General features: G+C 42.2%; 39 protein-coding genes, 1 tRNA gene and 1 pseudogene. 22 read left to right on the forward strand and 19 right to left on the reverse strand.

The window, feature by feature from the left end:
* The first annotated feature begins 72 nt into the window (after positions 1 to 72).
* Positions 73 to 339: a PqqD family protein gene (locus HMPREF2983_RS12455; RefSeq protein ID WP_070668914.1), complete on the forward strand. Its 267-nt coding sequence runs from the start codon at positions 73 to 75 to the stop codon at positions 337 to 339.
* 75 nt (positions 340 to 414) lie between these two features.
* Here the strand turns inward: HMPREF2983_RS12455 and glyA are convergent, their stop codons facing one another.
* The 3 genes from glyA to pyrB all read right to left on the reverse strand — a co-directional run bounded on the left by glyA (position 415) and on the right by pyrB (position 3199).
* Positions 415 to 1695 carry a serine hydroxymethyltransferase gene (glyA, locus tag HMPREF2983_RS12460; protein ID WP_070668921.1) on the reverse strand — a complete coding sequence of 427 codons (1281 nt, stop codon included), beginning with the start codon at positions 1693 to 1695 and terminating at the stop codon, positions 415 to 417.
* Between the two features lie 87 nt (positions 1696 to 1782).
* Positions 1783 to 2238 (reverse strand): aspartate carbamoyltransferase regulatory subunit, encoded by a 456-nt coding sequence (gene pyrI / locus HMPREF2983_RS12465; RefSeq protein WP_004376224.1) that lies wholly within the window; start codon positions 2236 to 2238, stop codon positions 1783 to 1785.
* 4 nt (positions 2239 to 2242) lie between these two features.
* Positions 2243 to 3199, reverse strand: a complete 957-nt coding sequence (pyrB, locus tag HMPREF2983_RS12470; protein ID WP_070668924.1) for an aspartate carbamoyltransferase — start codon at positions 3197 to 3199, stop codon at positions 2243 to 2245.
* 107 nt (positions 3200 to 3306) lie between these two features.
* Here pyrB and HMPREF2983_RS12475 point away from each other — a divergent pair, with 107 nt between their 5' ends.
* The 3 genes from HMPREF2983_RS12475 to HMPREF2983_RS12485 are packed head-to-tail and all read left to right on the forward strand — an operon-like array spanning position 3307 to position 7214.
* Positions 3307 to 5619 (forward strand): penicillin-binding protein 1A, encoded by a 2313-nt coding sequence (locus HMPREF2983_RS12475; protein ID WP_070668927.1) that lies wholly within the window; start codon positions 3307 to 3309, stop codon positions 5617 to 5619.
* Positions 5612 to 6292 carry a tetratricopeptide repeat protein gene (locus HMPREF2983_RS12480; protein ID WP_070669013.1) on the forward strand — a complete coding sequence of 227 codons (681 nt, stop codon included), beginning with the start codon at positions 5612 to 5614 and terminating at the stop codon, positions 6290 to 6292. Before HMPREF2983_RS12475 ends, HMPREF2983_RS12480 begins: the two co-directional genes overlap by 8 nt.
* A 37-nt stretch (positions 6293 to 6329) precedes the next feature.
* Entirely contained in the window at positions 6330 to 7214 is an 885-nt protein-coding gene (locus tag HMPREF2983_RS12485) for an FAD-dependent thymidylate synthase (protein ID WP_070668930.1), read from the forward strand.
* Between the two features lie 187 nt (positions 7215 to 7401).
* Here the strand turns inward: HMPREF2983_RS12485 and HMPREF2983_RS12490 are convergent, their stop codons facing one another.
* Positions 7402 to 7866, reverse strand: a complete 465-nt coding sequence (locus HMPREF2983_RS12490) for a MaoC family dehydratase (RefSeq protein WP_070668934.1) — start codon at positions 7864 to 7866, stop codon at positions 7402 to 7404.
* Between the two features lie 7 nt (positions 7867 to 7873).
* Positions 7874 to 9622 (reverse strand): phospho-sugar mutase, encoded by a 1749-nt coding sequence (locus tag HMPREF2983_RS12495; RefSeq protein ID WP_018920148.1) that lies wholly within the window; start codon positions 9620 to 9622, stop codon positions 7874 to 7876.
* Between the two features lie 122 nt (positions 9623 to 9744).
* Between HMPREF2983_RS12495 and HMPREF2983_RS12500 the strand changes: the two genes are divergently transcribed.
* Together HMPREF2983_RS12500 and rlmH are read left to right on the forward strand one after the other, a co-directional pair.
* A complete protein-coding gene (locus HMPREF2983_RS12500; protein WP_004375106.1) occupies positions 9745 to 10026 on the forward strand; it encodes a DUF4491 family protein in 282 nt (93 codons plus the stop codon).
* Positions 10027 to 10033: 7 nt separating this feature from the next.
* Positions 10034 to 10504: a 23S rRNA (pseudouridine(1915)-N(3))-methyltransferase RlmH gene (rlmH, locus tag HMPREF2983_RS12505; RefSeq protein WP_070668936.1), complete on the forward strand. Its 471-nt coding sequence runs from the start codon at positions 10034 to 10036 to the stop codon at positions 10502 to 10504.
* A gap of 12 nt (positions 10505 to 10516) precedes the next feature.
* Here rlmH and HMPREF2983_RS12510 read toward each other — a convergent pair whose 3' ends face one another.
* The 3 genes from HMPREF2983_RS12510 to HMPREF2983_RS12520 form a co-directional block, all read right to left on the reverse strand.
* Entirely contained in the window at positions 10517 to 11611 is a 1095-nt protein-coding gene (locus HMPREF2983_RS12510; protein ID WP_070668939.1) for a hypothetical protein, read from the reverse strand.
* 24 nt (positions 11612 to 11635) lie between these two features.
* The gene (locus tag HMPREF2983_RS12515) at positions 11636 to 12508 is read right to left on the reverse strand and encodes a tRNA threonylcarbamoyladenosine dehydratase (RefSeq protein ID WP_070668942.1); all 873 of its coding nucleotides are present in this window, start codon (positions 12506 to 12508) and stop codon (positions 11636 to 11638) included.
* A gap of 378 nt (positions 12509 to 12886) precedes the next feature.
* On the reverse strand, positions 12887 to 13603 hold the full coding sequence (locus HMPREF2983_RS12520) for a gliding motility protein GldB-related protein (protein WP_246829411.1): 717 nt from the start codon (positions 13601 to 13603) through the stop codon (positions 12887 to 12889).
* 243 nt (positions 13604 to 13846) lie between these two features.
* On the opposite strand from HMPREF2983_RS12520, the gene HMPREF2983_RS12530 reads away from it, so the two are divergent.
* Complete coding sequence (locus tag HMPREF2983_RS12530) at positions 13847 to 15094, forward strand: DUF4861 domain-containing protein (protein WP_070668951.1); 1248 nt, start codon at positions 13847 to 13849, stop codon at positions 15092 to 15094.
* Here the strand turns inward: HMPREF2983_RS12530 and HMPREF2983_RS12535 are convergent.
* The 3 genes from HMPREF2983_RS12535 to HMPREF2983_RS12545 are packed head-to-tail and all read right to left on the reverse strand — an operon-like array spanning position 15072 to position 18343.
* A complete protein-coding gene (locus tag HMPREF2983_RS12535; protein ID WP_210400389.1) occupies positions 15072 to 16100 on the reverse strand; it encodes a glycosyltransferase family 2 protein in 1029 nt (342 codons plus the stop codon). The two genes, HMPREF2983_RS12530 and HMPREF2983_RS12535, sit on opposite strands and share 23 nt — an antisense overlap.
* 11 nt (positions 16101 to 16111) lie before the next feature.
* A complete protein-coding gene (gene mtaB / locus HMPREF2983_RS12540; RefSeq protein ID WP_070668957.1) occupies positions 16112 to 17452 on the reverse strand; it encodes a tRNA (N(6)-L-threonylcarbamoyladenosine(37)-C(2))-methylthiotransferase MtaB in 1341 nt (446 codons plus the stop codon).
* Positions 17453 to 17476: 24 nt separating this feature from the next.
* Positions 17477 to 18343 carry a GYF domain-containing protein gene (locus HMPREF2983_RS12545; protein WP_070668961.1) on the reverse strand — a complete coding sequence of 289 codons (867 nt, stop codon included), beginning with the start codon at positions 18341 to 18343 and terminating at the stop codon, positions 17477 to 17479.
* 107 nt (positions 18344 to 18450) lie between these two features.
* Here HMPREF2983_RS12545 and HMPREF2983_RS12550 point away from each other — a divergent pair.
* Positions 18451 to 18528: transfer RNA gene (locus tag HMPREF2983_RS12550), tRNA-Arg, on the forward strand.
* 446 nt (positions 18529 to 18974) lie between these two features.
* Here the strand turns inward: HMPREF2983_RS12550 and uvrA are convergent.
* Positions 18975 to 21806: an excinuclease ABC subunit UvrA gene (uvrA, locus tag HMPREF2983_RS12555; RefSeq protein WP_070668963.1), complete on the reverse strand. Its 2832-nt coding sequence runs from the start codon at positions 21804 to 21806 to the stop codon at positions 18975 to 18977.
* A gap of 62 nt (positions 21807 to 21868) precedes the next feature.
* On the reverse strand, positions 21869 to 22555 hold the full coding sequence (locus HMPREF2983_RS12560) for a T9SS type B sorting domain-containing protein (protein ID WP_070668965.1): 687 nt from the start codon (positions 22553 to 22555) through the stop codon (positions 21869 to 21871).
* A gap of 107 nt (positions 22556 to 22662) precedes the next feature.
* Here HMPREF2983_RS12560 and HMPREF2983_RS12565 point away from each other — a divergent pair, with 107 nt between their 5' ends.
* From HMPREF2983_RS12565 to HMPREF2983_RS12610, 10 genes are all read left to right on the forward strand, one after another.
* Complete coding sequence (locus tag HMPREF2983_RS12565; protein WP_070668969.1) at positions 22663 to 23793, forward strand: ABC transporter substrate-binding protein; 1131 nt, start codon at positions 22663 to 22665, stop codon at positions 23791 to 23793.
* 27 nt (positions 23794 to 23820) lie between these two features.
* On the forward strand, positions 23821 to 24579 hold the full coding sequence (locus HMPREF2983_RS12570; RefSeq protein WP_070668972.1) for a porin family protein: 759 nt from the start codon (positions 23821 to 23823) through the stop codon (positions 24577 to 24579).
* A 20-nt stretch (positions 24580 to 24599) separates the two neighbouring features.
* Positions 24600 to 26150 (forward strand): peptide MFS transporter, encoded by a 1551-nt coding sequence (locus HMPREF2983_RS12575; protein WP_070668977.1) that lies wholly within the window; start codon positions 24600 to 24602, stop codon positions 26148 to 26150.
* Positions 26151 to 26455: 305 nt separating this feature from the next.
* Positions 26456 to 27163 carry a DUF6630 family protein gene (locus HMPREF2983_RS12580; protein ID WP_070668980.1) on the forward strand — a complete coding sequence of 236 codons (708 nt, stop codon included), beginning with the start codon at positions 26456 to 26458 and terminating at the stop codon, positions 27161 to 27163.
* Positions 27164 to 27275: 112 nt separating this feature from the next.
* Complete coding sequence (locus tag HMPREF2983_RS12585) at positions 27276 to 27698, forward strand: PaaI family thioesterase (RefSeq protein WP_070668983.1); 423 nt, start codon at positions 27276 to 27278, stop codon at positions 27696 to 27698.
* Complete coding sequence (locus tag HMPREF2983_RS12590; RefSeq protein ID WP_070668986.1) at positions 27695 to 28699, forward strand: chorismate-binding protein; 1005 nt, start codon at positions 27695 to 27697, stop codon at positions 28697 to 28699. Before HMPREF2983_RS12585 ends, HMPREF2983_RS12590 begins: the two co-directional genes overlap by 4 nt.
* A complete protein-coding gene (gene menD / locus HMPREF2983_RS12595) occupies positions 28686 to 30338 on the forward strand; it encodes a 2-succinyl-5-enolpyruvyl-6-hydroxy-3-cyclohexene-1-carboxylic-acid synthase (protein ID WP_070668989.1) in 1653 nt (550 codons plus the stop codon). The genes HMPREF2983_RS12590 and menD overlap by 14 nt, the downstream gene beginning before the upstream one ends.
* 2 nt (positions 30339 to 30340) lie before the next feature.
* Positions 30341 to 31168: a 1,4-dihydroxy-2-naphthoyl-CoA synthase gene (menB, locus tag HMPREF2983_RS12600; protein ID WP_004375136.1), complete on the forward strand. Its 828-nt coding sequence runs from the start codon at positions 30341 to 30343 to the stop codon at positions 31166 to 31168.
* Complete coding sequence (locus HMPREF2983_RS12605) at positions 31168 to 32199, forward strand: o-succinylbenzoate synthase (RefSeq protein WP_070668992.1); 1032 nt, start codon at positions 31168 to 31170, stop codon at positions 32197 to 32199. The genes menB and HMPREF2983_RS12605 overlap by 1 nt, the downstream gene beginning before the upstream one ends.
* Before the next feature lie 7 nt (positions 32200 to 32206).
* Positions 32207 to 33184: an AMP-binding protein gene (locus HMPREF2983_RS12610; protein WP_070668994.1), complete on the forward strand. Its 978-nt coding sequence runs from the start codon at positions 32207 to 32209 to the stop codon at positions 33182 to 33184.
* Here HMPREF2983_RS12610 and aroB read toward each other — a convergent pair.
* Positions 33161 to 34210 carry a 3-dehydroquinate synthase gene (gene aroB, locus HMPREF2983_RS12615; RefSeq protein WP_070668996.1) on the reverse strand — a complete coding sequence of 350 codons (1050 nt, stop codon included), beginning with the start codon at positions 34208 to 34210 and terminating at the stop codon, positions 33161 to 33163. The genes HMPREF2983_RS12610 and aroB overlap by 24 nt on opposite strands.
* Before the next feature lie 446 nt (positions 34211 to 34656).
* On the opposite strand from aroB, the gene HMPREF2983_RS12620 reads away from it, so the two are divergent.
* From HMPREF2983_RS12620 to HMPREF2983_RS12630, 3 genes and pseudogenes are all read left to right on the forward strand, one after another.
* A complete protein-coding gene (locus HMPREF2983_RS12620) occupies positions 34657 to 35886 on the forward strand; it encodes a site-specific integrase (RefSeq protein ID WP_008449768.1) in 1230 nt (409 codons plus the stop codon).
* Between the two features lie 63 nt (positions 35887 to 35949).
* The gene (locus HMPREF2983_RS12625; RefSeq protein WP_008449741.1) at positions 35950 to 37245 is read left to right on the forward strand and encodes a site-specific integrase; all 1296 of its coding nucleotides are present in this window, start codon (positions 35950 to 35952) and stop codon (positions 37243 to 37245) included.
* Positions 37242 to 37659 (forward strand): annotated as a pseudogene (locus HMPREF2983_RS12630) (hypothetical protein). The gene HMPREF2983_RS12625 and the pseudogene HMPREF2983_RS12630 overlap by 4 nt, the downstream one beginning before the upstream one ends.
* A gap of 174 nt (positions 37660 to 37833) precedes the next feature.
* On the opposite strand, the gene HMPREF2983_RS12635 reads toward HMPREF2983_RS12630, so the two are convergent.
* From HMPREF2983_RS12635 to HMPREF2983_RS12655, 5 genes are all read right to left on the reverse strand, one after another.
* Positions 37834 to 38313 carry a hypothetical protein gene (locus HMPREF2983_RS12635; protein ID WP_008449756.1) on the reverse strand — a complete coding sequence of 160 codons (480 nt, stop codon included), beginning with the start codon at positions 38311 to 38313 and terminating at the stop codon, positions 37834 to 37836.
* 17 nt (positions 38314 to 38330) lie between these two features.
* Entirely contained in the window at positions 38331 to 40520 is a 2190-nt protein-coding gene (locus HMPREF2983_RS12640) for a peptidase domain-containing ABC transporter (RefSeq protein WP_008449702.1), read from the reverse strand.
* Complete coding sequence (locus HMPREF2983_RS12645) at positions 40521 to 42794, reverse strand: TonB-dependent receptor (RefSeq protein ID WP_009012961.1); 2274 nt, start codon at positions 42792 to 42794, stop codon at positions 40521 to 40523. It abuts the gene before it with no gap.
* An 8-nt stretch (positions 42795 to 42802) separates the two neighbouring features.
* Positions 42803 to 44080 carry a radical SAM/SPASM domain-containing protein gene (locus HMPREF2983_RS12650; RefSeq protein WP_008449654.1) on the reverse strand — a complete coding sequence of 426 codons (1278 nt, stop codon included), beginning with the start codon at positions 44078 to 44080 and terminating at the stop codon, positions 42803 to 42805.
* Positions 44081 to 44232: 152 nt separating this feature from the next.
* Positions 44233 to 44412, reverse strand: coding sequence for a hypothetical protein (locus tag HMPREF2983_RS12655; protein WP_009012962.1), 180 nt, complete (start codon positions 44410 to 44412; stop codon positions 44233 to 44235).
* A 206-nt stretch (positions 44413 to 44618) separates the two neighbouring features.
* Between HMPREF2983_RS12655 and HMPREF2983_RS12660 the strand changes: the two genes are divergently transcribed.
* Positions 44619 to 45044, forward strand: a complete 426-nt coding sequence (locus HMPREF2983_RS12660) for a hypothetical protein (RefSeq protein ID WP_019036535.1) — start codon at positions 44619 to 44621, stop codon at positions 45042 to 45044.
* Positions 45045 to 45661 lie beyond the last annotated feature (617 nt).

A 45661-nucleotide genomic window follows, 5' to 3' on the forward strand; every position in this document is an offset into this window, starting at 1 on the left:
TTGGAAGCGGGAAGATAGACGCTTAAACAGAATTCACATATTAATCATACATGTAACTTAAACGAATGAAATATGAAAACAAAACAAGGATTTAATCTTCGGAACATATGCGGTGAATATATCATTGTTGCAGAAGGGGAATCAAATATTGATTTCAGCAATATCATCAGCATGAATGAAAGCTCTGCTTTCCTCTGGAAAAATATTCAAGGTAAAGAATTCACATGTGAAGACCTTGTGAAACTGTTAACAGACGAGTACGAGGTTGATGAAACGACAGCGTCTAAAGACGTGACTGCTCTTGTTGAAACATGGAAGGAAGCTGGTATTCTTGAATAGGAAGTTTCTAATAGAGATAACAATAAAGCCCAAAAGCGATTATGCTTTTGGGCTTTATTTTATGAATTTCTATTTTTAGTATGCAAAAAGAGGATAATCTTTCATCGTTGCATTGACCTTTTCGCGAACACGTTTAATGACTTGTTCGTTCTCAGGATTATTCAATACTTCCTCTATCAGTTCTGCAACAAGATGCATCATGTCTTCTTTTGCACCACGAGTTGTGATGGCAGCAGTGCCAAGTCGGATGCCGGAAGTCTGGAAAGCACTGCGAGTATCGAATGGCACCATGTTCTTATTGGCTGTAATATCGGCTGACACTAATGCATTTTCAGCAACTTTACCTGTCAAATCAGGATACTTTGTGCGTAAATCTACCAGCATAGAATGATTGTCTGTGCCGCCACTAACAATGCTGAAGCCGCGTTGTATCAAATCTTCTGCCAACACAGCTGCATTCTTCTTCACCTGCATGGCATATTCTTTCCATGAAGGTTGCAAGTTTTCTGCGAAACCAACTGCCTTAGCTGCAATGACATGTTCCAACGGCCCGCCCTGTGTGCCTGGGAAAACAGCAGAATTGAGCAGCATGCTCATCTTTTTCACCTCGCCTTTCTTTGTGGTCAAGCCCCACGGATTGTCGAAATCCTTTCCCATCAAAATGATGCCACCACGTGGTCCACGGAGTGTCTTATGTGTAGTGCTGGTTACAATATGAGCATATTTCAAAGGGTTATCGAGCAGTCCTGCTGCAATCAATCCTGCAGGGTGTGCCATGTCAATCATCAGCAAGGCACCTACTTCGTCTGCAATCTTGCGCATACGCGCATAATCCCATTCACGGCTATATGCAGAGCCTCCACCGATAATCAGTTTTGGTTTATGTTGAAGTGCCAACCGTTCCATCTCGTCATAGTCGACACGTCCCGTCTCTTTGTTGAGATTATATCCGATAGGATTGTACAGCAGTCCAGAAGTGTTGACATGACTACCATGTGAAAGATGCCCACCGTGATCAAGATTCAAGCCCATAAATGAATCTCCAGGTTTCAGTACAGCCAAAAGAACAGCAGCGTTAGCTTGCGCTCCAGAATGTGGTTGTACGTTAGCAAACTCTGCATTGAAGAGCTTCTTTACACGTTCACGAGCAAGGTCTTCAATCTGGTCAACAACCTGACAACCGCCATAGTAGCGCTTCCCGGGAAGTCCTTCAGCATATTTATTGGTAAGGTATGACCCCATGGCAGCCATAACCTCGTCACTCACAAAGTTTTCTGAAGCAATCAACTCCATACCTTTCAGCTGGCGCTGATGTTCTTTCTCAATAAGGTCAAAAATCTCTTGGTCTCTTTTCATTGTGGATATGAATTTATAATGAACTTTTTTAGTCTCTATATCTATAAAATCTTAAGCTTGCTGTCAGCACCAAATAGAATTGCCAAATCAGCAAAGCTTGATGCTGTTGAAATCCTGTTCTTTGTCACAATATCTACATTTCAGTATTCCATGCGCTTTGTCTACAACATTGAAAACGGTTTGCATGGGTTCGTTGTTGGTGATGCACTTAGGATTATTGCACTTTACAATCCCTCGCAGTTCGTCGGGAGTCTCAACCGTTTTCTTCTCAACGACTTCGTAGTCTTTAATGATGTTGAGTACAATTTTTGGGGCTACTACACTGAGTCGGCTAATTTCTTCATCAGAGAAAAAGCGATTTGTAATCTTGATAATACCTTTCTTTACAATCTTTTGTGAAGGAAGATTATATCCAATAGTCACAGGAGTTGTAGAATCTTTCAATCCTAATAAATCAACGACTTGATAGGTCTTTTCTGCAGGGATATGGTCGATAACCGTACCATTTTCGATAGCTGAAACAAGCATTTCTTTCTTTCCCATGACTTTAGAATTTAGAATTGATAATTGTTTTGTCGTTTTGAATATCTTCCAGCGTAATGCCCAAACAATGACAGAATATAGCTTCACGGGCATAAAGTCCATTGCGAGCCTGTTGGATATAGTAGGCGTGTGGGTTGTCATCTACATCGTAGGCTATTTCATTGACACGTGGGAGAGGGTGGAGTATTCTCATGTTTGGCTTGGCACATCGCAGCATTTCTGCTCTCAAAATATAAATGTTCTTAACGTGTTCGTATTCCATTAGATCAGAAAACCTTTCTTTCTGAACTCGTGTCATATACAGGATATCAGCATTGGCAATAACCTTATCTGTAAATTCAGTGTGCTCTTCAAACTTTATTCCGTTTTCCTTGCAATAAATTTTATACTCCTGTGGCATTGCAAGTTCTTTCGGCGCGATAAAATGAAAGGTAGGATTGAAATGGCGCATTGCCATGATAAGGGAATGGACTGTGCGACCATATTTGAGATCGCCAACAAGATAGATATTCAGATTTTCAAGTGTACCTTGTGTTTGATAAATGGTATAAAGATCAAGCAGACATTGTGAGGGGTGCATGTGGGCGCCGTCTCCTGCATTTATGATTGGAACAGGTGCAATTTCCGATGCATATTGAGCAGCGCCTTCTATGTAATGGCGCATAGCAATAATATCAGCGTAATTGCTTACCATGAGAATGGTGTCTTTCAATGTTTCTCCTTTCGAAACACTCGAAGCTTTCGCATCGCTGAAGCCAATAACTCGTGCGCCAAGCCTGTTGGCTGCAGTTTCGAAACTAAGTCTTGTGCGAGTCGACGGTTCATAAAAGAGTGTTGCTATAACTTTCCCCTTTAATAATTCCCTGTCAGGATGTTGCTCGAACTCATGTGCCATTTGAATAAGGTAAAGCAAATCTTCTTTACTCAAATCAGCAATCGTTACAAAGTTATGTTTTCCCATTTGTAATATGATTGATATTCCGAATTCGACTTCAAAGTTAAGCATTATTTCTGATTAATGTGTGTTATTTGACAGAAAAATTGTATTTTTGCTAAAAAATTATCGAGATGAGAAAGGCTTTTATTCACTTCCTATGGGGAGCATTGATATTATTTATATGTGGGACTGCTTTTGCATTCGTTGCCATCTGGGAAGGCTGGATAGGCTATATGCCTCCGGTAGAGGATTTGCAAAACCCTATCAGTCGTTATGCCACACAGGTGTATTTTGCGGACGGAAAGGTTATGGGTACCTACAATTTTAACAAGGAAAACAGAATTGTTATCCCTTACAGTAAAATCTCAAAGCATTTGGTCGAAGCATTGGTTGCTACGGAAGATGAACGTTTTTATGAACATAGCGGCATTGATTTCATTGCTTTGGGAAGAGCTGTCGTCAAACGGGGACTGTTTGGACAGGCCTCGGCGGGCGGAGGATCGACCATTACCCAGCAGCTTGCCAAGCAACTATATTCAGAGCAGGTGCATAACTCATTGGAGAGAATGCTCCAGAAACCGATAGAGTGGGTGATTGCAGTAAAATTGGAACGTAATTATACGAAGGAAGAGATTATCGCTTTATATTTGAACTATTTCGATTTCCTGCATAATGCCGTAGGCATAAAGACTGCAGCAAATACTTATTTCAATAAAGAAGCTAATGACTTGAACGTCGTGGAATCAGCAATGCTTATAGGACTCTGCAAAAATCCTTCATTGTTCAATCCTGTGAGATTTCCTGATCGTGCACGAAACAGGCGTAATGTGGTTTTGGACCAAATGCTGAAAGCCGGTTACTTATCCAAGGCGGAGTTTGAGGAGTATTGTGCCATGCCGATAGCTCTGAATTTCCACAGAACCGATCACAAGGATGGTAATGCCACTTATTTCAGAGAATTCCTTCGGCAGTATATGATGGCCGAAAAGCCGGACAGAGCCAACTATCCTTCATGGAACAGGGTGCAATATACATTAGATTCCATTGCATGGGAAAATAATCCACTATATGGTTGGTGCAATAAGAACTTTAAGAAAGATGGTAAGCCTTATAATATCTACACTGATGGACTGAAGATTTATACGACCATAGACAGTCGCATGCAGCAGTATGCAGAAGAGTCTGTTTATGGACATGTCGCCAAATTCTTACAGCCGGCTTTCAATAAGGCGAACCGAAATAAAAAGAATGCGCCTTTTTCTGGATCACTTACGCTTTCGCAGGTTCGTTCTATTCTGAACAGGAATATGTTTCAGAGTGAGCGCTATCGCAACATGAAGGCTGCAGGTGCAAGTGATGCTGAAATACGAGCAGCATTCAATCGTCCTGTTGACATGACAATATTTACTTATCATGGAGATATAGATACCGTCATGACTCCAATGGATTCTATTAAATATTACAAAGGCTTTCTGCGTGCAGGTTTTATGAGCATGGACCCAAAAACTGGTGCGGTAAAAGCCTATGTCGGCGGTTTGGATTATAATCATTTCATGTATGACATGGTCACAGGTGGACGCCGACAGGTTGGTTCAACCATCAAGCCATTCTTATATGCGCTTGCAATGGAAAATGGTTTCTCGCCCTGCGATTTGGTTCCTAATGTACAAAAAACATACATGGTTGCAGGCAGGGCGTGGACCCCACGTAATGCTTCGCATGCACGCTATGGCCAAATGGTCACTCTCAAGTGGGGACTTGCACAAAGTAACAACTGGATTTCGGCTTATCTGATGAGTAAACTCAATCCTCAACAGTTTGTTTCTACGCTTCATGAATTTGGTATTGACAATCCGGATATCCATCCCTCCATGTCATTATGTTTGGGGCCATGTGATGTAAGCGTGGCTGAGATGGTTAGTGCATATTCCACATTCGCAAACCATGGAATACGTACGGCCCCCATGTTTGTCAGCAGAATTGAAGACAATGAAGGCAACGTCATTGCAAGTTTCCAACCTCGCATGAACGAGGTAATCAGTGTAGAGAGTGCAAACAAAATGCTGGTGCTGTTGCAAGGAGTTGTTGATGGAGGAACAGCAAGCAGACTTCGTTATAAGTATCACATGGAAGGAGAAATTTGTGGTAAGACAGGTACCACGAACAAGAATAGCGATGCCTGGTTCATGGGCTTTACCCCACAGTTAGTAACGGGAATATGGGTTGGTGGAGAAGACCGTGACATCCATTTTGACAACATATCAATGGGCCAGGGTGCAACAATGGCCTTGCCTATTTGGGCGTACTTCATGAAGAAAATCTATAGAGATAAATCATTGAATTATAGCAGCAATGCTACTTTTGAACTTCCTGACGGTTTTGATCCCTGCTCCAAACAAGATGCTGATAATGATGAATTCCAAATTGATGAGGTATATGAATAGGATGTCTGTCTTTTTAGCAATCTGGATTGTTTCAGCAGGAGCCGGATTTGCTCAAAAGGTCAATCCGCTGAGAGATAGTCTGCGAGTTGCCGCAGACTCTTTGGCGTATCATCCAGACCGGATAGACCTTAGACTGAAAAAAGCATCATGGAATATTCAATTGCAGGAATGGGAATATGCAAAAGAGGAATACGACCGCGTGCTTTCCAAAGATGCAGATAATCCTACAGCGCTCTATTTTCGAGCCTATGTGAATGAAAAGCTTTCAAGATATAATTTTGCACGCCTTGATTATCAACACCTGCTATATATAGTGCCTGGTAACTTCGAGGCTCAATTGGGATTGGCGTTACTTAATGAAAAGGATAAACATTTCACGGAAGCCTTTGACGGTGTTAATCGCTTGATTGCTCAATATCCCGATAGTGCTGTGGCTTATGCAGCAAGGGCGAATATGGAACGTGAGCGTAAAATGTATGAACCGGCAGAGTATGATTATACAGAAGCGCTTAAGCGTGTTCCTGACAATCAGGATTATCGGCTCTCAAGGGCGTATGTCAGAATACAATTGAGAAAGAAAGAAGCTGCATTAAGCGACTTAGATTATCTTGTTGGCTTAGGTGTTTCTAAGGTTGCTTTGAAAGAATTCTATGATAAATTATTAAAGAAATAGATTTGAATAACAATAAATAATATTACACACTAAACTTATGAGAATACAGCAACCATCCTTTGAAATATGGCCACAAGAAGAGGGTATCAATGGGGTATACAAACAAATAGAGAGAGCTGGTCGCGTTTGTTATAAGAGCGAGAAAAACGCTTCGGAAGATTCTGCAAAGCCTTTCGTTGAGCGTATGATTGCTGCTGACCACACAGCCATGCTTGAACATGGAACAGTCTATTTGAAAGGAGCAGTTGAAAATCTTGTCAATCGCTATGCCAACAATCGTTTTTCGCGTATCCATGTGAAAGATGGTGTTGCCTATGTAACAACAAACCTTAGAGTTGTTGCAGAAAACAAATGGATGGAAGACTTAGAGTGTTTTTGCGAACCTACATCTCATCACGAACAACGCATCACCGTTCATTTTACCACACAGGTTGGAGTGACGCGCGAGTTTAACAGGCATCGTGCAAATTCCATGGCCGAACAGTCTACTCGGTATTGCAATTATAGCAAAGATAAGTTTGGGGGAGAAATAGCAATCAATCTTCCTGAATGGATAAAAAAGGAAGCAGACTGTCAAAAAATCTATCAAGAACTCAACCATAATCTGTTGAAACAGCTTTGCCAAGAACTCGTTATAGAAAAGGATCAACAGGCTTGGAGTGCTGTTGACAATTGGCTTTTTGCCAATCTTGCCTGTGAGTATGCATATTTGAATTTGATTTCTTTAGGACGAAAGCCACAGGAAGCTCGTGTTGTTTTGCCCTTAGATATAAATACAGAATTGGTACATACGGCCTTCGTCAGTGACTGGAAACATTTCTTCGACCTGCGTGCTCTTGGTACGACAGGTGCTCCACATCCAGATGCGAAAGCTATTGCGGCTCCGCTCTTTGAGGAATTCAAAAGACTGAAACTTTTATAATCTATCATCCTAAAATCGTAGAGAAATGGAATTCTTTAGTTCTATTTCAGTAATGAGTTATATCAATGATACACTCTATGATACGGACAAGATAATATTATACCCAGTGGTTTTGACAATGTAGCCCATGTTATAAGGGAAAATAAAAAAGGAGGAAGTTGTTGCTTCCTCCTTTTCTTTCTCAAGCTTATTTGAAATAATAGAGAAAAGTGGCCTCGCCTTCAAGCGCAGGTTTCTTTTCACCTTCGATCTCAATTTTGAAACCAATCTGCGCCTTACAGATGCCACGTAGGTTTTCGATGGCATCGAGTTTTGTAACCAAACGGACTTTACTTCCTGTGATAACCGGCTTTCCAAAGCGCATTTTGTCCATTCCGTAGTTGACCATCATTTTAAGATTGTTCACCTCAATAATCTGGTTCCACATATATGGAAGCAACGAGAGAGTCAGATAGCCGTGTGCAATCGTGCTTTTATAGGGACTTTCTTCCTTCGCACGTGCTTCGTCAACATGTATCCATTGATGGTCGAGTGTGGCATCGGCAAAGTTGTTGATGCGTTCCTGGTCCACCAAAAGCCACTCTGAAACGCCTAATTGTTCGCCTAAATATGATGCGAATTCCTCGTATGAATTTACTACTAACTTACTCATCTTGCTCTTAGTCTAATCCAAGTCCTTTTTTAATTGCATTCACTTTTTCCATACCTTTCGCTTCCAGTGCATCGTATTCGGATGCATTCTTCATGTCGCCTTTCACTTCAAGATAGAATTTTATCTTTGGCTCTGTGCCCGAGGGACGAACGCTTACTTTCGTTCCATCATTACAGAACCACTGCAACACGTTACTTGTAGCAGGCATGTCAAGCTTGGTCTTGCTGCCATCTTCGTGCAATGCTTCAAGTTTCAGGAAATCTTTCCACAATACAACTTTGCTGCCACCAAGTTCCTTGGGAGGATTGTTACGGAAGTTGGTCATCATCTGTTTGATTTCATCTGCGCCCGTCTTTCCCGGACGAACAACATTGACAGTGACCTCCTTAGAGAACCCATACTCTGTGTAAATATCCATCAGGACATCATAAAGGGTCTTGCCTTGATCCTTTGCCCATGCACAGATTTCGGCCAAAAGACTCATTGCGGACACGGCATCCTTGTCGCGAACAAAATCTTGTGCAAGGAAACCATAGCTTTCCTCGCCACCACCAATATACTTCTGCTTACCTTCAGAAATGCGAATTTCACGTGCAATCCACTTGAAACCAGTGTAGCAGTCACGCATTTCAATACCAGCCTTATCCGCAACTTTCTTGATAACCTCAGTCGTTACAATGGTCTTGACAATGAAATCTGTAGGTTTCAATAAGCCCTTAGCCTTGCGATTGGTGATGATATAATAGAGGAACAGCAGACAAGTTTGGTTACCATTAATCAGTACCCATTCGCCCTTGCTATTCTTGCAGGCCATGCCTACACGGTCGGCATCTGGGTCAGAAGCCATCACGATGTCAGCATCTATTGCCTTGGCATCACGGATAGCCAAAGACAAAGCCTCGCCATTTTCTGGGTTTGGACTGACAACCGTTGGGAAATCACCACTGCGCACCATTTGTTCCTTGACACAATGTACGTTGTCAAAGCCCCACAATTTCAAGCTCTGTGGAATAGACATCATACCTGTTCCATGGAGCGGAGTGTAGACAATCTTCAGATCATGCTGGCGCTTGATAACCTCCGGATCAATACTCAACGTGTGGATTTCTTTCAAATAAGGTTCGTCAATGTCCTTACCGATAATTTGAATCAGTGACGGATTGCCCTCAAACTTAACGTCATCAACTTTTACCTTGCCTACTTCTTCAATGATACCTACATCATGAGGAGTGAGCACCTGCGCACCATCTTCCCAGTAAGCCTTATATCCATTGTATTCCTTGGGGTTATGACTGGCTGTGATATTCACACCGGCCTGACATCCCAAATGACGAATTGCATAGGAACATTCGGGAGTAGGACGCATATCTTCAAAGAGATAAACCTTTATACCATTAGCCGAGAAGATGTTTGCAACAGTCTCTGCAAACTTACGGCTATTGTTACGGCAATCATGACATACGACAACGGCAATGTCTTTTTTGCCTTCAAAGTTCTTTTTCAGGTAATTGGCAAAGCCCTGTGTCGCCATTCCTACCGTGTAGATATTCATGCGGTTAGAACCTGCCCCCATGATTCCACGAAGACCGCCCGTACCAAATTCAAGGTCTTTATAGAAGCTTTCAATCAGATCGGTCTTGTCTTCTGCAGCTAATTTTGCTTCGACCTCTTTTCGTGTTTCCTCGTCAAAAGCCGGTGTCAACCATTGTTTGGCTTTCGCTTCACACTGTGAAATAAGTTCTGTGTTATTTGCCATAGTTTTAAAGTATATATTTAATTTTACAAATTGCTTACACGCAAAGATAAGCATTTTCATTGGAAAAACATCGGATTATATATATATTTTTTGTATCTTCGCAACCTAAAAGCTATAACATTATGTATTTCACAGGAATTATCATTGCACTTTCTACATTTCTGATTATCGGCATATTCCATCCGATAGTCGTCAAGACTGAATATTATTTCGGTACACGTTTCTGGTTTGTTTTCCTCATTTTGGGTATTATCTCCATTGTAGGCTCACTCTGCGTGGCCCACATTATCTGGTCATCCCTGCTTGGTGTGCTCGGTGCTTCACTGCTTTGGAGTATCGGTGAACTGTTCGAACAGAAGAAAAGGGTAGAGAAGGGGTGGTTTCCACGTAGAGAAAAGAAATAGATTATAAATGAAAACGCTTCTTGTTCTCGTTGGCAAAACGGCCAACAAACATTTCGTTGCGGGCATTAAAGACTATCATGAACGCATAGAACATTATATGCCTTTTGACATTACTGTTATCCCGGAATTGAAAAACACAAAGCATCTCAGTAATGAACAGCAGAAAGAGCGCGAAGGAGAACTTATCTTAGAGCAGATAAAGCCCATGGATACGGTTGTTCTTCTGGATGAACATGGAGCGGAATACCGTTCGATAGAGTTTGCAAACTGGCTACAGAAGAAGCGGCTTACAGCCCGCCGTCTCGTCTTTGTCATAGGTGGGCCTTATGGTTTTTCACCATCAGTATACAGTCGAGCCAATGAAAAGATATCACTCTCCCGCATGACTTTCAGCCACCAGATGGTGCGTCTCATCTTTACTGAACAACTCTATCGGGCATGCACTATCATCAAAGGTGAACCTTATCATCATGAATAAAGAAGTGAAAGCTTATTTGTCTGCATATGCAGGAGAGAGGGCATTGACGTGAATGGAATAGTGCCCTGCACGATAGTCCATTCTCATGACACGAGGAGTATTTACCTTTTCAGATAGCGACAGAGCCACATGGCCCATGGTCTGCCGTAGGTTTAATTCAACACATGGGTGAACCAATCCGCCGTTTACAATCATCATATCAATGCCGAAAGGCCCCGAATAGTTGCCTTTCAGCTGTTTTGACATAACACTCACCACGGTTTCGCGTATGCTATCCAGACATTCAAGGGATGTATAGCGTGACAACATCTCTTCTTTTTGCGCTTCGCCCATGAGTATGTTGCCCGCATAAGCACCGTTAACCGTATCGAAAACAGAAAGACCGAGATAGTCTATTGTCCTATTCCGATGTGCATAGAACTCCATACCGAAGTCAACCACCTTATTATAATAAGGCTCAACGGTAATATATCCTTGTTTGGAGATTACGTTTTTAATCCATCCTTGCAGATGAGTTGTTATGCCTTCATGGTTCATGTCGATAAATCTCAGCCCACGTCCGCTGCTACTCCATGGCATCTTCAGCACATACTGATAGGCTAGTCCGTTATCTGCAGGCTGCAAGTGTTGGCAGAGCGAAGCATAATCTCTGAAGACTTCAGCCTTGCCAACGGCCTTGTCGAAACATGTTGTCAAGCAAGGCAGGAGATGTTCTGCACACCAGCCTCTGCCACTCAGCATGCGTATATGGTCTAACTGCTGCACAGAAGGAAGAGCATCTGCAAGCTTTCCGTTTGACTGCTCTATAAGGCGATTGCATAATGCAAGGTTCCATCCCCAAGGAAATATCTCAATATTCGTCACATCAAGACTCTTCAAATCTTGATAGTCGATGAAACCTGCCTCTGCAGCATACTGTCTCAAATGCGCAGGTATGCTTATATGCTCCTTGTCTTCAACAAGAACAAGGTCACCTTTACTTGCCCAAAGCACGGGTAGAAAGGCAAGGTCAGCCTGCAACTGGCGGGCAGCATGGGGCAAAGTTACATATTTCTGATGTGCAGCCAAGGCGATGTCATGCCCTGGATTGAATAGATAGACTTTCATTTCCTATTAAAAACTTAAAATCATTCAGGGTGTTTTGATCACGATTTTGTCATCAATCCAAGTCCCATTTTCCTTTGCCTGAACTATGCTTTTGTACCGTTCTTCATGCCGTGCTGCCTTTTCAGCTGCAATTCCGGCATACGCATTGCCTTCTGACTCTTCGGGAAGGATACGCATAGTTTTTGCTTTCGCAATGAGATCCTTGATGACTTCGCCTCCGATGATCAAGCCTGCTGCAGCCGGAACCCACGCATTGCTGGCCGGTACATGGCTATGCTCAGCACATTCTATAGTAGGATAGGCAATCTGCCTGATAGGTTCTTCTTCACTATAAACCACCTTTAATCGAGGGATATTCAGCTTACGAAGTTTCTTTCTTATCACCTTTGCCAACGGATCCATATGCGTTTCGTTGATGTCTGCCACACGGAATGCCGTTGCATCAAGCTTGTTGGCCGCTCCCATGCTGGATATGATGGGAATGTTGAAACGATGACAACGCTTGATAAGTTCAAGTTTCGCACTCACCGTATCGACACAATCCACAACATAATCAAACAGCTTCAAATCAATTGCATCCGCGTTTTCGGGAAGATAGAACATCTGGTATTTGTGAACAATACAATGGCTGTTGATATCAAGAATACGTTCTTCTGCAACATCAACCTTGTTTTTCCCTATTGTTGAAAGCAGGGCATAGAGCTGTCGATTGATGTTCGTCGGACAGACACGGTCGTTATCAATGATATCCAATTCGCCTATGCCACTCCGTGCCAACACCTCTGTCACATAACTGCCAACACCACCTATGCCGAAAACGGCTATGCGTGAGCCGGCCAAAGTGTCAAGCGCCGGCTTGCCAATCAATAGCTCTGTACGTGAAAATTGATTTTGCATAAAAACTGATTACCTGATTTTTTCCACTGCAAAGGTAAGGAAAAAGAAAGAAAGCACAAAGATAAAATGAAATAAAGAAAAGTGCTTTCAGTGGCTTTAAATGGGAAACGAGAAACCAGAAAACAAGCATCAGCACTCTATCTTAAATCTCCCTGTTTTTCAACCTGTTGCATTAGGCTCTGCAATTTGACGCAGATTACATGGTGATTTGAGTCAAGTTACACGATGAAATGACGCAGATTACAAGGTAATTTGACGCAAATTGCAAGGCTATCTGCACGGGATTAGCTCTCGCTTTGAATTCTATGTTATAATGAATAGCGCACAACGCAGGCATACTCAATGCTGTCTGTTGCTTCATGTCAAAGGAACTCTTGCTTAGAATTTCAGCAAGTCAGCCAACTTTACGTCCTTATGTGTCTGCAGATAATCTTCTACCAAGCTGACATAATGAGTTGAGAAAACCTTTTGTCCCACAAGTTCATTGACCACATACATGACACGAGCCATGTGCATGTCTTTCTCCTGCTGACTCTTCTTGTCGAAGTTCTTCACGGGATATAGGCTCAACAGATAGAAATTCAGGCAGTCGGGAACAATATACTCCCGCTTCATGGTTGCACGTTGACTCTTTGAATAATACTTTGAATAGAGCGGATAGTCTTCTCCCAAATATTTATCAAGAGAAATACCAATCATATTTTCACCCACAATTATACTCTGGTCAAAGGCACCAATCTGTGTATATATCTTCGGAATAGTAAAGTCCGGCAGTTGTTTCTGGGCTTTATCAAAAACTCGTGTCAGTGACTTGTTGATGTCATCCATGTTGGCATATTGAGTTTCTACATCTGCTATAACAGTCTGTAAAACAGTGTCTTGATAGAAATTAAGAAAGCGACTGTTGATGTCCGGCTCATAGACGGCTCCCAATTTAAGCACATTTTCAACCAGCGTTCGAGTCTCTATGGCATACTCTGTGTTCATTTCCTGCAAAGCAGAAAAGTCACCTGTAGTCAGATAACGGCTTTGCAGACGATCATAACGCACGACTTCTATTTTGTCTTGCGCATCATCGTTGGATTTCAGCTTCATTTCACAAGCCACACAAAGCAACATTATTGCAAACAATATGTAATATATCTTTCTCAAACGTTTGGGTTATCTTAAATCTCAAGGCAAAAATACTAAAAATTATTTTCAATAGCAAATATTTTGCTAAAAAACTTAAAATAAAGGCCGTAAAAAGGTGTCTTAAAGCCAAAATTAATAAAAATAGGGGCGTTAAATCAAAAAAACATTTATTTTTGCAGCATGAAACTTTTATCGGTATTACTAATGAAAACAAGGCTTGTCCTATGCTCATTTTTATTTATCAGTTTGGCTTTACATGCTTCAAAAAAGCCTGATACAGAAACGTTTACCGTGAACATCAAATATTCGGGTAAGCTTTCATTGTCCAATTATCCTGTAGTTGTCTCCCTGAAGGGATATCCTTGGGTTTCCTGTTCTTCTGTTTATTTTAATGACAAGGAGCTTCCATCTCAACTTGATGATTTGGATGGTGACGGAATAAATGATGAAATGTGTTTCCTTGCCGACCTGAAAGGAGGGCAAACCTATAACTATAAAGTTGTGTTGAAGAAACAGGGTACGCAGAAAACGTACGCATTACGCACATACGCCGAACTTTTATTGAGAAATCCCAAGATAAAAGAAAAGAACAAACAGGATTTATATATACAGCAAATTGAAGTTGGGAAAGAGCTGAAAGACAGCTATCATTTATTGCATCACCATGGGGTGGCATTTGAAAATGAATTGATAGCATTGCGCATTTATTTTGATAAACGGCAGACACTCGACTTGTATGGGAAGAAGCGTTTAGGCTTGGAGTTACACGAGACGCAGTTTTATACGACCAAAGAGCAGTCGTTGCAAGGATTTGGAGACGATATTCTATGGACTGGAAACAGCATGGGCTTGGGTGCACTCCGTGGATGGGACGGTCGAAAAGAGCAGATGTTGGAAGATGTTGCATATCGAGGACAGCGCATAGTAGCTCAAGGTCCAGTGAGAACTATCATTGAACTGACCGATAGAGGTTGGCTTTGGACGAGGGGAGAACGAAGGATTTGTCTCACAGAGCGTTATACCTTATATGCCGGCCATAGGGATTTAAGCGTGGAAGCGTGGATAAATCCGGAAGAGAAAAGACTACGTTTTGCAACTGGTTTGATGCACATTTCGGGTGCAGAAAAACTTTCAGATCATAAAGGATTGCGGGGATTGTGGGGAAAGAATTGGCCTTCAAAAGATACGACTGCCTGTAAATTAGAGACTTTGGGAATGGGAATATATGTTCCAAAAGATTATTTACAGGAAGAACTTGCCTGCGACAGCATCAATGATGCCTATGTCTTGGCTCCTATAATGGGTCACTTGAAGTATTATCTCACTTATTCAAGTGGCAACGAAATGTATGGATTTCACCAAGCCAAAGATTGGTTTGCCTATTTGAAGAAATGGAAAGAGCAATTACTTTGCCTGCCCCAAGTCAGAATTATGGGCAGGCATCCAAGATAGCAGAGAATGTTTTTCGTCCATGTCTGTAGAACTGCCAGAGCAGAGAGAAGTCTTTTCGTTCATCAACTCTCGGATTAATCCGTTGTTGTTGTAGCCGTTTTCGATCTTCATCAAAGTCATGACGCCATGCTTTAAAGGCGTGACGTGCCTTATAGATAGCCTTGAAATCGGCTATGTTACGATTGAAAATAAGTGTTTGCCACGCTGCAAGATAATCGAGGAAGAAACGAAGTCGCATGATAGTTTTCAGTTCTTCATCCGGCAGGTTCTTATAGAGCATGGTCAGATTATTGCGGAAATTCAGGAACGTTTTCATCGGATTACCCTTCGGAAGCGTGCCGCCGCCGACATGATAGACCACGCTATTGGGAATACATACAATTCTTCTGCCCAGCAACCGAAGCCGCCAACAGAGATCAATTTCCTCGTTATGCGCAAAAAAACGACCATCAAGAGCACCTGCATTCCAGTAATCTTTCGAACGAATCAGCAGACATGCACCTGTAGCCCACATGATATCGGCAATCGAATCGTATTGACCATGGTCTTCTTCAACAATATCGAACACTCTTCCTCGACAGAAAGGGTAGCCCAAACGGTCGATGAAACCTCCTGCAGCACCGGCATATTCAAAGCATTTCGGATTGCTCACTGATAGCAGTTTGGGTTGACAGGCTGCCACATCTGAATGTTCATCCATATAGGTTAGTAGGGGAGTGAGCCAGTTTTCTGTGACTCTGACGTCAGAATTCAATAGCAGATAGTATTCTGCATCAACCATTTTGAGTGCTTGGTTATAGCCTTCTGCAAATCCATAATTCTTATTTAATGAAAGGATTTCGACCTCGGGGAAGTCTTCTTTCAACATGGTAACAGAACCATCTGTTGAAGCATTATCAGCCACAATAATCTTTGCTTGTGCTAGAGAATAACGCATGACAACAGGAAGGTATTGTTTGAGCATCTTCTTCCCATTCCAGTTCAAAATCACAATCGCAAGTTTCATGTGTTTTTTCATTAAATTAGTTCTGCTCTCAAGGCTGATTTATCGTAGTTGAATACACCTAATTTTACACGCATGAGTTCGTTGTCATATTCTGTACGCGCCTGTGAAGGAGGCAATTCTACGCGGATATAATTGTCCGTAAAGCCGTGCATAGCTTTCCCACGTGGTGCTTTTTCAAACAACACCTCGCGTTCTGTGCCAATAAACTGCTGATAGAAGTCTTGTGTCTTAGTATCGCTTAAGGCCAGCAGACGCTTGGAGCGCAACTTCTTATCCTTTTCTTCAACGACATACGGAATAGATAATGCACTCGTTCCCGGGCGTTCACTATAGGGAAAGACATGCAGTTGCGTAACGGGAAGATGGGCAAGAAACTGATAACAGTCTTCAAAATACTCGGGTTTCTCACCTCTACTGCCTACCATGACATCAACTCCAATGAAAGCATCTGGCATTAATTTCTTGATGAGTTCTATTTTATGTGCAAACAAAGCTGTGTCATATCGGCGATGCATCAGCTTAAGAACGGCATCGCTACCACTCTGCAATGGAATGTGGAAATGAGGCATGAAAGCCCGGCTCTCTGCACAGAAAGCTATCAATTCGTCATCTATTAAATCGGGTTCTAAACTGCTGATGCGAAAGCGTTTAATACCTTCTACTTTATCCAGAGCCTTGACAAGATCGATGAATTTCTCATGAGTAGTTTCACCAAAATGGCCGATGTTTACCCCAGTAAGCACTATTTCCTTACCACCTTCAGCTGCAGCCTCTTCTGCTTGTGCAACTAATGACGCTATTGAAGGATTGCGGGAAAAACCACGTGCATAGGGAATTGTACAGTAAGTACAGAAATAATTGCAACCATCTTGTACTTTCAGGAAGTATCGGGTACGGTTTCCTCTTGAACATGATGCCTGGAAAGTCTTGATATCTTTAGTTCTGACAGAGTAATACTTATGCTGTGCAGTGCCTGCTGTCCTATCAATAAAAGCATCATTTAGATATTGAATGAGATTTGCTTTCTCATTTGAACCAAGCACAAGATCTACTCCTGGTATCTTACTTACCCGCTCAGACTCGAGTTGGGCGTAACAACCTGTCACAATAATAAATGCTCCGGGGTTCTCACGTACCATTCTATGAATAGCCTGTCTGCACTTATGGTCGGCAACATCTGTAACACTACAGGTGTTGATGAGACAAATATCTGCCTCTTCCCCCTTTGCTGCGGTCACGACACCCATATCTGATAACATTTTACCAAACGTGGATGTCTCTGAAAAATTCAGTTTACATCCAAGTGTATAATATGTAGCTTTTTTCCCTTGAAAAGCAGAACTGTCTATCATTTTATTCTTGAAATAGAGAGAAAATTAAAGTCCTAATGCCTTTATAATTTTATCAATAACGTTTTCTGTACTGTCAGAAACTTCATCAAGTTTCTTATTCAGTTCTTCGTTTATCTTATCCTCGACTTTCTTACTGACTTTATCAACTAATTTATCAGCATCTTTACTGATGGTTTTGTCTATACTATTTTCAATATCTTCGCTGTCGTTTACCGACTTTTGGTCTGTATTGTCCACAGACGAATTCTTCTGACCATTCTGATTAACTGCCTCATAACTCCTCACCACATCATCGGCATTTAAAGTGAATACATGTCCAAGAATACCGTATGAGACTTTATGTTGTTCGCCATCAAAGGTAACATCTGTAGAAGAACAAATCAGATAGTTGTGGTAATTGAGAATTTGATCTAAGGTAGCATCAACCGTACTGCTGGCAAAGAGATTAGTCAACATCTTGAGTCCCATAGAAAAAATGTCGTTATCTTGATTGTTTCTGTCAGCCAATTTAGTAATTGCTGTTGTCACTTCTGTTTTGATAGCTTCCTTATGATCTTGCTTGTTAGGATTGCTTACCATGAGAACGAGTAGGCAAACAAGGACAATTGCCAAAATAGAGTACCAGAAGGTCTTGTGGCTCTTCTTAGGCATTTGCTCTTTATTCTGCGCAGAAGCAACCTGCATGGTTGGCGGAACGGGTGGAGGAGTCTGCTGAGAATTGGTACGAGTCTCCATTGCCAATCTGATTTCCTCTATCTGCCACGCTGGTGTCCAGTCTTTCAAACCATCTGTCCAAACTAAGGTTTCAGCAGTGATAAGCTTTGTATTAACAAGTTCTTCTGGTGTGAATGGACCTGCTTGGGCACCATTCTCAATAATGAAGTATTGCATTTTGTTATCTCCTTATTAAAATATGGCTGCAAAGTTAGAAAAACTTTTGAGAATATTTGCATATCTCATGGGAAAAGATTACTTTTGCATTCGTTTTTATACTATGGGGTTCCGTAGCTCAGTTGGATTAGAGCAACAGCCTTCTAAGCTGTGGGTCTTGGGTTCGAATCCCAACGGAATCACCAATAACAAGAAAGAGGAGTTTTATTTTCAAAACTCCTCTTTCACCTTTACATACAACTATTTATTAAATCAACTTGCAGATTCTATACTTCAGTTCGAGGTAAGATAAAAATAAGCTGTCATTACATAACGTTATAATTTGTATTGAATCACGCGCTAATTTGAGGCATTTCACACTGCAATTTGAGTCATTTCACAGCGTAACTTGAGTCAAAATGCAGTGTAATCTATGTCAAGTTGCCATGCAAACTGACATGAATTACATTCTCAGGAGATTAATCTTAGCTTGTAATAGTTTCAATTACTTATCCCGAACTTGGCATATTCATGAGCCAATCTCCCGAAGTATCTGTCATGAAAAAACATGTTTTTTAAGGTAAATGAAGTCTCCTGCAGTCTATATTAATTATCTCTGCAAGTTGAACTTTCCCTTATAAACCAATTTTCCTCATGCTTTTTTTAATGCAGAAGCTAAGAATTTCGGTGTATATCCCAACTTACTCTTGGCTATTTCTTCAGGTGTTCCTGTGGTAAGGATTGTTCCACCACCTCGTCCTCCCTCAGGACCAACATCAATGATATAGTCAGCTAACTTGATAACATCCAAGTTGTGTTCAATAATAATCACAGTGTTGCCACGGTCAGTGAGTTTTTGAAGCACATCCATCAGAATACGGATATCCTCAAAGTGAAGTCCTGTTGTCGGCTCATCAAGGATATAAAGCGTCTTGCCTGTATCACGCTTAGCCAGTTCTGTAGCTAACTTTACGCGCTGACTCTCACCACCTGAGAGTGTCGTTGAACTCTGTCCAAGCTTGATATAACCCAGACCTACATCCTGCAATGTCTTGATTTTCGGCAGAATACTTGGCACATTCTCAAAGAATTCCACGGCCTGATTAATCGTCATATCGAGCACATCAGCAATGGATTTACCCTTATATCTCACTTCAAGTGTTTCTCGATTGTAACGTTTGCCGTGGCAGACCTCACATGGTACCATTACATCGGGCAGGAAATTCATCTCAATTGTCTTGTAGCCATTACCGCTACAAGCCTCACAACGACCACCTTTCACGTTGAAGGAAAAGCGCCCTGGCTTATAACCTCGTATCTTTGCTTCAGGTAAGTTGACGAAAAGATTTCGAATATCACTGAATACCCCCGTGTAGGTTGCAGGGTTACTGCGTGGTGTTCTTCCAATAGGACTCTGGTCAACATTGACCACTTTATCCACATTGTCAATCCCCTCCACCTTGTCATATGGCATAGGCTTTTTCAACGAACGATAGAAATGGTGGGAGAGAATGGGCTGGAGTGTTTCATTGATAAGCGTAGATTTCCCAGAGCCTGATACTCCGGTGACAACAATCAACTTGCCTAATGGAAAATCAATATCCACATTTTTGAGATTATTTCCTTTTGCACCGAAAATCTTTATATGTTTCCCGTTACCCTTGCGACGTTCGGATGGTATTTCTATCTTACGTTCACCATTCAGATATTCAGCTGTGATGGTATGCTGTTTAAGCATTTCTTCAGGCGTCCCTTGAAATACAACTTCACCACCTTTTCGCCCTGCCTTTGGTCCAATGTCTATGATCCAGTCAGCGGCCCTCATCATATCTTCATCGTGTTCAACAACAATTACAGTGTTACCAAGGTCGCGCAGTTCCTTGAGTGAGCGGATGAGACGGTCATTGTCACGTTGATGCAGACCTATACTCGGTTCATCAAGGATATAAAGTACATTGACCAATTGACTTCCTATCTGTGTAGCTAAGCGAATACGTTGGCTTTCTCCGCCCGAAAGGGTAGCACTTTGCCGATTGAGTGAGAGATAGTCGAGCCCTACTTCCAACAGAAAGTTCACACGCGTTCGGATTTCTTTAAGTATCTCGGTAGCTATTTTTTTTTGCTGAACTTCCATGTGTTCTTCCACATGTTCAAGCCATTCCTTGAGGTCATTGATATCAAGACAGGCTACCTCTGTAATGTTCTTATCCCAAATGCGATAGGAGAGCGCCTCACGGTTAAGGCGTTGTCCCTTGCATTCTGGGCACTCTGTCGTAGCCATGAACTGATCGGCCCACTTCTTTCCTGCAGCCGATTCGTCGGTTTCCATAACGGTCTGCAGGTATTTAATAATACCATCAAAGGCCACAAAATAGTCTGAAGAAGTATGAACAAGCCCCTTGTCAATCTTCAAGTTCTCCAGACTGCCATATAAAATCTCATTAATAGCATCCTGTGGAATATCTACAAAAGGAGTCTTGAGATTGCAATCATACTTCTGAAGAATAGCATCTATCTGCCAGAATATCATCTGATTCTTATATTTCCCCAATGGGGCAATAGCCCCTTCGCGTATACTCATCTTGTCATTGGGGATTACTTTCTTAAGATCTATCTCGTTGACATAGCCTAATCCTTTGCAATGTGGACATGCCCCCTCTGGTGAATTAAACGAGAATATATTTGGTGCGGGGTCTTTATAGGAAATTCCAGAAGTCGGGCACATAAGGCGTTTAGAGAAGAACTTGGCTTCACCCCTATCTTTATCCAATACCATAATGAGGCCATCGCCCTGCTTCATGGCATTTTGTATACTTTTGGCAAGGCGCTCATGAGAAACATCTTCCACGAGCATCTTATCGACTACTACCTCTATATTATGGTTTTTGTAGCGGTCGGTCTTCATACCACGCGTGATTTCCTTTATCTCTCCGTCTACTCGGATATAGATATATCCCTTGCGCCTCATGCTTTCAAAGAGTTCACGATAATGCCCTTTGCGGTTTCTAATCAATGGAGCAAGGATGTAAATACGCTTATCTACATAATCATGAGTAATCATTTCAATGACTTTCTCCTCTGTATATTTTACCATTTTCTCGCCAGTAGCATAACTATATGCCGTTCCTGCACGTGCATAAAGCAAGCGTAGATAATCGTAAATCTCTGTAGTTGTACCAACAGTTGACCGAGGATTCTTGTTCGTTGTCTTTTGTTCAATGCTGATAACAGGGCTTAAACCTGTTATTTTGTCAACATCCGGTCGTTCCATGTTACCCAAGAAATTACGTGCATAAGCTGAAAACGTTTCTATATATCTACGTTGTCCTTCGGCAAAAATAGTGTCAAAAGCTAATGATGACTTGCCAGAACCCGACAAACCAGTGATGACTGTCAGTGAATTGCGAGGGATTTGCACATCGATATTCTTTAGATTATGCACACGTGCTCCCCAGACATTAATGTTTTTATCTTCTCTTTCCATAAGGAAATCATTCTATTTTGTGTTTCTTGAATACTTCTTCTTGATAGTTTTTTCAGCCCAGCTCATTGCCCTGTTGAGTCGATGTAACCCCTTAGAAGATTTACATCACGCTTGATAGAATAGCGTTTGCCATCGGCGCCACGTGCATTTACCACAACAAAATATACCCCTTGGCTGACATCTTTACCGTGAAACTTTCCATTCCAACCGCCGGTTATATCATTCCATTCATAGAGTTTCTGGCCCCAGCGATTGTAAATGATAGCATGAAACTCTATAATGCTCTGATAGGTTGACTTAGCTTGATAAATATCATTGATGCCGTCACCATTGGGAGAAAAGGCATTTGGCATTTCAAGTTTGCTCTCTGACAGAGTAATGCTTATCGGGTCGCACTCTTGTTCTATAATGTCATTGCCATTGGTGAACTTTGCATAGAGCACAACCGAATGATGTCCCGACCTACTGAATGTATAGGATGTATTCTCTTCATACCTGATAAGATAGGGCTTATTCTCTCTTTCATAACTGAAACGCCATTCGTAATAAGCCGTCCAACCAGTTGCGGACTGCGGGTTTGCCTTAAAAGTTGCCTCAACAGGTGCTGGTCCATTATAGTCTCCTTGGCTTTCATTTCCAGAAGCATCCTTGATAATTACAGTTGGCGCAACAGTAGGATTATCATCAGCCCAAACATAAACATTGCCTATCAACTGTAAAAAGAGCAGAACTAATATCTTTATTTTCATTTCTTTATAGCTATATTTTTGCAAAGTTACTAAAAAGAAAACACAAGATATGGTGTAATGACATATTTTTTGTATTTTTGCAGTTGGAAGTTTAATATTTTTCTAAGATGAAGTTTATTTGTAGATACATATTGCTTTGTTTGCTTGTCGTTGTGGGTGTAGTCACAGGTAAAGCTGGTAGTAATAACACGATTTCTGTGGGTGTAATGCTCCCATTGCATCAAGTAGATGGTGATGGAAAGCGCATGATAGAATATTATCGTGGTATGCTGACAGCTTTTGAGCAGCTGAAAAAAGAGGACTATCATATCAATGTTCATGCCTGGAATGTTAATATTGACACAGATATCAAAGCTACATTGCTCGACCCAAATGCAGCCAAGTGTGATTTAATATTCGGCCCTTTGTATAGCAAACAAGTGAAACCTCTTGGTGATTTCTGTAAAACTAAAGGCATTCGATTGGTGATACCATTCTCTATTTCCGGAAATGATGTGGCATATAACAGCAATATCTTCCAGGTATATCAGGATGAAACACGGTTGATAAACGCCACAGTAAATGCTTTTATTGAACGTTTCGGTAAATGTCATCCTGTATTTGTCGACTGTGGAGATGCTACAAGTAAGAAAGGTGCTTTCACTGCAGCATTGCGCAAGCAGCTTGAAACCAAGGGAATACGCTATAATCTCACAAGTCTCAAGTCGGATGATATTGCATTTTCCAAGGCTTTTGTCAATGGTCAGACAAATGTTGTCGTGCTCAATACAGCGCGTTCTCCCGAACTGAATGCCGCTTTTGTCAAGCTTGAGCGTTTCGATCAGTTGCATCCAGGAACACTCATCAGCATGTTTGGATATACAGAATGGTTGATGTATGCACCTTATGACTTTGCCCATTTCTGCAAATATGACACTTATATCCCCACAACCTTTTATTATAATGCCTCTTCTTCGGGCACGAAGGCTTTGGAAAACAGCTATCGTTATTGGTTTTATGAGCCTATGCAGCAGGCCTTGCCACGCTTTGCCATCATGGGCTACGACCATGCACAATTCTTTGTTCGAGGCATGGCGCAGTATGGCAAGAAGTTTCTGGGCAGCAAATGGCAACAGCCTTACAAGGCATTGCAGTCACCTTTGAAGTTCGAACCCGTTGACAATGGTGGGCGTATTAATGCAAGTTTTCAGTTAATTCATTACCTCTACAATGGTAATGTAGAGAGTATTGCCTATTGATTTCGTCTATTTCTCTTGGTTTTTAGTATGAGATTGCAAAATAAAATAATGGGAGTCTTGCTGTTTGTCTGCTGTTATAGTCAGCCTGTTTTAGCGCAGATAGGCGAGCATCGCGATGACTTCTCTATAGGTTTCAACGGAGGTTACGTATTGAGCAATGTTGGATTTGTGCCTAAAGTCAATCAGAAACAACACGGAGGTATCACCGGTGGTCTTGCGTTGCGCTATAAAAGTGAAAAATATTTTTCTACATTCTGTTCTATCATGGCAGAAATAAACTATGTTCAATTGGGTTGGAAAGAGGACATTCTTGATGCTAAAGATCAACCTGTCATCAATGCAACGACAGGAGTTGCAGAAGAATATAAACGCACAATCAACTATATTCAAGCGCCTATCTTTGCCCACCTTGCATGGGGGAAAGAAGACAAGGGGGCCAATTTCTTTCTCAATTTGGGACCACAGTTTGGCTATATGCTCAGTGAAAGTACCGACATGAATTTCAACTTTGACCAGCGTAACACAAAAGACCGCGTCAACCCAGTGGTTGCACAAGATACAATGAGTGTAGAGAAGAAGTTTGATTATGGCATCATCGTAGGTCTTGGCGGAGAATACAGTCACCCCAAAGTGGGGCATTTCCTGCTTGAAGCACGCTATTATTACGGACTTGGCAATATCTATGGCTCTACCAAACGCGACTTCTTCTCAAAGTCAAACTTTGGCAATATTGTTATCAAAGCAACCTATCTCTTTGATATCAAACGGACGAAAAAAACGAAATAATCACAATAAAAAATAGGAATATGTTTGAAAATCAACCGAAAGGTCTGTACGCCTTAGCCCTTGCCAACACGGGTGAGCGCTTTGGTTACTACACAATGTTAGCTATCTTTGCATTGTTTATGCAGGCTAAGTTTGGCTGGACAGAGTCTCAAGCAGGACAAGTCTATGCTATTTTTCTTGCCGTTGTTTACTTTGCCCCACTTTTAGGTGGCATATTAGCCGATAAAATCGGTTATGGGAAGTGTGTCACGATAGGCTTTGCAACCATGTTCTTTGGCTATCTTGGATTAGCTATTCCGACAGGAGCTAACGACATCGGTAAGGCTGCCATGTTTGCCGGTTTAGCTTGCGTATCTCTGGGAACCGGGCTTTTCAAAGGCAATCTTCAAGTGCTTGTGGGCAACCTTTATGATAATCCTAAATATTCAAGCAGTCGTGATTCTGCTTTCAGTCTTTTCTATATGGCCATTAATATAGGTGCTATGTTCGCTCCTTCAATGGCAAAATGGATTACAAACATCTATCTTCGTCAATATGGATTTGTGTATGATGCCGGCAATTTCGACCCTGCATATTTGCATACCCTTTATGGTGCGTATGGTCTTTGCTTTGGTGTTGCCTGTATATCACTGATACTTTCGGCTATAATTTATTTTGCCTGCCGCAGTTGGTTTAAGCATGCAGACGTCACAGCCAATCAGGCAAAAGCTGCCAATCAAGCTGTTGAAGAACTCACACCGAAGCAGACGAAAGATCGTATTGTTGCCTTATTATTGGTCTTCGCTGTTGTGATATTCTTCTGGATGGCTTTCCATCAGAACGGTTCTGCGCTGACTTTCTTCGCAAAGAAATATACAGACCTAACTGTTACCGGCTCAATGCGCATTTGGTTCAACATCTTCGGTCTTGCTTTAATAGCGCTTTCAGTCTACACCGGTTTCTCCGTTTTTCAGGCAAAAACCATGAAAAACAAGGTCATCTGCAGTGTTGTCACATTGCTTGCATGGGGAGGTGCACTATATCTCTTTAGGCAAATGGATAATCCGACTATGGCTCAACCCTCCGACTTCCAGCAATTCAATCCTTTCTTTGTCGTCTCACTCACGCCTTTCAGTATGCTCTTCTTCGGCTTATTAGCCAATAAAGGCCATGAAGTAAGTGCTCCTGCCCGCATTGCCTGGGGTATGTTAGTAGCTGCATTGGGATTTGGTGTCATCACACTGGCCTCAACCAGCCTGATTTCTCCTATGGACTTAGGGGATAAAACCCAAAGCATTCTTTCTCCAAGTTGGTTGATTTCCGCCTATTTCACCTTGACCTTAGCCGAGCTTCTGCTCTCACCAATGGGCATTTCCTTTGTCAGCAAGGTAGCACCTCCAAAGTATAAAGGCCTCATGATGGGTGGATGGTTCGTAGCAACTGCCATCGGTAACTACCTAAGTTCTATTCCTTCCATGCTATGGAACCGTATTCCACTGATGTATAACTGGGGCATTCTGATTGCACTTTGCCTTATCAGTGCGGTTGTAATGTTTGCCCTGTTGAAGAAACTCAATAAGATGACAGCTTGATGAACGCTGTATAAAATGATAGTAAAAGAGACATTGTCGTGACTTAACGGTTTTGTCTCTTTTCATTTTGAGTTTAATCACGTGGTATTTTGCATCACTTTACCGTTTAACTTGACTCAAATCACGGTGTATTTTGACGCAAGTTACAAGCTGTTTTGATGCAGATTACATCGTGATTTGACATAGATTGCAAGCTGCCCGGCAGCACAATATGAAAATATTCAGCTTCTCTTGCAAATTGAAATGGAGATATCCAGTGTGGATGATGAATTATCTGTTTATTGAAGATACCTAAACCTAAATGTATGAAAGATTTCTTTGCCAACGCCATTATATGGCTTGTTTTTCTCATCTTCACTATAGGAGCAGCATGGGCTGCAATCACTAAATTTCAGACAGGTCACTACATTATGGGCCTTCTGTGTGCGTTTGGAGCATTACTTTTTAGCCTTCCTCTTATATCTTATTTCCTGCCGAAGGATGAGAAGAAGGAAAAAGAAGATACAGTACAAGTAACTATTATTCCTCTCCCCACGGACAAAGGAAAATTAGAAGCACTTGCAATTCAATTGATTGATGATGATAAGCCACTTATGGATACCATTCTGGAGAGTTTAGCGCATCCCCAAGCATTTTATGAACATAAGGCCAAGACCGTAGGTGAAGCTGATATTGACTATGAGGCATTTTGGATAGACGCGAAAAACGATATAGATACACTTTCAAGTGTTGGCATGCTGTATCTTCTCTCCGATGCAAATGTCGTGCGAAGTGTCGATCCTAAGGAAGGACTTGACAATTTCTTGTGGAATATTGAATGTCTGAAGCGTGTTCAACTGCATCATCTGACCATAGAAAAAGCCTTATTGAACAATACATTAGATATTCTCCATTGTTGTGATATCATCAATAAACAATGGAAACCGACAGGATTTCAACTCGCACTTATTGATGATGACAGCAGCGACAGCACGATAACGGTTGTGCCAATAGGGTGGAAAGGAATTTCATAATCCAAGTGGAAAATATTCAAAAGCATTGTCCACACCATTTTTTTTCATACGAACCAAGCCTCTTTTGAATTATTTTATGTATATTTGCATAGACTGACAAAATCAACAGACTATGGACGTAGAAAAGATAAAAGAGATGCTCCGCCGACATGACGGACTGTCAAATACGCTTGGAATGGAGTTTATTTCAACTCCCGAACCTGATACCTGCAAGGCTACTATGAAAGTAGATGAGCGTAATAAGCAGGCTTTCGGTTTCCTGTCGGGTGGGGCCTCATTAGCTTTAGCCGAGAATTTGGCAGGCGTAGGAAGCATTGCATTGTGCCCGCGTAAAATCTGTGTAGGTATCAATGTCAGTGGAAATCATGTAAAAGCTGTGCTTGAAGGCGATACGGTAACAGCTTTCGGGCGACTCCTTTCAAAAGGAAGCACGTTGCATGTGTGGCAGATTGACATTACAAACTCGGCCGGAGACTTGATTTCAACGGTTCATGTCACCAACTATATCATGAATTCTACTACTCGGAAAGCATGACGGCAACTGTTGTCTATCGACTTCCAGATACAGATCATTACGTGCGTATTCGGTCACGACATGAACCGCTTCGCCTTTCTTCTTGTGAAGAACTGAATGGTCAGCAAGGTTTTGTCTTTTCGCCCTTTGCTGTTTCTGAGGATACTCCTTTGCTGCTGATAAGGCCTGACGAGGTAGAAGTGCTACCTTTTAAACCATCTGGTAATGACACCGTTAGTGTGGAAAAAGTCCTTTTTGACAGGGAAGAATATCACAAAGACTTTCAATGTTTTCACACAGAATTACTCAATCGACATTTTCAAAAGATTGTGTTGTCACGTCATGTTGATGTAAAGTGTTGCGAGAAGCCGAGTCCGATGCATTTGTTTGTAAAAGCATGTACACTGTATCCTCACCAGTTCATCTGTCTGATATCAATGCAGCAGAGCGGTACTTGGTTGATGGCTACCCCTGAAGTGTTGATAGAAAAGCAGATAGGAAGTCCTGCATGGCATACCATGGCCTTAGCAGGAACAATGCGTGAAGATGGGCCTTGGAGCGAAAAAGATTGTCGGGAGCAACAGTATGTGGCTGATTATATTGCGCAGCATTTGGCTAATCACGCTATAGAAGTAAGAAGAAGTCAACCTTATACGCGTATGGCAGCCCATCTTTATCACCGTTGTACGGATTTCCATTTTATCTTAAAAGATGATAGGTATATAGGGAATGTCATCTCATCCTTGCATCCTACGCCTGCTGTCTGTGGCATTCCCAAACGCGAAACACAGGATTTTATCTTGCAATATGAGTCTCACGATCGAAAATATTACAGTGGTTTTTGTGGACCATTGCAGATGGATGACGCTACTCATCTTTATGTTTCATTGCGCTGTATGCTGCTGATGGAACAAAATTGTAGGCTTTATGCAGGTGGAGGATTACTTGATAATTCTGATGAAACACGGGAATGGAGGGAAACAGAGTATAAGTTAAACACAATGTTGGATGTTCTCAGATAAAGAAAATGTAAATATATTAACGAGCCTCCTCGTTGCTCATAGTGTGCGTCATGCCGTGGTCTGTCCAGGCAGTAGGAATGCTCCTATTGTCCATAATCTTGATGCTTGTGACAGCATTCATTGTTATCCTGTGACCGACGAGCGCAGTGCGGGGTTCTATGCCTTGGGCTTATGTCAGGCGGTCAATGCTCCGGTGGTTGTCTGTGTGACGAGTGGAACAGCATTACTCAACCTTTGTCCGTCAGTGGCAGAAGCCTTTTATCAGCATTTGCCTTTAGTAGTGATTTCGGCAGATAGGCCTGCACAGTGGATAGACCAGCTTGACGGACAGACGCTTCCGCAAGTAGGTGCTTTGGAACGCTTTGTGAGTAAGACTGTCAACCTGCCTGAACCGCATGATAAAGAAAGTCGTTGGTATTGCAACCGGCTTGTCAATGAAGCCATGATTGCATGCGTAAAAGGCAGCTGTGGCCCTGTACATATCAATGTTCCCATTACTGAACCACTTTATCAGTTCAATACAAGCACACTACCTATAGAGCGCAAAATCACTTTTCTTTTAGGCCTGTCAGGTTTCAATGCAGCTTCTGTTCAGTGCTTTCAACCTATAGTCAAAGCGTTGAAACATGCGCAGAAACCATTGATTATCATTGGACAAATGAAACCTTCTGTGGTGATTTCCACGCATGTTGAACGTTTGATTTCACAGCAACATGTTGTTCTATATGAGCCATTGGGCGTTGATAAAGGGGATAACTGCTTAGAGGAAACGATGTGCCTGATTGGTGATAAAAAGGAGTTCTTACCTGATTTTATTCTCTATTTTGGCGATACATTTGTGAGCAAACGCCTCAAGAAGTTTCTTCGGAAAGCCAAGAAAGCTGAATGTTGGATAGTTAATCCTGAGGGCGTTTTGTATGATACTTTCATGAATTTAACCGGTATCGCACAGGCTGAACCCAAGGATATCATGCAGACTATCGACTTCCAAGGGAATACCGAATGGTTCAACCTATGGGAGAATATGAAGCAACATGTACGTAAACATTGTATGGTTTTTGAACCGCACTATTCAAATATGTTGGCAGTGAAGCAGTTGGAAACCCTCCTCTCAAACAATCCATCGAAAGCTATTGTGCATTATGCCAACAGTACATCTATTAGATTAGGTTGTATTTATGCACGTCATCATATCTTCTGTAACCGTGGTGTAAACGGTATAGAAGGGTCACTTTCTACAGCTGCCGGCTATTCCTTGGTAACAAAAGAACAGGTGTTTTGCATCATTGGTGACTTGAGTTTCTTCTATGATCAGAATGCCTTGTGGAACCAAAACTTAGGAGGAAATCTAAGAATACTGCTTTTGAACAATCATGGAGGAGAGATTTTCGCGAAGTTTGAAGGCCTGAAACAGAGTCCGGTACGTAACAGGATAGTAATGGCAGAGCATGCAACAACAGCAGAAGGGATATGCCGTGACAATCGAATTAAATATTATGTGGCAAACGACATACAGACTCTTGAGAAGCTTCTATATGTGCTGGTAAAGGAGAGATCAGCGCGCCCAATGCTCTTGGAAGTGTTTACCGATGCCGAAACCGATCTACAGATATACCAGGAATATCTTAATACTTTATAATTATGGAACAAAGAAAATGGGAGAAAATCAAAGGATTTGACTTCAAGGAAATCCTCTTTGAAAGCTACAATCATATTGCAAAGATAACCATTAATCGTGAACGTTATCGCAATGCTTTTACGCCATTGACCACTTGGGAGATGAGCCAAGCATTCACTTATTGCAGAGAATGCCAGGACATTCGTGTGGTTATATTGACCGGTTCGGGAGATAAAGCTTTCTGTGCAGGTGGAGATATGCATGTGAAAGGACGTGGAGGATATGTGGGAAGTGACGGTGTCCCGCGCCTGAATGTACTTGATGTGCAGATGCAGATACGCCGTTTGCCCAAGCCTGTTATTGCAATGGTGAATGGCTATGCTATCGGTGGAGGACATGTCTTGCATGTGATGTGCGATCTTACGATTGCGAGTGAAAATGCAATCTTCGGTCAGACTGGCCCAAAAGTTGGGTCATTTGATGCTGGTTTTGGAGCCAGTTATCTTGCTCGAATGGTGGGCCAGAAGAAGGCACGTGAAATATGGTTCCTCTGTAAACAATATAGTGCAAAGGAGGCCGAGGCTATGGGAATGGTCAATAAGGTGGTTCCTTTCAACCAATTAGAAGACACTTGTGTAGAGTGGGCCGAAATCATGATGGAACGCAGTCCTCTGGCACTTCGTATGATAAAAGCCGGTCTGAATGCAGAGCTTGACGGTCAGGCGGGTATTCAGGAACTTGCAGGTGACGCAACCATGCTTTATTACACGATGGACGAAGCACAGGAGGGAGGCAAGGCTTTCCTTGAAAAACGCAAGCCCGACTTTGACAAATATCCACAATTCCCCTAATGATACACATTGAAATCAGTGAGCGGACATTTCACTTCAAGCAACCGGCCGGCACCTCTCGAGGTGTTTATACAAGGCGTCACAGTTATTTTCTAACGGTGACAGATGATGCACGCCCTTGGATAAAAGGATTTGGAGAGTGTGCTACTTTGCCAGATCTTTCATGTGATGCCATACCTGAATATGAAACGATCTTGCGCCAACTTTGTAAGACAGTTGAGACTTTAGGCAAGATTCCCTATGACATATTGCGACCTTATCCGAGCATTCTTTTTGGCTTGGAAACTGCTTTTGCACAATTGGAAGCTCATGGAAGTACAATGCTTTTTGACACTCCTTTCGGTCGAGGTGAAGTGGGCATACGCATCAATGGGCTTGTATGGATGGGGAGTTTCGATGAAATGTATCAGCGGATAGAGACTAAACTTCAGCAGGGATTTCATTGTGTGAAGCTGAAAATCGGTGCTATTGACTTCGACAAAGAACTTGAACTCATCCGACACATCCGTGAGTCTTTCAGCAAAAAACAAATTGAACTGCGTGTAGATGCCAATGGAGCTTTTACACCAAACAATGCACTGCAGCGCCTCGAAGCATTGGCGAAATATGACATTCATTCGATAGAACAGCCTATCAAACAACATCAATGGAAAGCCATGGCAAGGCTTTGTGCTGTCTCACCGCTACCTATAGCCTTGGATGAAGAACTCATTGGAGTAAATGTAAAAAGTATGAAAGCTGATTTACTTGACACCATTCAGCCCCAATATATTATTCTCAAACCAAGTCTTCATGGCGGAATGTATGGGACAGAAGAATGGCTACAACTGGCTGAAGAACGTGGGATTGGAAGCTGGATAACCAGTGCTTTAGAAAGCAATGTGGGATTGAATGCCATTGCACACTTCTGTGCAAAGGTCTACGGTTCACACATTACGACACCCCAAGGTTTGGGAACAGGTCAGCTTTTTACAGATAATATCACTATGCCTTTAGAGATAAAGGGAGATGAATTATGGGCTATAAAATAATATAACAATGACTTTAGAGGCCTTTTTAGAAGCATGGAACAATCCTTCAGATAGGATATTGGTGCACACCAGCGGTAGCACGGGAATGCCAAAGCCAATGTTTGTCGAGAAGAAGCGAATGCTTAATTCAGCCCGCATCACTTGTGATTTCCTTGGTTTACAGGCTGGTGACATGGCTTTTCTTTGTATGCCATTAGACTATATCGCAGGGAAAATGATGGTGGTACGCAGCATTGAACGACATTTGGAACTGAAAACCGTTGAACCATCAGGCCACCCATTACATGGTTTTAAGGTTGACGGAAACAGGCATTCTCTTGCTGCAATGGTTCCCCTGCAGGTTTATAACAGTCTCCAAGTGGTCGAAGAGACCGAGGAATTGAAACATTTCACACATCTTATCATTGGTGGTGGCGCCATTGATAATCAGCTGGCTGAAGCCTTGAGAGACTTTCCAAATAATGTGTGGAGCACGTATGGCATGACAGAAACGCTTTCGCATATTGCACTTCGACGCTTGAACGGGCCGGAAGCAAGCGATTGGTATAAGCCTTTTGAAGGAGTAACGGTATCTTCTAATGCCGAAGGATGCTTGGTGATTGATGCACCGTTAGTGCACGACGGACTCCTTGTGACGAATGATATCGTAATAATTAATGCCGAAGGTTGCTTCAAAATCCGGGGCAGGAAGGATAATGTCGTCTGCACAGGAGGCATTAAAATACAGATGGAAGATATTGAGACTCTATTGAAACCATGGCTTGAAAAGCCTTTCATGATTACCAAACGACCTGACAAAAAATTTGGAGAAACTATCGTTCTACTGACAGAAGAAGAGGAAATCTCAAAGATAAAGCATATCTGCAAGGCATGTCTTCCAAAATATTGGCAACCACATGATTATCTTTATATAAATCACATACCACTCACCGAGACAGGAAAACCTGCACGTGCAGCAGCCTTATCCCTCGCGAAAGAAATCTAATGCCTCTTTAATCTCCTCATCAGTGGCCGTCTGATTGATGCGGATATCACCGATATTCCCCAACAACGTAAAGTTGATGATGCCGTTTGTATTCTTCTTATCATGGGTCATCAGCGCAATGAGTTCATCATAGTCATTGCATGTAACAGGAAGATATCCATAGTTTTCACGAATGAAACTGACAGTCTGTCTCATTCTTTCTGTTGGGAAACCAACCTTGAAACAACTGAGATAAAGCTCGCAAATAAGTCCGAAAGCAACGGCATAACCATGCAGGATAGGGCTTCTCTTGAGAGCCCAACTCTCGAAAGCATGGCCGAAAGTATGCCCCAGATTTAATGCCTTTCGTATGCCTTGTTCATGTGGATCCTGCTCAACGATACGCTCTTTCACCTTGACAGACTCGGCAACCATACATTGGAGTTTCTTCAGATCTGGCTGCATTAGCGGGAATGTAATGAGTTCATTCCACGTCTTTTCATCCGAAATGAGTCCGTGCTTCAGCATTTCTGCATATCCCGAACAGATATTTTTTGCATCGAGTGTCTGCAGGAATTGCGTGTCAATAAGAACGAAACGACTCTCGTTGAACACGCCGATTTCATTCTTCAATCCGTTGAAATTAATCCCCGTCTTTCCCCCCACAGATGCATCAACCATAGCTAAAAGCGTTGTTGGAATATTGATGAAGTTGATGCCCCGCTTGAAAGTTGAAGCTGCAAAGCCTCCTAAATCTGTCACCATTCCACCACCAAGGTTCACAAGACAAGAATGTCTCGTGGCGCCTCCATAGCTTAATTCCTGCCATACTTGCATGAGTGAAGTGACATCTTTGTGGGTGTCAGAGGCCGGAATGGTTATGACTTTCGCCTCTTGTGCATGCAACAACTCGTCCAGAACAGGCCAACAGAGTCTGTGCGTAGTCTCATCTGTGAGTATGAAAAGACGGTCGTGCCGGCACGAAGCAATGGCATCGGTGAGTTCTTTTGCTATGTTTTGGGATATGATAATCCTGCTTTTCATCATAAACTTAACATTCGGATTGTTTTTACAAAAGTATAGTTTTTCTGGTTTCTCACAAAATTTTCACTGATGTTTTAGGGAGTATGCCTCGTAACTTGATGCACATTGCGCTGTGATTTGATGCAAATGACACTGCATTTTGACGCAAATGAGAATGCAACTAATCAAAGAAAATGAAGTAAAATCGAAGTTGGTGTAAACTGACTGATAATAAGCAGGAAACGGAACAATTTGCATAAAACTGCCTCTTTCAAAAAGGGCAGCAATATGCAGATTTAGGCAGAAGTTCAGTTACCAGAACGTTACCCGATTCTAGCATAGGTAACGATGGAGTAATATTCGGTAACTGAATTATTTTCGCTCGTGTGGCTGTTGCTGCGGTCGGCAGTTTTCTGCGTAAGTGAGGAACGCTTTAATTCGGGTAACTTTGCCCACAGAAATTAAAGCGTATGAAACAAGGAAAAATGAAGGTGTTGCTCTACCTCAAAAAGAGCGGTCTTGACAAGTCGGGCAAAGCCCCGATTATGGGGCGGATAACCATCGACCGTTCCATTGCCCAGTTCAGTTGCAAACTCTCCTGCAATCCCGATTTGTGGAATCCCCGTGAGAGCCGAATGGACGGAAAGAGCCGTGAGGCGGTGGAAGTGAACAGCAGGTTGGAAAACCTGTTGCTGTCCGTTCAGTCTGCTTATCAGTCCCTGCTCTCCAAAGGATGCCCGTTTGACGCAACCGATGTGAAGGAGCAGTTTCAGGGCAGCGTGCAGACACGGTGCATGCTCATCGAAAGGCTGGACATACTCATCAAGGAAAAAGAAAACCATGTAGGTATAGACATCAAGGAAGGAGCCATACACGGCTACCACTCCACCCGGATACATTTACAGAAGTTTATTCAACGGAAGTACAAGGTTTCGGACTTGGCATTCTCGCAACTTACAGAGGATTTTATCCATGAGTTCCAGCAGTATTTCTTAGGTGAGTGTGGTTTTCAGGAAAGCACGTTCTATAATGTAGCCACGCATTTGAAGACGGTATGCAGATTGGCATACCGTGAGGGATTGGCAGACACGCTCCTTTTTGACAAGGTTAAGATATCAAAGGGCAACAAGAAACTCCCCAAGGCACTCGACAAGGAAGCGTTGGAAAAGCTGAAGGCTCTCTGCTTTGAGGATTTGGAGGAAGAAATGGAAACGGCAAGGGACATATTCCTCTTTGCCTGCTATGTTGGTGCAGCCTATTGCGACCTGATGGAACTGAGCAAGTCCCACCTTGTCCGTGATGATGAAGGCAAAATGTGGCTGAAATTCAACCGCCACAAGACAGGCGTACCCTGCCGTATCAAGTTATTGCCCGAAGCCATTAGGCTGATAGAGAGGTTTCACTGCGATGAAAGGGAAACACTGCTTCCCTATATCAAGTACAAGAGCTATCAGACCTGTCTGAAAGCCCTGCGGCTTCGTGCAGGCATATCGTTTCCATTTACCACTCATACCGCAAGGCACACCTTTGCAACACTCATCACGCTTGAACAGGGTGTGCCTATTGAAACGGTAAGCAAGATGCTGGGACATTCCAACATAAGCATGACGGAACGCTATGCCAAAGTAACTCCACTGAAACTTTTTGAGGAGTTCGACCTTTTCCTCTCTTTTACAGGTGATATGCAGCTGACTATCTAACGATAAAGTCTCATCATCTTATTTTTTTCATCCAATCAATCAAAACATTAAAGCATCAAGACAATGAGAAGTACATTCAAGATAATGTTCTATATCAACAGACAGAAAATTAAGGCAGATGGCAATACCGCCATTCTATGCCGTATCACCATAGACGGAAAAAGCACAACCATTACCACGGGCGAAGAATGCAATCCCTCCGAGTGGAACACCAAGCAGGGCTTGACGACAGACAGGAAAACCAATCAAAGACTCCATGAGTTCAGGGAAATTGTGGAAAAGACCTATCAGGATATACTGACAAGGGACGGAGTGGTAAGTGCTGAACTTATCAAGAACCACCTGCAAGGCATAACAGAGAATCCGTCAACCCTCCTTGCCATGAGCAGGGCGGAGCTGCAAGCACTCAAGGAAAGCGTTGGAAAGTCAAGGGCGGAGGGAACTTATCTGAATCTGTCCCATTCTGACAAGAACCTCCGTGAGTTTGTGGAAGATAAAGGATTGCAGGACATATCCATTTCCACCATTACGGAGGACTTGTTTGAGGAATATCGCTTCTTTCTCAAAAAGCGCGGATTAAAGGGAACGACCATCAACAACTATCTCTGCTGGCTGAGCAGGCTGATGTTCCGTGCGGTCAGCAAGAGGATTATTCGCTGCAATCCTTTTGAGCATGCCAAGTATGAGAAAGAAGAAAAGAAGATACGCTTCCTGCAAAAGAGTGAAGTTGCTAAACTTGCGACAATGAAAATGAATGACAGCGAGGCGGAATTGGCAAGGCTGATGTTCGTCTTTTCCTGTCTTACGGGACTGGCAATCGCTGATATGGAAACTCTGCAATATGGGCATATCCAAACGGCAGCGGGCGGGAGGAAGTATATCCGAAAGGAACGTCAAAAGACAAAGGTGGAGTTCGTTGTGCCGCTGCATCCAATAGCGGAGGCCATTATCCGCCATTGTTGGGAAGAACAGGAGGGAAACGAAGAACTGCAGACGGTGAAAGAAAAAGGCGACAGCCTTGTCTTCCCCCGTAGTTGCAGCCGTAGCGTAATGGGCAAGAACCTGTGCATTGTGGGCAAGGCTTGCGGTATCAGAGAACGGTTGTCCTATCATATGGCAAGGCACACTTTCGGTACAATGAGTTTAAGTGCAGGAATACCCATTGAGAGCATTGCCAAGATGATGGGGCACGCCTCCATATCAAGCACGCAGATTTACGCGCAGGTGACGGACAGGAAGATTTCGGAGGATATGGACAGGCTCATTGCCAAGCAATCTGCAAAAGAGAAAGAAATTGCGGAGAGAGAGGCTTGTGAACCTTCGGATTTTGCAACCTGTAAAATGGAGGAAACGGCATGAAAGCAAGCAATAATTCAAAGAGCAAAAATAGCACGTACAATCATCGCAGTTACTTTGATTGGGGGGAGTAATATGCAGGTTGTCCACAAGGGTAAAGGCGAGATTGCCATGACGGAGGGAGAACTTGCGAGGTTCTTCGGTGTGACGTGGAGAAAACTCAATCATAGGCTTCAAGCGATAATAAAATCTTCCAACTTGCATCCCGATGAAAGGGGTGCAGGCCAAGAAGAAGTTATCAATGGTAGAGAGTGTGTTGGTTATGCATCACTTTATCCGCTCTCAACAATCATTGCCCTGTCCTTTCTATTGGACAGCATGGAAGCGCATTTATTCAGAAAGTACATCAGTAGAAGATTGCAGACAGAGTCTGCCATTGTAACGCCAATCTTCCTGTTAGGCAATACCAAGAACTAATGAATATATTTCCTTTTTCTTTCACCGATTATATCTTACTACATTACTACAATAAGAGTTAAAGCGGTGAAAGAGAAAGGATTAACGTGTAGTTGGCTGCTCAAAATAATTGTACTACGCAGTAACTACATTTGCCTTTCTTCTTTCACTGCTTCATTACGGTTAAAAAGGGAATTATATGCTATTTGTTATTTGCTTGACTATCCTCTGGAGCACGCTTTCATTGCTTATAAGTATAGATGCCGTGCCCACCATTCCGCTGATAATTTTATACCTGCAATCCGTTATCCTTACCTGTGCCGTGAATACGCTGCCTTCTGCCGTTTGTCGGGGTGTATGCGATGTGGCTGTTATTACACCATTTGCAACTCCGTATGTTTCTGCATCGTAACCCTCAACTTCGATGTTCGCTGTCATTCCTCTTGCTATCGTATTCACGTATTTATAGGGAACGGTTATTGTGCCTTGATGGGCATTTGTCATCTGCACCTTTGCACTGATGGTTTCGGGATAAGGTATAAAATATGCGCCCACCAATAGTCCCAATATCACAATGGTGATTATCGTGATACCATAACGGACAATCCTTGACGGTATCTCGCCAATGATATGCCTTACTTTCTCGCTGCGGAGTTCTATCTCGTTGTCTGCCATAATATTCCTTTCTGCTGTTAGTTGCCTAATTCTAACTGATTTTTTACGAGGTTATAGTATGCACCCCGCTTTGCTGTGAGTGCTTCGTGGTTGCCAATTTCTACCACCTTGCCTTTATCCAATACCACTATCTGATCAGCATTCTTCACCGTACTTAGGCGGTGTGCCACGATAACCACCGTCTTGCCTTTGTAGAACTCATCAAGATGTTCTACTATCATACGCTCATTGTTGGCATCGAGCGAGTTGGTGGCTTCGTCAAGAAAGATATAGTCGGGATTCTTATACACTGCCCTTGCTATCAGGATACGCTGTTTCTGTCCTTGACTCAAACCAACGCCATCGCGACCGATCTTAGTGTTGTATTTTAAGGGCAGTCCCATTGCATAGTCATGAATACAAGCTATTTCAGCAGCTTTCTGCAATCGCTCCTTGTCAATCTCGCCGTCATCTACGGCAATGTTCCTTGCTATACTCTCGGAGAATATCACACCGTCTTGCATCACCACGCCACATTGCCTGCGCCACCATTTCTTATTAAGTGCGTTTACATCTGTTCCGCCAATAGTTATTTGACCTCCCAATACGGGGTAATAGCCTAACATGAGTTTGATGAGCGTTGTTTTACCGCTGCCCGATGCGCCCACAATGGCTGTTACCTTACCTTTGGGGATAGTGAGACTAACATCATCTATAATAGTTTTCAGTGCGTGAGGGTCGTATTTGAAGTTTACGTTTTCAAGGTCTATGCCTTCGTTTTCTTCTTTCACTGCTGTTTCCAATCCTTGCTTTCCGTTCTCATCATCCATACGGTGGATTTCATTGATACGTTCAAGGCTTATCTTTACATCCTGCACCGAATAGAAGAAACTCATCAACTGCTCGACAGGTGAGTTGAGTTGCCCAATGATATACTGCACGGCAAGCATCATACCCAGCGTGAGTTGTCCATGAATGACGGCTGTTGCTGCGACCACCGTGATGACGATGTTTTTCAGTTCATTGATGAAGATGCTGCCTGCCTCTTGTGTCTGTTGGAGTTTCAACGATTTCATCTGCACTCCAAAGAGGTCTGCCTGCACGTCCTCCCATTCCCAGCGTCTGCGCTGCTCGCAGTCTTGGAGCTTTATCTCCTGCATGGAGGTGATAAACTCGTAGGTCTTGTTGTTGTTGATGGCTTGCTGCTCAAAGAGTTCGTAGTCAAGTACCTTTCTGCGCCTGAGGAAGAGTGCAAGCCAACCGCCATAAAGCAGACTGCCGAGCATGAAGATGGCAAAGACGAGCCAATTATAGGATAGCAGTACGATGCTGAACACCACAAAGGTGAAGAGTGAGAACACGATACTGAGCGTCTGTTGCGTCAGAAACGTGTTCACCCTACTGTGGTCGCCCATACGCTGCATGAGGTCGCCCATCAGTTTGGTATCGAAGAATGACATCGGCAGCTTTAAGAGCTTGATGAAGAAGTCGCTTACCAATGAGATGTTGATGCGCAGCGAGATGTGCAGCAACAGCCAACGGCGAATAAAGTCGATGGCAGTACGGCTCACGGTAAGCATCAGTTGTCCTAAGAGTATCAGCCATATAAAACCGATATTCTGGTTTTTGATGCCCACATCCACGATAGACTGGGTGAGGAAAGGCAGAATAAGCTGTAACAAACTGCCCACGAGCAAACCTAAGACAATCTGCCCGAAGTACTTGCGATATTGCTTGATGTAGCCAAAGAGGAATCTGAACGAGCGTTCCTCTGTTGGCTGTTCCTCCATCTGCTTTTCATAAAATGCTGGTGTGGGTTCCAAGAACATGACTATTCCTTTCTCCTCACCGTCCGATTGAGTGCTGACCCAATGCTTCTTAAATACTTCGAGGTCGTATTTTACATGCCCTTTTGCAGGGTCTGCAATGTAGAATCCGTTCTTTTTAACTTTGTATAGTACAACAAAATGATTTTGGTTCCAATGGAGTAAGCAAGGATAATTTATGTCTTTTATTTGATACAAGCTTGCTTTTCCACATAGCACATCAAAACCTAAGGCTTCTGCCAATTGTTTTAAAGCCTGCATTGAAACACCCTCATTGGTTATAGTACAGGTATTTGATAGAGTTTCAAATGAACACTTTCTACCATAATACTTACAGACCATAGCCATGCAGGCAATCCCACACTGCATGGCGTCATGTTGCCTATAAAAATAAAAGGACATTTATTTTGCTGTGTTGTATTTGGTAAGACCGGAGTCGTTGTCTCTATTATTAATGTTTTTACCCAGATGCCTTCGTGAATTGCCTTTTGACAAAGAATAGACGAAAGTCAGTGCCACAAGATTTTTGAAATTACCCCATCGGGTCTTTTCTACGAAATGGAATGAAGGAGTGTCCGCATAAATCCTGGAAGGATCGGGATTGTAAATGAACATGGCACCCACGGTGATTGCACCTAATTTATAGGTAAGGGATGCGTTCGCATTATACCCAATCTTCTCAAAGACATCACCTTCAACAGTGGTCATCGGTAGATTGTGGTTGGTAATGAACTGCCACTTGCCTGCCACCACCTGACAAGAGATTCCGACATTGTTCAGATTGTGGTTGACACGCTGATTAGGCGTATTGTATTTGGAAGACAGATAGTTATAGTAAGGCTGCAAAGTTAGCCAGGAGAAAGGTCTGCAACTCAGAACAAGCGATGCGCCATACTCGTTGACATGGCGGATGCCCACAATCTGGTTCACGAAGTCCGAACCGTCAGCGGAAACAACTGTCATATTCTTGCTGGGATAGTAGGCATGGCTGACGGAAGGTTTGACAAACCAGATATTATTGGCCGACGCATACTGGAAGCTAAGTTCGGTGCGGTAGAAATGGTAGGGCTTCAGACTGCTGTTGCCTTGTAGATAGAATCGTTCATCCACGACGGTACGACTATCTGTGAGCTGACCGACGTTAGGAACCGCAGATGCTATGGACGACGTCAGGCGTAGCGAACTGTGTTTGTGCAGCTGGTAATTAAGAGAAACAGAAGGCCGCATAAGGATGTAGTTGGCTATTGCCTTCGTCGCAGTTCTATATCGGTTGTTCTCCACACCGATTCCCAGGTTGTAGGACAATGCCCCCCATTGATTGGTGTAGTCGGCGTATAGGTATTCCTTTTGCGTATTCACTGTCGACAAATTGGATGCCCCGTCTGTCTGACGCAGGTTTTTGTATTGATAGTAGGCTCCTATCTGTATATTTCCCTGCCACAGTTTGTCAGTATAAAGTGCTTCTGCTATTAGCGAGTAAGACTTGTTGTCGACGACGTTGGTAAACGTTCCCGTTCCCGAGGTGTTTGTTAGATTATTGTTCGAATTGGATTTGAAATAAGTGTTCACCACATTGACCGACAGACTGTTGCCTTTACGGAAGGTGTGTCCGAAGTAGATGTTGGCCGATATGGATGAAAAGTCACTTTGAAGCCTTCTGTGGTTGGCATCTTCCAATGTACCCGTCCGCAAGAGCTGTTGACTGTATTGCTGGGTAGCCGGAAACTTACGATATTCTAAAGTGATATTGAAAAGGTTGCTGTTTTGGAAACGCTGATAGAATAATTGTCCTATGTGGTAGGTACCAGTGTATTTACCCGACAGACCCTTGTAATCGTTCGTCACATCCGGATAGACATAACGGTTTTCCATGGTGTTCCGGTCAAGATGTCTGTAGTCCAGAAAATATGCCGCAGACACCTTGTTGAGCGAATCGCTATAACTGGTGGAAATCAAGTTGGTACCATATCCTGTGGTGATACTGTTTTTGGTGTCGAGATATAGTGAATAGTGCCTTTTGTTGGTGCGCTTAGTCGCTACATCTAATACAGCACCTATCTTCTCATGCGCAAACCTTGCAGGCGGATTGGAATAGTAGTGCAGGGTCTTTATTTCGTCGGCTTTGAGCAGCATCAGTTCACGTACCGACCTCCTGATTCCATCAATCAGCACCAAGACAATTTTACCATCTGCCGTCAGCAGTTCACCGCTGTTTGTTGAAAGTCTGAATTGCGGCAGGCTACTGATGGCCTCCAAAGCGTTGTTTCCCATCTGTCTGGCACGCCTGTCTAACAGGATGATGTCTGCGTTGCCGAAGCTTCTTAGCCCTTGAGCCGACACAGTGACCTCTGAAAGGTTCTGTATGCTTTCTGTCAGCTTGACCACTCCGACATCGCCACGCTTGCACGTTAGCTGTTGTGGCCGATACCCTAAACAAGAGAATTTCAACAGGAACTGTCCGTCTTCGTCTACATTCAAACTGAAGGTTCCTTTTGAATCCGTCAACGTGTGAGCAATGGCTGCCGTGTCAGATAAGCTGGCCAATACGCAGTCAACGCCGGCTAATGGACAGCCAGACGGATCGGTCACCGTACCGTATATCCTGTTCTGTGCGTTGCTGCTTATCAACGAGACTACAAAGGCAAACCATAACGTTGTGAAAATTCTTGCCACCATAATATAAATTATTTACACATTGAATCAATGTAATTTACCATCGAATCTTCCAAATTGATATCCATTCCATCGAATTTACACGCATTTACATATTCATTATCCCTTGGACACACCCCCATACAAATTGGAAGTTGTTTGCATTGTAAGCACCGTTTATTCTCAAAGGATTTCACCTCATATTTTCTGATAAAATCCATGTTCCAAGAAATAGAACCATCGTTTTGAATAATGCCATGAGTTTTGTTCTCATACAAATCATTGCATGCCGTACATTTTATAACATCACCATTAAAATTAATGGCATTATAATACTTACGACTAGCGTAACATGGAACGAAGTTTGTGATAACGTCCAGACGTATTGTGTTATAACCAGATTGTTCAAATAAATTAAGAAGTTCTCCGATGTCTTTATATCTATCTTTCCTTACCTTTTCTTGCCATACTTTTTTGGGGGTAATCGTTATTCTTCCCCGATTAGCCATTGTAATGTGATGGTTGATTTGATCTACTATTTCATAATTTAGATTCTCGTCAGTATAGTTAATTCTCAATAGAATATTAACAGCCTTTGTATTGCTGAGCAATTGGTTGATGTTGTTTAGAACATGATCGAATGCAGAATCACAACCTTTCTGATATTTTACTTTATCATGGTTCTGTTTGGGTCCATCTAATGTAATATGAAACCGCGTCATGCCAAGTTTTTGAATTAATGGAATGTTTTTGGGGAAAATGAAGTAACCATTTGATGTAGCTGTTGTTGAATATTTTACACCTTTTTTCTCACATTCTTTTTGTGCGAATTCACATATTGGCTTTATAATTTGTTTTAAGTACATTAACGGTTCACCACCAAACCATTCGATTTGAAGTGATTCTATATTCTGTACATCAATCATATATTTGATGTGTGTCATCACATTCTCCATTGTACTCTTCGACATTCTTGAAGGTATATGATTTTGTATGCAATACCAACATTTAAAGTTGCAATCCAAGGTTGGTAGAATGATTAACAGATAGTTCTTCTTGTTTACTGAATCACAATATCTTTTCCTAATTATTGAAAGCTCATCAGTATTATCCGGCACAATGAAACCACTTGCTGATAGCTTGTCTTTTAGAACTTTAGGGATGAACTCAATTCTTTCTTTGTCTGTGAGTAGCCTCTCTATTTTTAACCCTAAATCCTTGGGAAGCTTAAAATAAGTGTGTTCAAGCCCATTGTACCAATAAGATTGGTTATTTTGGTATATTATATAGTTATAATTACTTGCTTTCATATATTACAATACTTAATTAACATCCCGTAAAAAAATAAAAGAGCCATATCAAGTATGGTAATGAACGATATGGCTCTTAAAGTGTTGAAGTTTCATTATCATCTACCACGAAATACCTTCAGGTACACGTTGAAATGATGTAGAACTGTTCATTAAGCATGTTGTACCCCCGGTTGAGATTGATCTGTCACAATAATAACATCACATCCGCATCCGGCAACATTGTTAGAACATCCTGTCTGAGAGGCTGCCATTTCAGAAGCTCCACCCTTGACTTCAAGCGACTCCATTAAGGATAATTCCTCAACTGAAAAAAGTTTTTGGTTTTTCATTTAATGTAACATTTAATCGCCTTCTTACTGCTTCAGGCATTGCATTCTTTTGTCGTCAAAATTAGAAAAATATATAGTTGAGTTCAAATAATTTCGATGTTTTCTTGCAGGTTTCCTTGCAAAATCATACTTTTGTATGATAATATATAATCTTTCATGTAACATTATATAGTCAAAAAACGTGAACACGTAAAAAACTCCATAGAATGACGATTTTCGATATTTTAAAAGGGTTAAAAGAGGCAGACGACAACACACAGAGTATCCGGAGTCAAGCCACCAGTGATTATTCTCCTTATATAAAAAGTGCCCAAGCTACTGATAGGCTTGGATATGGAAAAATAGTTCTGATTGATTTCTGTCAATATACTTTTCTATATATATCACCATCTATTTTTTCAACTCTACAACAAAAAAGATTTAGAGATAACGGAGGAAGAATTGATAATATACTTGATGAAAGGCAGTTAAGCTATTTGAGCAATATTCTTAAATCGTATTTCGCGTTACAAAAAAACTATGCCCGTATAGAGTCCTCTGTCTTGCATTTTGACTTTTCAATAAATACCTCTTTATGTAAGCAAATGATACATGCCTCGTTGACCCCTTGTTTAGTAATGATAAAAAAATAACTTGGTATTTTTTTCTCTCTCTCCATGAAACCATATAGTTCCATTTCTGGAGTTTTTCATCAATTGAATACACTGCTCAAGACCGATGCCTCGGCTCCGAAAATGTACCAAGTTATTTTTTAATCATTACTAAAAACAAGCTGTGGCGCTTATTTTTTTGAGAAATCCTTGCATATCTCGAAGAATTTCCATATATTTGCCACACATTATATATGTGTATTTTGTAAATGAAATATATGAAACAGTCCTGGCTGTGTAAACAGGAGCGGATACCGAAAAGCTTACGAGTAGGTTTCTTTAAAATAATACAATTATGAAAACGAAAAAACTACTAAGCCACACAAATTATGCAGCTAAAGTTGTTGCTTCAGGTTGTTGCTGTAATTGCAATTCATGTTGCTGCTGCTGGTCACTTTTCTCCTCCAGTGCATCCATGGAACAGGCTGCTGTAGCCTAATAGTAGCCAAATGAGTGTAGCTCGTTTTGAGTCAGCTATTCTCTAAATCATTAAAAACGAGGTTGTTGTGAAATCACACACATATACTACGATTATTAGTTTATGGTACGATTATTCACATTTATCTGGCTCAGTAGAAAAGAGATGGGGAAATTTCCTT

Source organism: Prevotella sp. HMSC077E09, assembly GCF_001814685.1.
Taxonomy (GTDB): Bacteria; Bacteroidota; Bacteroidia; order Bacteroidales; family Bacteroidaceae; genus Prevotella; species Prevotella oris.

What these genes read in the sequence shown, in the direction of transcription:
- HMPREF2983_RS12455 (WP_070668914.1), top strand. Translation starts at nt 73, where the DNA reads ATGAAAACAAAACAAGGATTTAATCTTCGGAACATATGCGGTGAATAT.
- glyA (WP_070668921.1), bottom strand. Translation starts at nt 1,695, where the DNA reads ATGAAAAGAGACCAAGAGATTTTTGACCTTATTGAGAAAGAACATCAG.
- pyrI (WP_004376224.1), bottom strand. Translation starts at nt 2,238, where the DNA reads ATGGGAAAGAAAGAAATGCTTGTTTCAGCTATCGAAAATGGTACGGTT.
- pyrB (WP_070668924.1), bottom strand. Translation starts at nt 3,199, where the DNA reads ATGGGAAAACATAACTTTGTAACGATTGCTGATTTGAGTAAAGAAGAT.
- HMPREF2983_RS12475 (WP_070668927.1), top strand. Translation starts at nt 3,307, where the DNA reads ATGAGAAAGGCTTTTATTCACTTCCTATGGGGAGCATTGATATTATTT.
- HMPREF2983_RS12480 (WP_070669013.1), top strand. Translation starts at nt 5,612, where the DNA reads ATGAATAGGATGTCTGTCTTTTTAGCAATCTGGATTGTTTCAGCAGGA.
- HMPREF2983_RS12485 (WP_070668930.1), top strand. Translation starts at nt 6,330, where the DNA reads ATGAGAATACAGCAACCATCCTTTGAAATATGGCCACAAGAAGAGGGT.
- HMPREF2983_RS12490 (WP_070668934.1), bottom strand. Translation starts at nt 7,866, where the DNA reads ATGAGTAAGTTAGTAGTAAATTCATACGAGGAATTCGCATCATATTTA.
- HMPREF2983_RS12495 (WP_018920148.1), bottom strand. Translation starts at nt 9,622, where the DNA reads ATGGCAAATAACACAGAACTTATTTCACAGTGTGAAGCGAAAGCCAAA.
- HMPREF2983_RS12500 (WP_004375106.1), top strand. Translation starts at nt 9,745, where the DNA reads ATGTATTTCACAGGAATTATCATTGCACTTTCTACATTTCTGATTATC.
- rlmH (WP_070668936.1), top strand. Translation starts at nt 10,034, where the DNA reads ATGAAAACGCTTCTTGTTCTCGTTGGCAAAACGGCCAACAAACATTTC.
- HMPREF2983_RS12510 (WP_070668939.1), bottom strand. Translation starts at nt 11,611, where the DNA reads ATGAAAGTCTATCTATTCAATCCAGGGCATGACATCGCCTTGGCTGCA.
- HMPREF2983_RS12515 (WP_070668942.1), bottom strand. Translation starts at nt 12,508, where the DNA reads ATGCAAAATCAATTTTCACGTACAGAGCTATTGATTGGCAAGCCGGCG.
- HMPREF2983_RS12520 (WP_246829411.1), bottom strand. Translation starts at nt 13,603, where the DNA reads ATGAAGCTGAAATCCAACGATGATGCGCAAGACAAAATAGAAGTCGTG.
- HMPREF2983_RS12530 (WP_070668951.1), top strand. Translation starts at nt 13,847, where the DNA reads ATGAAAACAAGGCTTGTCCTATGCTCATTTTTATTTATCAGTTTGGCT.
- HMPREF2983_RS12535 (WP_210400389.1), bottom strand. Translation starts at nt 16,100, where the DNA reads ATGAAACTTGCGATTGTGATTTTGAACTGGAATGGGAAGAAGATGCTC.
- mtaB (WP_070668957.1), bottom strand. Translation starts at nt 17,452, where the DNA reads ATGATAGACAGTTCTGCTTTTCAAGGGAAAAAAGCTACATATTATACA.
- HMPREF2983_RS12545 (WP_070668961.1), bottom strand. Translation starts at nt 18,343, where the DNA reads ATGCAATACTTCATTATTGAGAATGGTGCCCAAGCAGGTCCATTCACA.
- uvrA (WP_070668963.1), bottom strand. Translation starts at nt 21,806, where the DNA reads ATGGAAAGAGAAGATAAAAACATTAATGTCTGGGGAGCACGTGTGCAT.
- HMPREF2983_RS12560 (WP_070668965.1), bottom strand. Translation starts at nt 22,555, where the DNA reads ATGAAAATAAAGATATTAGTTCTGCTCTTTTTACAGTTGATAGGCAAT.
- HMPREF2983_RS12565 (WP_070668969.1), top strand. Translation starts at nt 22,663, where the DNA reads ATGAAGTTTATTTGTAGATACATATTGCTTTGTTTGCTTGTCGTTGTG.
- HMPREF2983_RS12570 (WP_070668972.1), top strand. Translation starts at nt 23,821, where the DNA reads ATGAGATTGCAAAATAAAATAATGGGAGTCTTGCTGTTTGTCTGCTGT.
- HMPREF2983_RS12575 (WP_070668977.1), top strand. Translation starts at nt 24,600, where the DNA reads ATGTTTGAAAATCAACCGAAAGGTCTGTACGCCTTAGCCCTTGCCAAC.
- HMPREF2983_RS12580 (WP_070668980.1), top strand. Translation starts at nt 26,456, where the DNA reads ATGAAAGATTTCTTTGCCAACGCCATTATATGGCTTGTTTTTCTCATC.
- HMPREF2983_RS12585 (WP_070668983.1), top strand. Translation starts at nt 27,276, where the DNA reads ATGGACGTAGAAAAGATAAAAGAGATGCTCCGCCGACATGACGGACTG.
- HMPREF2983_RS12590 (WP_070668986.1), top strand. Translation starts at nt 27,695, where the DNA reads ATGACGGCAACTGTTGTCTATCGACTTCCAGATACAGATCATTACGTG.
- menD (WP_070668989.1), top strand. Translation starts at nt 28,686, where the DNA reads ATGTTCTCAGATAAAGAAAATGTAAATATATTAACGAGCCTCCTCGTT.
- menB (WP_004375136.1), top strand. Translation starts at nt 30,341, where the DNA reads ATGGAACAAAGAAAATGGGAGAAAATCAAAGGATTTGACTTCAAGGAA.
- HMPREF2983_RS12605 (WP_070668992.1), top strand. Translation starts at nt 31,168, where the DNA reads ATGATACACATTGAAATCAGTGAGCGGACATTTCACTTCAAGCAACCG.
- HMPREF2983_RS12610 (WP_070668994.1), top strand. Translation starts at nt 32,207, where the DNA reads ATGACTTTAGAGGCCTTTTTAGAAGCATGGAACAATCCTTCAGATAGG.
- aroB (WP_070668996.1), bottom strand. Translation starts at nt 34,210, where the DNA reads ATGATGAAAAGCAGGATTATCATATCCCAAAACATAGCAAAAGAACTC.
- HMPREF2983_RS12620 (WP_008449768.1), top strand. Translation starts at nt 34,657, where the DNA reads ATGAAACAAGGAAAAATGAAGGTGTTGCTCTACCTCAAAAAGAGCGGT.
- HMPREF2983_RS12625 (WP_008449741.1), top strand. Translation starts at nt 35,950, where the DNA reads ATGAGAAGTACATTCAAGATAATGTTCTATATCAACAGACAGAAAATT.
- HMPREF2983_RS12635 (WP_008449756.1), bottom strand. Translation starts at nt 38,313, where the DNA reads ATGGCAGACAACGAGATAGAACTCCGCAGCGAGAAAGTAAGGCATATC.
- HMPREF2983_RS12640 (WP_008449702.1), bottom strand. Translation starts at nt 40,520, where the DNA reads ATGTCCTTTTATTTTTATAGGCAACATGACGCCATGCAGTGTGGGATT.
- HMPREF2983_RS12645 (WP_009012961.1), bottom strand. Translation starts at nt 42,794, where the DNA reads ATGGTGGCAAGAATTTTCACAACGTTATGGTTTGCCTTTGTAGTCTCG.
- HMPREF2983_RS12650 (WP_008449654.1), bottom strand. Translation starts at nt 44,080, where the DNA reads ATGAAAGCAAGTAATTATAACTATATAATATACCAAAATAACCAATCT.
- HMPREF2983_RS12655 (WP_009012962.1), bottom strand. Translation starts at nt 44,412, where the DNA reads ATGAAAAACCAAAAACTTTTTTCAGTTGAGGAATTATCCTTAATGGAG.
- HMPREF2983_RS12660 (WP_019036535.1), top strand. Translation starts at nt 44,619, where the DNA reads ATGACGATTTTCGATATTTTAAAAGGGTTAAAAGAGGCAGACGACAAC.